The 57671-nt window shown below is 38.9% G+C and carries 50 protein-coding genes (2 of these 50 only partly in view); 23 read left to right on the top strand and 27 right to left on the bottom strand.

The window, feature by feature from the left end; all coding sequences use genetic code 11:
• Nucleotides 1-1104, top strand: partial view of a S8 family peptidase gene (locus tag ACTJKC_RS20520; protein WP_344851812.1) — the 3' portion only. 489 nt of this gene lie to the left of the window's left edge; the window shows 1104 of its 1593 coding nt (coding positions 490-1593); the start codon falls outside the window, past its left edge; the stop codon is at nt 1102-1104.
• 133 nt (nt 1105-1237) lie between these two features.
• Here the strand turns inward: ACTJKC_RS20520 and ACTJKC_RS20515 are convergent, their stop codons facing one another.
• The 8 genes from ACTJKC_RS20515 to ACTJKC_RS20480 all read right to left on the bottom strand — a co-directional run bounded on the left by ACTJKC_RS20515 (nt 1238) and on the right by ACTJKC_RS20480 (nt 13994).
• A complete protein-coding gene (locus tag ACTJKC_RS20515; protein ID WP_440794855.1) occupies nt 1238-2137 on the bottom strand; it encodes a glycerophosphodiester phosphodiesterase family protein in 900 nt (299 codons plus the stop codon).
• A gap of 147 nt (nt 2138-2284) precedes the next feature.
• Entirely contained in the window at nt 2285-3694 is a 1410-nt protein-coding gene (locus tag ACTJKC_RS20510) for a calcineurin-like phosphoesterase C-terminal domain-containing protein (RefSeq protein WP_440794853.1), read from the bottom strand.
• A gap of 81 nt (nt 3695-3775) precedes the next feature.
• Nucleotides 3776-5416: a DUF5689 domain-containing protein gene (locus ACTJKC_RS20505; RefSeq protein ID WP_440794851.1), complete on the bottom strand. Its 1641-nt coding sequence runs from the start codon at nt 5414-5416 to the stop codon at nt 3776-3778.
• Nucleotides 5417-5439: 23 nt separating this feature from the next.
• On the bottom strand, nt 5440-7005 hold the full coding sequence (locus ACTJKC_RS20500; protein WP_440794849.1) for a SusD/RagB family nutrient-binding outer membrane lipoprotein: 1566 nt from the start codon (nt 7003-7005) through the stop codon (nt 5440-5442).
• 11 nt (nt 7006-7016) lie between these two features.
• Nucleotides 7017-10493, bottom strand: coding sequence for a SusC/RagA family TonB-linked outer membrane protein (locus tag ACTJKC_RS20495; protein ID WP_440794847.1), 3477 nt, complete (start codon nt 10491-10493; stop codon nt 7017-7019).
• A 147-nt stretch (nt 10494-10640) separates the two neighbouring features.
• Nucleotides 10641-11642: a FecR family protein gene (locus ACTJKC_RS20490; protein WP_440794845.1), complete on the bottom strand. Its 1002-nt coding sequence runs from the start codon at nt 11640-11642 to the stop codon at nt 10641-10643.
• Between the two features lie 486 nt (nt 11643-12128).
• Nucleotides 12129-12695 carry a sigma-70 family RNA polymerase sigma factor gene (locus ACTJKC_RS20485; RefSeq protein WP_440794843.1) on the bottom strand — a complete coding sequence of 189 codons (567 nt, stop codon included), beginning with the start codon at nt 12693-12695 and terminating at the stop codon, nt 12129-12131.
• A 60-nt stretch (nt 12696-12755) separates the two neighbouring features.
• Nucleotides 12756-13994 carry a sterol desaturase family protein gene (locus ACTJKC_RS20480; RefSeq protein ID WP_440794841.1) on the bottom strand — a complete coding sequence of 413 codons (1239 nt, stop codon included), beginning with the start codon at nt 13992-13994 and terminating at the stop codon, nt 12756-12758.
• 161 nt (nt 13995-14155) lie between these two features.
• On the opposite strand from ACTJKC_RS20480, the gene ACTJKC_RS20475 reads away from it, so the two are divergent.
• The 5 genes from ACTJKC_RS20475 (at nt 14156) to ACTJKC_RS20455 (ending at nt 19159) form a co-directional block, all read left to right on the top strand.
• Complete coding sequence (locus ACTJKC_RS20475) at nt 14156-14914, top strand: ROK family protein (protein ID WP_344851803.1); 759 nt, start codon at nt 14156-14158, stop codon at nt 14912-14914.
• 86 nt (nt 14915-15000) lie between these two features.
• Entirely contained in the window at nt 15001-16416 is a 1416-nt protein-coding gene (gene gndA / locus ACTJKC_RS20470) for an NADP-dependent phosphogluconate dehydrogenase (RefSeq protein WP_440794839.1), read from the top strand.
• 29 nt (nt 16417-16445) lie between these two features.
• Entirely contained in the window at nt 16446-17960 is a 1515-nt protein-coding gene (zwf, locus tag ACTJKC_RS20465; protein ID WP_344851801.1) for a glucose-6-phosphate dehydrogenase, read from the top strand.
• A 107-nt stretch (nt 17961-18067) separates the two neighbouring features.
• Nucleotides 18068-18793 (top strand): 6-phosphogluconolactonase, encoded by a 726-nt coding sequence (gene pgl / locus ACTJKC_RS20460; protein WP_440794837.1) that lies wholly within the window; start codon nt 18068-18070, stop codon nt 18791-18793.
• 9 nt (nt 18794-18802) lie between these two features.
• A complete protein-coding gene (locus ACTJKC_RS20455) occupies nt 18803-19159 on the top strand; it encodes a DUF5655 domain-containing protein (RefSeq protein WP_440794835.1) in 357 nt (118 codons plus the stop codon).
• A gap of 69 nt (nt 19160-19228) precedes the next feature.
• On the opposite strand, the gene ACTJKC_RS20450 is transcribed toward ACTJKC_RS20455, so the two are convergent.
• Nucleotides 19229-20473, bottom strand: a complete 1245-nt coding sequence (locus tag ACTJKC_RS20450; protein ID WP_440794833.1) for an ABC transporter permease — start codon at nt 20471-20473, stop codon at nt 19229-19231.
• Between the two features lie 200 nt (nt 20474-20673).
• On the opposite strand from ACTJKC_RS20450, the gene queA reads away from it, so the two are divergent.
• Both queA and ACTJKC_RS20440 read left to right on the top strand, forming a co-directional pair.
• Nucleotides 20674-21723 (top strand): tRNA preQ1(34) S-adenosylmethionine ribosyltransferase-isomerase QueA, encoded by a 1050-nt coding sequence (queA, locus tag ACTJKC_RS20445; protein WP_344851797.1) that lies wholly within the window; start codon nt 20674-20676, stop codon nt 21721-21723.
• 74 nt (nt 21724-21797) lie between these two features.
• Nucleotides 21798-22463, top strand: coding sequence for a 2-C-methyl-D-erythritol 4-phosphate cytidylyltransferase (locus ACTJKC_RS20440; RefSeq protein WP_440794831.1), 666 nt, complete (start codon nt 21798-21800; stop codon nt 22461-22463).
• 85 nt (nt 22464-22548) lie between these two features.
• Here ACTJKC_RS20440 and ACTJKC_RS20435 read toward each other — a convergent pair whose 3' ends face one another.
• The 6 genes from ACTJKC_RS20435 to ACTJKC_RS20410 form a co-directional block, all read right to left on the bottom strand.
• Nucleotides 22549-22707: a lmo0937 family membrane protein gene (locus ACTJKC_RS20435; RefSeq protein ID WP_139180130.1), complete on the bottom strand. Its 159-nt coding sequence runs from the start codon at nt 22705-22707 to the stop codon at nt 22549-22551.
• 209 nt (nt 22708-22916) lie between these two features.
• Nucleotides 22917-23138 (bottom strand): DUF2795 domain-containing protein, encoded by a 222-nt coding sequence (locus ACTJKC_RS20430; protein ID WP_010603503.1) that lies wholly within the window; start codon nt 23136-23138, stop codon nt 22917-22919.
• Nucleotides 23139-23222: 84 nt separating this feature from the next.
• Entirely contained in the window at nt 23223-23771 is a 549-nt protein-coding gene (locus ACTJKC_RS20425) for a cob(I)yrinic acid a,c-diamide adenosyltransferase (protein ID WP_440794828.1), read from the bottom strand.
• Between the two features lie 67 nt (nt 23772-23838).
• Nucleotides 23839-24597, bottom strand: a complete 759-nt coding sequence (locus ACTJKC_RS20420) for an ABC transporter ATP-binding protein (protein WP_344851794.1) — start codon at nt 24595-24597, stop codon at nt 23839-23841.
• An 89-nt stretch (nt 24598-24686) separates the two neighbouring features.
• Entirely contained in the window at nt 24687-24977 is a 291-nt protein-coding gene (gatC, locus tag ACTJKC_RS20415; RefSeq protein ID WP_344851792.1) for an Asp-tRNA(Asn)/Glu-tRNA(Gln) amidotransferase subunit GatC, read from the bottom strand.
• Nucleotide 24978: 1 nt separating this feature from the next.
• Complete coding sequence (locus ACTJKC_RS20410; RefSeq protein ID WP_440794825.1) at nt 24979-25704, bottom strand: lysophospholipid acyltransferase family protein; 726 nt, start codon at nt 25702-25704, stop codon at nt 24979-24981.
• Nucleotides 25705-26748: 1044 nt separating this feature from the next.
• Between ACTJKC_RS20410 and trpS the strand changes: the two genes are divergently transcribed.
• The 4 genes from trpS (at nt 26749) to kdsB (ending at nt 29643) form a co-directional block, all read left to right on the top strand.
• Complete coding sequence (gene trpS, locus ACTJKC_RS20405; RefSeq protein WP_440794823.1) at nt 26749-27747, top strand: tryptophan--tRNA ligase; 999 nt, start codon at nt 26749-26751, stop codon at nt 27745-27747.
• Nucleotides 27748-27855: 108 nt separating this feature from the next.
• Complete coding sequence (locus tag ACTJKC_RS20400; RefSeq protein WP_025144984.1) at nt 27856-28470, top strand: deoxynucleoside kinase; 615 nt, start codon at nt 27856-27858, stop codon at nt 28468-28470.
• Nucleotides 28471-28675: 205 nt separating this feature from the next.
• Nucleotides 28676-28879: a DUF5808 domain-containing protein gene (locus ACTJKC_RS20395; protein WP_344851789.1), complete on the top strand. Its 204-nt coding sequence runs from the start codon at nt 28676-28678 to the stop codon at nt 28877-28879.
• Nucleotides 28876-29643 (top strand): 3-deoxy-manno-octulosonate cytidylyltransferase, encoded by a 768-nt coding sequence (kdsB, locus tag ACTJKC_RS20390; protein ID WP_440794820.1) that lies wholly within the window; start codon nt 28876-28878, stop codon nt 29641-29643. Before ACTJKC_RS20395 ends, kdsB begins: the two co-directional genes overlap by 4 nt.
• A 124-nt stretch (nt 29644-29767) precedes the next feature.
• On the opposite strand, the gene ACTJKC_RS20385 is transcribed toward kdsB, so the two are convergent.
• Nucleotides 29768-30718 carry a bifunctional helix-turn-helix transcriptional regulator/GNAT family N-acetyltransferase gene (locus ACTJKC_RS20385; protein ID WP_440794818.1) on the bottom strand — a complete coding sequence of 317 codons (951 nt, stop codon included), beginning with the start codon at nt 30716-30718 and terminating at the stop codon, nt 29768-29770.
• An 89-nt stretch (nt 30719-30807) separates the two neighbouring features.
• Here ACTJKC_RS20385 and ACTJKC_RS20380 point away from each other — a divergent pair, with 89 nt between their 5' ends.
• From ACTJKC_RS20380 to ACTJKC_RS20345, 8 genes are all read left to right on the top strand, one after another.
• Complete coding sequence (locus tag ACTJKC_RS20380) at nt 30808-31365, top strand: hypothetical protein (RefSeq protein ID WP_440794816.1); 558 nt, start codon at nt 30808-30810, stop codon at nt 31363-31365.
• Nucleotides 31366-31405: 40 nt separating this feature from the next.
• Nucleotides 31406-31948: a hypothetical protein gene (locus tag ACTJKC_RS20375; protein ID WP_440794814.1), complete on the top strand. Its 543-nt coding sequence runs from the start codon at nt 31406-31408 to the stop codon at nt 31946-31948.
• A 133-nt stretch (nt 31949-32081) separates the two neighbouring features.
• Nucleotides 32082-32510 (top strand): hypothetical protein, encoded by a 429-nt coding sequence (locus ACTJKC_RS20370; RefSeq protein ID WP_440794812.1) that lies wholly within the window; start codon nt 32082-32084, stop codon nt 32508-32510.
• Nucleotides 32511-32526: 16 nt separating this feature from the next.
• The gene (locus tag ACTJKC_RS20365) at nt 32527-32997 is read left to right on the top strand and encodes an HAD domain-containing protein (RefSeq protein WP_440794810.1); all 471 of its coding nucleotides are present in this window, start codon (nt 32527-32529) and stop codon (nt 32995-32997) included.
• A 300-nt stretch (nt 32998-33297) separates the two neighbouring features.
• A complete protein-coding gene (locus ACTJKC_RS20360) occupies nt 33298-34914 on the top strand; it encodes a CTP synthase (protein ID WP_440794808.1) in 1617 nt (538 codons plus the stop codon).
• A 21-nt stretch (nt 34915-34935) separates the two neighbouring features.
• Nucleotides 34936-36729, top strand: a complete 1794-nt coding sequence (gene yidC / locus ACTJKC_RS20355) for a membrane protein insertase YidC (RefSeq protein ID WP_440794806.1) — start codon at nt 34936-34938, stop codon at nt 36727-36729.
• A gap of 312 nt (nt 36730-37041) precedes the next feature.
• Nucleotides 37042-39900, top strand: a complete 2859-nt coding sequence (locus ACTJKC_RS20350) for an alpha/beta hydrolase family protein (RefSeq protein WP_440794804.1) — start codon at nt 37042-37044, stop codon at nt 39898-39900.
• Nucleotides 39901-40171: 271 nt separating this feature from the next.
• Entirely contained in the window at nt 40172-41452 is a 1281-nt protein-coding gene (locus ACTJKC_RS20345) for a nucleoside recognition domain-containing protein (protein ID WP_440794802.1), read from the top strand.
• Between the two features lie 76 nt (nt 41453-41528).
• Here ACTJKC_RS20345 and ACTJKC_RS20340 read toward each other — a convergent pair whose 3' ends face one another.
• The 5 genes from ACTJKC_RS20340 to ACTJKC_RS20320 form a co-directional block, all read right to left on the bottom strand.
• Nucleotides 41529-41702, bottom strand: a complete 174-nt coding sequence (locus ACTJKC_RS20340; protein WP_344851778.1) for a hypothetical protein — start codon at nt 41700-41702, stop codon at nt 41529-41531.
• A 163-nt stretch (nt 41703-41865) separates the two neighbouring features.
• Entirely contained in the window at nt 41866-42306 is a 441-nt protein-coding gene (locus ACTJKC_RS20335; protein ID WP_440794800.1) for a PaaI family thioesterase, read from the bottom strand.
• A 127-nt stretch (nt 42307-42433) separates the two neighbouring features.
• A complete protein-coding gene (locus tag ACTJKC_RS20330; protein WP_440794798.1) occupies nt 42434-44812 on the bottom strand; it encodes a TonB-dependent receptor in 2379 nt (792 codons plus the stop codon).
• A 500-nt stretch (nt 44813-45312) separates the two neighbouring features.
• Nucleotides 45313-47040 carry a glycoside hydrolase family 9 protein gene (locus ACTJKC_RS20325; protein ID WP_440794796.1) on the bottom strand — a complete coding sequence of 576 codons (1728 nt, stop codon included), beginning with the start codon at nt 47038-47040 and terminating at the stop codon, nt 45313-45315.
• Nucleotides 47041-47051: 11 nt separating this feature from the next.
• On the bottom strand, nt 47052-47813 hold the full coding sequence (locus ACTJKC_RS20320) for a ThuA domain-containing protein (protein WP_440794795.1): 762 nt from the start codon (nt 47811-47813) through the stop codon (nt 47052-47054).
• A 380-nt stretch (nt 47814-48193) separates the two neighbouring features.
• On the opposite strand from ACTJKC_RS20320, the gene ACTJKC_RS20315 reads away from it, so the two are divergent.
• Both ACTJKC_RS20315 and ACTJKC_RS20310 read left to right on the top strand, forming a co-directional pair.
• Nucleotides 48194-48652: a MaoC family dehydratase gene (locus ACTJKC_RS20315; protein WP_440794793.1), complete on the top strand. Its 459-nt coding sequence runs from the start codon at nt 48194-48196 to the stop codon at nt 48650-48652.
• A gap of 168 nt (nt 48653-48820) precedes the next feature.
• Nucleotides 48821-49054 (top strand): hypothetical protein, encoded by a 234-nt coding sequence (locus tag ACTJKC_RS20310; RefSeq protein WP_440794791.1) that lies wholly within the window; start codon nt 48821-48823, stop codon nt 49052-49054.
• Between the two features lie 35 nt (nt 49055-49089).
• Here ACTJKC_RS20310 and ACTJKC_RS20305 read toward each other — a convergent pair whose 3' ends face one another.
• A complete protein-coding gene (locus ACTJKC_RS20305) occupies nt 49090-49692 on the bottom strand; it encodes a hypothetical protein (RefSeq protein ID WP_440794789.1) in 603 nt (200 codons plus the stop codon).
• A gap of 262 nt (nt 49693-49954) precedes the next feature.
• Here ACTJKC_RS20305 and ACTJKC_RS20300 point away from each other — a divergent pair, with 262 nt between their 5' ends.
• The gene (locus ACTJKC_RS20300; protein WP_440794787.1) at nt 49955-50371 is read left to right on the top strand and encodes a hypothetical protein; all 417 of its coding nucleotides are present in this window, start codon (nt 49955-49957) and stop codon (nt 50369-50371) included.
• 2 nt (nt 50372-50373) lie between these two features.
• On the opposite strand, the gene ACTJKC_RS20295 is transcribed toward ACTJKC_RS20300, so the two are convergent.
• The 5 genes from ACTJKC_RS20295 to ACTJKC_RS20275 all read right to left on the bottom strand — a co-directional run.
• On the bottom strand, nt 50374-51006 hold the full coding sequence (locus ACTJKC_RS20295) for a hypothetical protein (RefSeq protein WP_440794785.1): 633 nt from the start codon (nt 51004-51006) through the stop codon (nt 50374-50376).
• A 228-nt stretch (nt 51007-51234) separates the two neighbouring features.
• Entirely contained in the window at nt 51235-52374 is a 1140-nt protein-coding gene (locus ACTJKC_RS20290; RefSeq protein WP_440794783.1) for an efflux RND transporter periplasmic adaptor subunit, read from the bottom strand.
• Nucleotides 52375-52381: 7 nt separating this feature from the next.
• Nucleotides 52382-56746: a CusA/CzcA family heavy metal efflux RND transporter gene (locus ACTJKC_RS20285; RefSeq protein ID WP_440794781.1), complete on the bottom strand. Its 4365-nt coding sequence runs from the start codon at nt 56744-56746 to the stop codon at nt 52382-52384.
• An 81-nt stretch (nt 56747-56827) separates the two neighbouring features.
• The gene (locus ACTJKC_RS20280; RefSeq protein WP_440794779.1) at nt 56828-57208 is read right to left on the bottom strand and encodes a hypothetical protein; all 381 of its coding nucleotides are present in this window, start codon (nt 57206-57208) and stop codon (nt 56828-56830) included.
• Between the two features lie 78 nt (nt 57209-57286).
• Nucleotides 57287-57671, bottom strand: partial view of a cation diffusion facilitator family transporter gene (locus tag ACTJKC_RS20275; protein ID WP_344851765.1) — the end only. 503 nt of this gene lie beyond the right edge of the window; only the last 385 of its 888 coding nucleotides appear in the window; its start codon lies beyond the right edge, outside the window; the stop codon is at nt 57287-57289.

Raw genomic sequence — 57671 nt, 5'->3', positions numbered from 1 at the left:
CAACTGGCAGAAGCTAAAGAGAATTTAGCTGGTATTACCGGTTTCAAAAATGCTTTAGATGCAGTTGTAAAAAAGATCGGCAAAGAAAATCCAACAGTTGAGGATTTCAAAAATTTCAAGCCATCTACCGAAGTTGAAGGCAGGATACAGAATGTTTTAAGTCAGCAGCTGGAAAAAGGCAGTTTTAAAGATTTTTATGAAGATCAGATTGTTGAAGGATTGGATTATTACACCCGCCAGGCCAATTATAATTTAAATCTTGATTACGATCCGCGCTCGATTGTTGGCGATGATCCGAACAATGTAACCGAAAAATTTTATGGCAATAATGATGTTGCTGGTCCGGATGCGATGCATGGAACACATGTTGCCGGTATTATTGCGGCTGACAGAACCAATAAACTAGGTATTTTAGGTGTGGCGGATAATGTTGCCATCATGGGTGTGCGTTGTACGCCAAATGGTGATGAAAGGGATAAAGACGTTGCCAATGCCATCCGCTATGCGGTTGATAATGGTGCAAAAGTAATTAATATGAGTTTTGGAAAAGCTTACAGCTGGAATAAGGCGATTGTTAACGAAGCCATGAAATATGCAGCATCTAAAGATGTATTGATTGTACAGGCAGCAGGAAACGAAAATAAAAATATTGACGTTGAGAACAATTTCCCTAACCATAAAGATTTAGATGCAAAAACCATTGCTTCATGGATTACAGTTGGTGCATCAGGGCCAAAAGATGATGAAACCCTTAAAGCAAGTTTCTCTAACTTTGGTAAAGAACAGGTTGATGTTTTTGCTCCTGGTGTGCAGATTTACTCTACTGTACCGGGTTCTAAATACAAAAATTTAGATGGTACAAGTATGGCCTCACCGGTTGTAGCGGGTTTAGCCGGCTTAATCCGTTCTTATTACCCAAAATTAACGGCTGCCCAGGTAAAAGAAATTATTGTGAAGTCGGTTACTAAAGTGAACCATAATGTAGAATATGCCAAAGGCGAAGAGCCAGGTGCTGAAAAAGTTTCTGTTCCTTTCTCTGACCTTTGTATCAGCGGTGGTGTTGTAAATGCTTATAATGCATTGAAATTGGCAGCAACTTATTAGACTATTTGCGTTGAGGTTCCCGCCTGCGCGGGAATGACAATTACTCTAGTACGATTTATCAATGAATAAAAAAAGCGAACCATGAGGTTCGCTTTTTTTATGTTCGTATAATCTTGAGAAATTGTGCTTAGTACTATTTCGCCTGCACTAAAACATCAGGATAATCAGAAATAATTCCATCAACATTTAATGCTTTTAATTTTTGAATATCAGCTAAAGCATTTGCTGTCCATGGGATGATTTTTACCCCATCTGCATGTGCCTTTTTAACGAACTCTTCATTCACCATTTGCCAAACCGGACTTAAAATGAAAGGTTTATAACCCAAGTCTGCAATATTTTCTTCGTAAGTTTTTTTATTGGCTACCAGAAAAGAAGTTTTCATTTTTGGATACTTTTCGTGGATAATCTGAATGGTACGCTTGTCGAAAGATTGAATCACTACAAAATCAGTGATCTTTTTCTTGATAATGACCTCCATCAAAAGTTTAACAAATTCTTCCGGTTTAGGATTGGTGATCCCATCACCGCTTTCGCTGCATTTAGTTTCGATGTTGTAGAAAAACGGTTTGCGTTTATTGGTTTTAATATCATGCCGTACGGCATCGATGAGATCAGCTAGTAAAGGCAAATGCGTTTTTTCTTTCTTTTGTTGCGGAAAAAGATCGTAATATTTGGTTCCCAAATCGAACTGTTTAATTTCATCGTAGTTCATGCCAAAAATCGGATACTTTTTAGCATCTGAAGCCGGAATATCTTTTCCGTCAGGTGTAAGCATAAAAGCAGGACTCAGGTAATCATCGTGAGTGACAACAACTTTACCATCTTTTGAGATATGTGTATCCATTTCCAAAGTGGTAATTCCATCGATTTTCATGGCATTTAACATTGCCTGGATGGTATTTTCGGGCATTAAACCACGTCCGCCACGGTGTGCCTCGGCACTAAATGCGGGGAATTTAACTTCCTGAGCATTCGATTTTACCACAAATGCAGATAAAAAAATAAAGATTGCTGTTTTTTTAAGTTTCATATCTAAAAAAGAGATTTTACAGTGGCGTTTAACGTTGCCATTCAACGCTATTAACTTAGCCCCAAGATAGAGATATCAAGCGTTTCCATTTAACGCGGTTAATTAAATCTATATTAAATTTCTAACCACAGTCATCTGACAAAATTGTCAGGCTTCTACTTCTGCTTCAAATTTTTCTCCAAAGCGATCGGTAGCTACAACTTTTACTTTTTTAACTTCCGGCCCGAAATGTGCCAGAAATAAATGATCGGTAGAAATTGGCTCAACAAATGGTCTCGGATTTGGCAGTTTATCACCTTTATACAATTTAACTGATAAAGGATCAAATCCATCCTGCTGCGCTAAGGTACCCATTGCTTTACCATCCAAAAAGTACTCAATTTTCCATTCAGGATCGTAATTCCAAACATTGGCAATCAATCTTTTTTGATTGGTCAGGGTATCAACATAAATGCTTAATTGTTTTTTACGGTCTTCGCCGGTCGATTTATAATACCATTTTAAATCGGTTCCGTTTACTTCATAAACACCATATCCACGGGGTGTTCCGTCGCCACAGATTGGGCCTGTCCACCAGCCACCACAAACTGTACCATGATTATGCTCGTAAATGCCATTTTTAATTACATTTTTGTTGAAATGCGTATGACCTGACATGATATGCACATTTTTAAAATCCTTTAACACGGCATAAAAATCTTCATTGTTTTTTACTGAATTGTGTACCGGAATATGCAGGCAAATAATTAACAAAGCATCTTTTGGTACCAATTGTAAATCTTTGGCCAGCCATTCTAATTGTGTGGGTGTTATGTATCCATCATAGGTTCTTTCTACGCCTAAATAGCGAACATCATCTAAAACCACATAATGTGCTTTGCCCCTGTTAAACGAATAATAAGTAGGCCCATAATGTGCCTGGAAGGTACGGTCCGACGTATCATCGCCACCTTGCCTGTAATCCTGATCGTGATTTCCTAAAGCCTGAAAAAAAGGAATTCCGATGTTGGCAATGGCTTCGTCGTAAGCCGGAAAAAGGTCGAAGTTATCCCAAACCAGATCGCCTACACCAATACCATGTACCAATGTTTTTCCCATACTTTTTACCACTTCACGGGTATCGGGCACAGAAGTTTCCATCATTTGCTGCACATCTTTTTTGGTTTTTACCTGTGGATCGGCCCAGATGATGAAATTATGCTTGTTATCGTTTTGTTTTAAAGGTTTAAGGTCGAAATTTAATTTGCCGGCAGTATCCGGTTTGTAATAATGGCGCGCGATGCTGCTCTCAGTTTTAAATTCGTAGCCGGATGGTGTACTGATCCATACGAAACGGGCAAGTTCATGCAGTTTTAGTTGATAATTTCCGGTTTTATCGGTTTGGACTACGCTGTAGCCATCAGAGATGACAGCACCTGCCACGGCTTTTCCCTTACTGGTTACGGTGCCACTTACCAGACCATCAACAGAAAAAAGTGAGGAAGGAAAGGATTTTAGGCTAACGAATAAGGTGGTGGTTAATAAAGTTGATTTTTGTATAAAGGATCTTCTGTTCATGTCGATGCAAACGGATGGGAGTGATATCTTATTAAAACCACTAAGAAAACCAGGTGACTTTCTTAGTGGTTATATGTTATTTTATTTTAATCTGGTTGGCGGAATGGTATCTGTACGGATATATTCGCCCGTAACAGCATTTAAAATCCTCACCAGAGAAGTTCCTTCGATATCTTCTATTGTTGAAGAAATACTCAGGTTAATGTCTGACTGACTTCTTGCTTTGATCCATTTACCTAAAGATGGATTGTAGATCCCTCCGAGTTTGTTCCAGAAACCCTGATCGGCTGGCAGCTGGTAATTAAAACACAATGTGTTTTCGCCGCTTCTGTAGTACGGTTGTGATGCCAGCGTAATCGGATTTATTTTATCGTAAAAATCGGTATTGGCAATCTTATAACCTACCGAAGGTGCATTGTATAAACTACCGCCGCTACCGATAAAGATTACATCGATCGGCGCTGTATTTACATCAACAGTTGTACCTTCGAAAATTGCAAAACCAGATGCGTTACCCGAATTGGCAAACAGGCCTGTTGTATATAAACCAAACCCATCACCGTTTCCTGCAGGTGCATTTGCAGGGGTTGCTACAGTATAATCTTTAGACCTGATCCATTTAGATGATGCAATTGATTTTGATTTTGATCCGTTGATCAGTTTAGACGACCCGCCTACATAAAAGAATTCGCCTTTTGAAACCTTTCCCGAAGTGAGATTGAATTTATATGTTCTTGCAACCAATCCGGCGGGAGTAATTAATGCATCAGAGCCTGTTGCCCATCCTTTTGTAGGAAAAACACCTGTAGGGGTTGATGCTCCTGCATTGTTTGTTACCACCACACAAAATGGCGTTACTTCAAAATCAATGTCTCTTGTGGCCAAAAACTGCATGTACTCGTAATTTCCATCGCCCCCCTCTGCATCGGCCATATAACCTGTAATAATTGCTGCCGCAATATCAGGTGTAGAGCTTAAAGCAACAGCATCTTTTATGGTACGCATTCTTTGGTGTGGTTTTAACGCGCCGTTTGCCGTAACGGTATTAAAAATAATTCCATAATAGTTACCGTTAAAATTAAGTCCGCCGGTGTTTGCAAAAGTTGCGGTAGGCTCAGTATGCAAGGTAAAATTATCAAAACCATCGTTAATTGTTTTATCACCTCCATAAGTATCGTTAGGACCAGCGCCTGGCTCAAATCCGGCTTTTACAATTGCCACCAGCGTACTTTCGTAGTCATTCGGTTTAGCTAAAATAAAACTGCTGCCTACACGGTTTGGAGGAATAGGTACATTGGATGCAATTTTAGTGATTGCACTGGCCGGAACACCAGTAACCTGCAAAATTCCATTAACCCTTTTTAATACGGCTCCTTCGACTCTTATACCAACAGAATCTCCAGGTACATATTTGGCTGCATCGGCTCCGATAGGAATAGAAATACCCCTGATTAAACCTAAACGGCGTTTATCCTGAATAATAAGTAAACCCTCAGGCAAATTTTTACCTGAATGGTCTGATATTACCACACCGGTTATGCTACTCGATCCAAACATATTCTCGCTGGTTAGCGTTACATCAGATCCCTTGTACAGGTTTCTTAAATCATACAGGGGTACATAATTACCGATAACACCGCCAGGATAATTTGATTTTTTACACCCCGACCATATCATTGCCAGTGAGAGAAAAGTTAAGCTATAAAATATTATCTTTTTCATTTTGATCATTTTTTAATTGTTGATTAAGGTTTCTGCCACCACACATTTGTATTAATTGCATCGGGTCCTTGTTCTGCTACCGCTAACTGATAGTTTGTGGGATTTGCCGACTGCACATAAACGGGATAGGTCATTCTTGCCGGCATTACCCCTCCATTTCTTAGCCCTGCACCTTTTGGTAAAACAGGATGCCCGGTACGGCGATACTCGAACCATTGCTGCATATCGACAAGAAACAGGGCGAAGTATTTCTGCAAGTGAATCTGTTCCATTTTACCTTCGGTAGATTGCGTATTGTCCCAATCTATATCGGCATCAGTAACGTATTTGGTAAAAGCTGCAGACGAGGTTGAGGTAGAAAATGCAGGCACCCAGTAATTAATGGCATTGGCAATACCTGCGTTATAGTAATTAACAGCAGAACCATTAATCCAGCCTTTTACTGCTGCCTCGGCCAAAATGAACTGAAGCTCCGCATAGTTCATCAATATACCTGTTTTAGCTGATTGTTGCAGGGATTTGGCACCATATGTACTGCTTCCCAAAGCCTGATCGTACGAATAAAAATAAGCCTGTTTTACTACACCAGCGCCAACAGCATAACCACTCGGCACACCAGAATATCCCTGAGGACCCTGAGCAATACCAAGCCTGTTTACACCACCATCACCATTTGGTGCATTTGCATCAATACGTGGATCGGCCCAGTCTCTTAAATGCTCAATAAAAAAGCTTCCAATGGCCGGCGATCTAAAATCCTGTACCCTCACCCCATTTACATAAGGATTTACATAGGGATCTGTTCCGGTTAAACCTGTCCAGGTTAAAGTTGCAGATTCGCTATTGTTTGCCATAATCGGATAGTTGGCCTGGTTCGTATTTACGATTTCTTTAATTTTAGCAATTGCCTGTGCAGAAACCTCAGATTTACCCGAAACCCTTAGTAATAACCTCAGGTACAACGAATTGCAGAACTTACGCCATTTGGCAATATTGCCCTTAAATACCGGATCGCTTGAAGGTGTAATCGCTACGCCCGAACTTAACAATGTATTGGCCTCCTCGAGTTTTTTAAACATATCGAGGTAGATGTCTTTCTGCTTGTCGAATTTTGGTTCTAAAACACCGGTACTACCCTGATTTGACTGGAAATATGGAATATCGCCATAAGTATCTGACAACATAGAATATACCCACGACTGGCAGACCAGAGAAATCCCCTGATATGATTTATTTTCCATGCCCGGCTTTCCGGCCAGGTTATAAATGTCTTTAAAATTGGTTAATTGTACATACCATGCATTCCACAGGTAATCAGAAAAGGTACTTCTGTACTCATACCGGAATACAGTTCCGTCGCCATCGCTGATGCTTACCGTTACCTGCATCAGTTCGTTGTTAAAATTTCGGTTACGGATCATGCCATAGGTTAATGTATTCACCAGGGCTGGTGCCAGTAACTTATCAGGTGTGGTTGAAAGGATATTAATCGGATCGGTGTTAACTTCCTGAAAGTTTTTATCGCATGAGGAAAGTGTACTTGCGGACACTACTAAAGCTGCAATAATTTTATATAGATTCTTTTTCATGTTTTAAAAGATTATATGCCAATTGATAAATTGAAACCAAAAGTTCTGGTTGAGGGGAACTGACCAATCTCAAATCCGGTAACAATATCAGAACCGCTAAGCGTACCAAATTCGGGATCGAACATTGGCCATGGTGACCAGATAAAAAGGTTACGGCCATAAACTCCGAAGGTTGCGGATGAAAGTCCGATTCTTTTAAGGAAACGCGGATTAAACTTATAGTTTAGAGAAGCTTCCCTGAATTTGATAAAATCGGTGCTGAAGGTACTGCCCTCTGCATTATCTGCACCTGCGTGCGAGCGGTAATATTCGTCAATATCGTAGGCAACTGTGGTATTTGGAACATAAGAACCATCGGCCAGCTGAACCACTCCATTACCTACAATGCCATTATACCTGCCAGGCAGCGTGCTGGTTAGTTTACCCTGCTCAACCATTTTGTAGTTTAATAAAGAGTGTGCAACCGCGCCCACCTGTGCATCAAAAAGCACACTTAAGCTGATGTTTCTGTAAGCAAAGGTACTCCCGATACTGAATTTATATTTAGGCATGGTATTACCGAGGTACACTACATCATTGGTAATTTTTGCAAAACCGGTTGTGGCATCATAAACCACATTTCCCTGCGGATCGCGTACGTATCCCCTGCCATATAAATCGCCCATGCTTCCACCAACTTTAGCCACAATCTGTCCGCCTGCTACCGGACCCGTACGTAAAATAATCGAGCTATCAGTTAAGGCTTTAATCACATTTGAGTTTGAAGCAAAAGTGGCGTTCATCGTCCACTTAAAACCTCCTTTTGTCACAACCGGTGTTCCGTTTAAGGCTACCTCAACACCAGTATTATTTACCTGTCCTGCGTTAATCAAGGCCTGGTTATAGCCAGTTGAACGGTCCACAATTCGGGTTAAAATCTGGTTTTTAGTGTTTCCTGCATAAACGGCCACATCAAAGCCTAACCTGCCTTTAAATAAGCTTACTTCAGTACCTACTTCATAAGTGGTGGTTTTTAGCGGTTTTAAATTTTCGTTTGGTAAGATGGTCGGATTTACAAGCGAACTATCCGGGTAAGTACCATTAGAAGCCAACGAATAGGTATAAGCAGTACGGTAAGGTGTGGTACCACCGCTACCCACCTGCGAAACTGAAGCCCTTAATTTAGCAAAACTGATTGCTTTTGGTAATTTAAAAAATTCTGAAAGCACAAAACTGGTACTGATTGCGGGATAGAAAAATCCAACATTATCTGTTCTGGTTGCCGTAGCCAATACACTGCTCCAATCCTTACGGCCAGTAAGTTCTACGTACCAGTAATTTTTATAGTTGGTAGATAAAACCCCGTAAAAACTATTAATACGGTATCTGCTGGTATCAGGGATAGAAATTAACGGATATAAGTTATTGGTTAAATCGTAGATATCAGGAACGGTTAAACCATCGGCACGTAAATCAGATTTATTGTATTTGTTTCTTAACTCGCTTCCACCCAAAGTGGCATTGATACTGAAATCTTTATTGATTTTTTTATCATACCTTAATAGGAAATCAATATTGGTTTCCTGCGAATTAATGTGCTGCTGACGCGTTGAACCTTTAGGTAAACGGCTACCAGAATCGTACGGACGATCTTGTGCACGGCGCTCGTTAGAATAATCGATACTCGACCTTAATAACAGACTCAATTCTTTTGTAAACTGATAACTGGCCTGAATATTTGCCGTTATGTTATTACGTCCGGTTCTATTGATAAATTCGTCAACTACTGCATAAGGGTTCTCCGGGAACGAACTAAAAGGATATTTAATTACTTTATTTTCCTGTCCGTTTGCCCAATAATTCTTGATCCAATCCAAACTTGCATTTGGTTGCCAGAAAATAAACCAGTACATTAACGATTGGTTACCATAACCCGCACCCGGCAGGTTGTCGCTAAACCTGTTGCCATAATTGATTTTAGTGGCAATCTTTAATTTAGAAGTGACGTCGGTGTTTGTTGATAAGGTAAGTGTGGTACGTTCTATTCCGGTATTGGGTACAATCCAGGTATTGTTTTGGTTGGTAACCGAAAAACGAGCTGTGGTGTTTTTATACCTTCCATCCAAGCTCAATGAGTTGGTTAAATTTTCGCCGGTGCTAAAGAAATCCCTGATCTGGTTTTTATAAGGTACCCAGGGTGTACGGGTTTTACCTCCTGTTTGAGTAACCGGATCGTACTGGAAAAACATCTGGCCGTCAAAACGCGGACCATAAGCAGAACTTGTTCCGCTGGTACTTGCACCATCGGCACTTGCTCCGTAAGAATAATATGAAGCGCCATCTAAACCCTGACCATATTCGTACTGCATATCGGGCCAGCGGTTAACCTCTTCGAAAGACCCGTTGGAAGTGAATCTGATATTTACCTTTTTATGTTTTGAATTGCCTGATTTAGTAGTAATAATAATGGCTCCGTTTGCACCACGTTGGCCGTATAAGGCAGCAGCACCAGGACCTTTTAATACCGTTACACTTTCAATGTCTTCAGGATTGATATCGTTAATCGAACTTCCGTAATCCGCAGGCATGTTATCACTTCCGGTCCCATAAACACCGTCTGAACTGTTTGCTGTACGTCTACCCCCACTATTGTTAATCACCACACCGTCAAGCACAATCAAGGCCTCGTTATCACCTGTTAGGTTGTTTTCACCCCTTAAAATGATTTTGTTTGAACCTGCCGGACCACTGTTTGACCTGATCAAATTTAAACCGGCAACTTTGCCCGAAAGTGCATCTGTCCAGTTGGTAGAAACAGCTTCTGTTAACTGGTTACTATCAATTTTAGTTACGGCATAACCCAAAGCTTTTTCCTGCCTTTTAATACCCAGTGCTGTAACCACCACCTCATTTAGTGAATTATCAGCTTGTACCAGTTTAAAATTAACATTCGTAGTTCCGCCAACATTAACCTTTACCTGCTGCCTTTTGGCAATGTCGTAAGAAATAAATCTTGCCTCAACCGTGTAAATGCCCTGGGCAACATTAAAACTATATTCGCCATTGTTATTGGTTTGCCCAACCGCGTTAAGTTCAACAATTTTAATGGTTGCAGCCGGAATAGGCTCGTTATTTTCATCAACAACCTTCCCAATGATTCTGCCGGTGCTGGTGTTTTTTGCTGTAATCAGAATGTTGCCGGCACCACCCGCTTTATAGGTAAAAGGCATTCCTTTTAGAAGCAGATCGAGTATTTCGAATACCGACCGGTTCCCGCGCGAAACATATACCCTTTTCTGATCGTCGAGCTGATTATTATTATAGGCAATATGATTACCGCTAAGCTTTTCTAAAGTTTCAAAAGCTTTTTTTAAAGTCATGCCATCAGCTTCGAATAAAATTTTCTTGTCATTTTGGGCATGGATATATTGAGAGAAAGAGAGCATATTCAACATCATTATGGCGATAATTACCATAATTTTTGAGGGATACTGACAGACGTTTTCCATCCATCGGGTATTAATTTTCATATCTTTACTAAGTTTTACTTTGTCAAATGAGTTTAAACAGTTTTTAGGGCTTGAAATGTGTCCAGCATTTCGAGCCATTTTTCGGCTTTAGTAATTTTATATCATATCTATCTTTATAGTTTATCGTTAATAAATGATTACTTTATTTTCATAGATTTTGTATTTTGAGTCCGATAGCCTGGCAATTACATCCATAATCTGCTTCGCCGAACATTTATCAAATTTTGCGGTAAGCTTTACCTTTTTTAAAGCTTCGTTTTTTATTTCAATATCAAGATCATACTCACGGGCAATTACCTCAGCGATTTCGCTCAGGGGTTTATCGTAAAAAAAGATTTTGTATTCCCTCCAGCTATCAAAATCAATTGCGTGTACTTGTTTCTTGGCAAATTTTCCGTTGTTTTTGTTAATGGTAAGTTGTTCGTCAGGCAAAAGAAACTGCACAGGAGCTGTGTTTCCCTGATTTTTAAACAGTACCCCTACTTTTCCCGATTGAACGGTGATGGTAATGTTTTTTAATGATGGATAAGCATTTACATTAAATGAAGTACCCAGAACAGTGGTACTTACTTTACCGGTGTACACTACAAAAGGCTGTTTGTTACGGTGCTGCACATCAAAAAAAGCTTCGCCATCTAAATAAACGATCCGTTGGGCGGAGGTATTAAAATTGAGTGCGTAACGGATCTTGGTATCGCCATTGAGGTAGATATTAGACCCATCAGGCATGGTAACCAATCTTTTTTGTCCGCGTGGATTATAAATTTCATTATAAGCCACAACTTCGGTTTTTTTTGGATGAAGGGTATTGAAATAGAGAACCGGCAATAACGCAATGATCACAATAGCAGCTGCGATGGTAAAATACTTCCGGTAATTGATTTTCTTTATTATAAGCGATTGATCAACGCTATTTTGGATATGCTGTTGAATGGCCAGCCAGCTTTTTTGCTGATTAGCAGGTTTGTTTAGCGAATAATCTGCGGCCTCAAAGGCCTGTAAAGTCTCCCTGAAAATCTGCTGATTCTGCTGGCTGCTTCCAACCCACATCAGTAAATCAGTTAAATCTTCACTGCCAATGGTTTTCTTGCTGTAATTTTCTATTAATCTGTAGTAACGTTCGTCCATTTAGTAATGCTGTTCTGGATGTAAGACAGATTAAACGGCGCCAATACGTAGCGAAAAAGATCAAGTTATTGTTAACAAATTGTTAAGTGTAAAGAGTAGGCTAAATGGATTAATAATTTGAAGGATTGTTTCATTCAAGGAAAAACATAAATGCTTTTTTTGGAAATGAATGGTCGTATTTCATGGGTCTTTTAGCCCCGCTATCCGCTCCAGAGATCCGCTCTTGTCAGGTGTAGGTGCAACAGCCTGATACAAAATCAAATTAATCTGGTATTTCCGGTGCAAGTGGTTTTAGGTTTCAGAGCACCAGCCTTACTTAAATAAACCCGATTGCAGGGAAGAGCTTCCGATCCTTCATCGGAACTCGTACCAAAAAGCGGGACTGAAAGGGCCAAAAGCCAGAAACCGCAAATTTCCTATAAACTGACTGTAAATCATGTTTAGAAAAATGACTTTCCATTAAAAATTGGAAAACAAAGAAACAGATTAAATCTTCGATCGGTCGGCAGTCAGTGATCTAAAGTTTTTCACAGCCTGATATAGTAAAGTTTCTACCGTTCTTACCGAAATACCCAATAAATCGGCAATGATATTTTTTTCCAGCAAATCGATGCGACTCATTAAAAGCACTTCTCGCTGCCGGTCGGGCAATAAGTTAATCAAACCTATAATTTCAGAATAGGATTCTCTACTGGTAAGCTGTTCGTGTGGATTTAAATAAGTATCCGGATAATCGAGTGTATCCTCGCGATCGTTTATACTTAAAATATAAAGTTTTACGCGCTGAATTTCATTAAAGGCTAAATTTTTGGCGGCAGTAAACAGGTACTTTTTAATCGATTTAACCTGAAGCTCGTTTCTTCTGTCCCACAACTTCATAAACAGATCAGCAATAAGCTCTTCGGCTTTATTATAATCCTTAATGTAAATGGAGGTAAATTTACATAAGGCAGGGTAATACCTGTTAAAAAGCGTTTCTAATGCAAGGTTGTCCTGATTTGCCAATAAAGACATTAAATCTTCATCACTTTTGCTTAAATATACATCCTTCATCTTGCCAGCAAAAGTAGCCTGCCAACGTTACGGTAACGTTAAGCAAACTTTGCCTTTAAGTTACGGATGTATTAATTGTGTTGGATTTATGTTGAGTACATGTTTTTTATATAAAGCATTAAGCGAGAATGTCCTTTCAAGTACAATCAGCCCAACAACTGGAAATATCAGTAACTCGGTAATATTAAAAGTGTAGAAAAAGTAACCGAATATCAGGATTAACCTGAAACATTCCAGGTAATAAATCCATTTGCGTTGCTCTAACAGTGCTCCGATATTGATCAGTGTAACCAGAATAAAAATTGCTATAGCCACTTTATGTACCAGAGTTAGGTATCCGTAAAACATAGTAGTACCGGTTAGCATTGCCACCACCATCATCAGCTGGACATTTAAATAAATTTTAAATTTGGGTTTAGGTTTAGCCTCGTGCTGTATCTTATTTTGGTAATAACGTTCTTCTAAAACCGGCCTGATATTCTGGTCCATTAAAGCCGGACTGCCAAAAACAGCATCCCATTTTGCTTTAAATCCATTTGCACGCCGGTAAGCTTCTGCAATTTCGAGGTAATAATGAAAATGCTGCCATAAAAAGCTATAGCTTTTAATAGGATGCGTTAAGCCATATTTCGGGGCTTCCTCTTCTTTTTGGAAAGTACCAAACAATTTATCCCAGAAAACGAAAACATCTCCATAATTTTTGTCGAGGTATTTTTCATCCGATGCATGGTGAACCCCATGTAATGAAGGAGTTATAAATACATTTTCGAGCCAGCCCAGCTTGCCAATCAACTGTGTATGTGTAAAAAACGAATAGGCGCCATGCGCCAAAAGTATGGTAATAATCATATTAGGGTGAAAACCGATTAATGGTAAGGCACACCAGAAAACATTACGAAAAATAGCCTGAATGGTGGTAATACGGGCAGCTGCAGATAAATTAAATTCCTCGCTCTGGTGGTGTACGATGTGTGCCGCCCATAAAAAATTAATCTCGTGCCCTAACCTGTGGTACCAGTACCAAACCAGATCAGTAGCAAGGAGCAACAATATCCATACATACCATTTGGTAGAAATATCAAAAATGGCATAGTTTACATACACCCATTTATATACCTGGTAAAAGCTGGCAGCTATAAATAAATTGAGCAACCTTTCGGCAATACCTACACTAAAATTTGCAACGGTACTTTCGTATTTAAATATCTTCGCTTTTTTCTGATGCTGTGCAATCTTAAACTCAATAAATACAAAAATAAAAAATGCTGGTATCGCAAATGCAAGGTAATTTACGCTCATAAACTGTGGTCTTTTTTATGTTAACGTCACAAACATAATTATATTCTATTAAATACATAGATTTTATAGATAATATTATTACACATAAATTACTTCCTTATTCATTTAATGTTTGTTGTTTTAATTTATTTGTAGAACTTCGAAATTATAAATACATCACTATGGCGATTAAGAAAAAAGCTGAAAACAACAATATATTATCGATCGATATTGGCGGTACCAGTATAAAAACAGTACTTTTAGATGAAGGCGGAAACATGCTTACTGAATATTTAAAAAGCAAAACTCCACCAGAAGCTACTCCAAAAGATATCGTTTCGGGCATTGTAGACTTAATTAAGCCTTTTCCTGATACTTATAATCGGGTGTCGATCGGATTTCCTGGTTATGTTAAAAACGGTATTGTTAAAACCGCCCCCAACCTGGCTAAAAATAAATGGGCCGGTGTAGATCTTGCCCAACGCGTAGCAAACGAATTAGGCAAACCCGTACGTTTGGTAAACGATGCAGATCAGCAAGGTTTAGGTGTGGTAGATGGCAAGGGTTTCGAAATTGTTTTTACAGTGGGTACAGGTTTCGGTACAGCATTGTTATTTGATGGAGAATTACTTCCGCATTTAGAACTGGCACATTTCCCGATCAATAAAGAAGAAGATTACGACGATTACATCGGCAATAAGGCCTTTGAAAAAATTGGTGGCGAACGCTGGAACAAAAGGTTGAAAAAAGTAATCGAAATCTATAAAACGGTTTTCAATTATGATACCTTATATATAGGTGGTGGAAATTCGAAACAGATCGATTTTAAGCTTGAAGACAACATTAAAATCGTAACCAACAGAGATGGTATTAAAGGCGGTGCAAAGCTGTGGAAGCTGGCCGATAAGTATAATATCTTTACGGTTGAACCAGAAAAATAATTGACCTTTATTACAATCTTTTAACAACAAAATCTACATTATTAATTTGTAAACCCTAATTTTGGGTGCATTCTAAAAAATAAAAAATGGCAAATAACGATTCGAAAAAATATAAATTGGGAATGATCGGTTTGGGTACAATGGGCCGAAACTTATTATTGAATATGGCTGATAAGGGCTTTTCTGTAACGGGTTATGATAAAGACCAAAAAATGATCTCGAAGCTTGAAGAAGAAGGCAAAGAACATCATTTAGAGGGCTTTAGCGAGATTGAAAGCTTTATTTCAAGTTTGCAGACACCCCGTACGTTAATTTTATTAGTACCAGCCGGACCAATTGTAGATAGTGTTATTGCAGAATTAAAACCACTTTTGAGCAAAGGTGATATCATTATCGATAGCGGTAACTCACACTTTACCGATACCAACCGCCGTGTGGATGAACTGGAAAAAGATGGCCTTCATTTCTTCGGAATGGGCATTTCTGGTGGTGAAGAAGGAGCACGTTTTGGTCCTAGCATGATGCCGGGCGGCGATAAACAAGCTTATAACGTAGTTGAAGATGTTTTTGATGCTGTGGCTGCAAAAGTTGGTACCGATCCATGCGTAACTTACATTGGTCCCGGTGCTTCTGGTCACTTTGTCAAAATGGTACATAATGGTATCGAATATGCCATTATGGAGCTGATTGCCGAAGTTTATGGCATTCTTAAAAATGGTTTAGGTTACTCAAACGACGAAATTTATAAAGTATTTAAAAAATGGAACGAAGGCAGGTTGCAATCTTTCTTACTTGAAATTACTGCTGAAATTTTCTTATTTAAAGATACCGAAACACAAAATGATCTTTTAGATCAGATTAAAGACGAAGCCCGTTCAAAAGGTACCGGAAAATGGACATCAGAGGTTTCTATGGAACTTCAGCTGCCAATCCCAACCATTAACGAAGCTGTTTCAAACCGCGATTTATCTAAATTTAAAGCATTAAGGGTTTCTTTGGAAGAAGCTTTCGGTAAAAAAGATACCAAAATCGAAGTAACGGTTGAAGAACTGGAAGATGCATTTTACTTCTCCATGATCAGCGCTTATGCGCAGGGCATGCACTTGTTGGTTCAGGCTTCTAAAGAATATAAATACGATTTACAATTACAGGAAATTGCTAAAATCTGGCGTGGTGGCTGTATCATCAGGGCTAAATTCTTAGAAGATATTTATCAGGCTTACGAAAAAAACAACGCTTTAGAGCACTTGTTTGGCGATGCCGGCATTCAAAATATCATTAAAGGTACTTTAGCAGGCACACGTAAAGCCATTGGCGCCTGTATCAGTTCTGGTCTGGGTATTCCTGCATTTGCTTCTACCCTAACCTATTTTGATACCATTACTACCGGCAGAATGCCTTCTAATTTAATCCAGGCACAAAGAGATTTCTTTGGTGCGCATACTTTTGAACGTATTGATAAAGAAGGCGTTTTCCATGCCGATTGGAATAAATTATCATAACCCATTTGATTCACGAACAAAAACATAAAATGAAAACCAAAACCGCATTAAACCCTACCATTTTTGTAATATTTGGTGGAACAGGTGATTTAAACAAAAGAAAATTAGCACCTGCCCTATATAACTTATTTATAGAGGGTTACATGCCAGAAAAGTTTGCCATTATTGGTACGGGCAGAACTGAATTTACCGACGACAGCTATAAAGCTGCCCTGGAAGATGCTGTAAACCAGTTTAGCCGCAGTGGTAAAGTGAAAAAGGAAAAGTGGGAAAATTTTGGAAACACCATCCACTACTGTCCTACCGATTTTGCACAGCCAAAAACCTTCGAAAACCTTAAAGAGGCGGTAGAGAAATATCAGAAAGAATATGGTGCCGGTACACAGGTAATTTTCTACCTGGCCGTTGCGCCTAACTTCTTCCCTATCATTGCCGAATGTTTACAGAAATATAAATTAACGCAGGATGAAGATAACAGCCGTATTGTTATCGAGAAACCTTTTGGCCATGATTTAGAATCGGCAAAAGAACTGAATGCTTTACTGGCAACTATTTTTACCGAGAAACAGATTTACCGTATCGACCACTATTTAGGTAAAGAAACGGTTCAGAATATGATGGCTTTCCGTTTTGCAAATGCCTTATTCGAGCCGTTATGGAACAGGTCATACATCGATCATGTGCAGATTTCTGTAACCGAACAATTGGGCGTTGCAGATCGTGGTGGTTATTACGAAGGTTCTGGTGCGTTAAGGGATATGATACAGAATCACCTGTTGCAATTGCTTTGTTTAATTGGCATGGAAGCGCCGATCAATTTCGATGCCGATGAAATCAGAAACCGCAAAGTGGAGGTTTTAAAAGCCATGCGTCCATTTTCAGCCGAAGATATCCGTTTCCACACCGTTCGTGGTCAATACAGTAAGGGTTGGGTTGAAGGTAAAGAAGTTCCGGGCTACCGCCAGGAAAAAGGTGTAGATCCGCATTCAAATACGGAGACTTTTGCCGCGGTTAAATTCCATATCGACAACTGGAGATGGCAGGGCATTCCTTTCTATTTAAGAACAGGAAAACGCTTAAACCAGACTTCATCGTTAATTACCATCCAGTTCAGGGATGTGCCGCACCAAATTTTCTCTTCAGGTGTAACCGAAAACTGGCAACAGAACAGGCTGGTAATCAGCATTCAACCAGAAATGAGTATCCGTATGCAGGTTCAGGCTAAAAGGCCAGGTTTAGATATGGTGTTAAACCCTGTTGATATGGTTTTCGATTATAAGGGAACTTATGAGGGCGATACCCCTGAAGCTTACGAAACCTTGTTACTGGATGCCATGATGGGCGACCAGACTTTGTTTATGCGTGGCGATCAGGTAGAAGCCGCGTGGGAACTGGTAATGCCGATTTTAAATACATGGGAGAGCAAAAAATCGATCAATTTCCCTAACTACCCTGCCGATAGCTGGGGACCGGAAGAAGCTGAAGCCCTTATCGCTAGAGATGGTTTCCATTGGTTTAACCTGCCATTAAAGAATAAGGAATAAAACTCATCCGTCATTGCGAGGTACGAAGCAATCTTAAATCTATAGGTTTCGAATAGCGACCGTTGTAGGATTGCTTCGTTCCTCGCAATGACGATTAATATATTAGCATGAATCTACTTATATACAAAACATTAGAAGAACTTAACCAGGACCTGGCAGATTATATAATTAAAATTGCAGAAATGTCTATCGAAGAAAACGACCGTTTTAACTTTGTATTAACGGGTGGGAGTTCTCCTAAAGCACTTTATCACTTCCTCGCAACAGAAGGTCAGCACCGCATTGATTGGGAAAAAGTATATTTTTTCTTTGGCGATGAGCGTAATGTTCCGGCCGATGATGATAATTACAACGGATTAATGGCTAAAAAAACCATTTTAGATCCACTCGGCATTAAAGAAGATCACATTTTTTATGTAGATACTACTTTAGCGCCCGAAAAAGCAGCGATTGAATACAAAAAAGCCATTGATAAACATTTTAATGGTGAAGATATCGCGTTCGACCTTATATTATTAGGCATGGGTGATGATGCGCATACCGCTTCTATCTTCCCCCACACTACTTTGGTTAAAGATGAAGAAGTTAATGTAGCTTCGGTTTATGTAGAAAAACTGGATACTTACCGCATCAGTTTTACCGCTCCGTTAATTAATAAGGCTGATAATGTTGCATTTTTGGTTTTTGGAGAAAATAAGGCAGAAGCCTTAAAACATGTAATCGGTGATACGGAAAAAAATGTTGATCTATATCCTTCTCAGTTAATCGATCCGATTGATGGGAAATTAACCTGGTTTGTGGATGAGGCTGCAACAAAATTATTAGAAGATTAAAAAGAGTATATGTCTGAAGAAAAACAAATATCAGACTTTTTAAACGGAAAAACGGAATATACCTTAGGGTTATTCCGTTTTTTTATTGAGCAATTGGCTGAAATGAGTGAAGTTAATCTTCGCGCCACGAAATCAATGATAGTCATCGAATCCAAAACTCCCTTTGCGTACCTCACACAATTGGGCAAAAATTTCATCCATGTGGTTATTCCATTTGATCAGCCTTATGAAAATAATCTGTGCTTCACCAAAATTGCACAGGTTCCCGGTACAGAACAGTTTAACCACCATTTAAGAATATATTTTAAAGAAGATATCAACGAGGAAGTAAAAACCTTTTTAAAAATGGCAATAGATCAGTGCTAAACCAATTTAAAATTATAGTTTATAATTAATTGTTAACTGATAATTGTCAACTGAAAACTGTTAACTGAATTAGCTTCTAATCGCTTCTACCGGATCTAATCTTGATGCAGAATAAGCTGGCCAAAAACCTGAAATCGTGCCGATAATGATTGATATTCCAATCCCTAAGGCAATATTGTTTAGCCCAAGGATGATATGGAAATCTGTTGCTGCTCCAATAGCCAAAGCGAGCAGAAAGACGAGCAGCAAGCCCAGCAATCCACCTAAAATACAAAGTGAAATCGATTCAAATATAAATTGTAATAGTATAAAGTAGTTTTTTGCGCCTAAAGATTTTTGAATACCGATAATATTGGTCCGTTCCTTAACCGATACAAACATGATGTTCGCAATACTAAAACCACCAACCAGAATTGAAAAGCCCCCAATTACCCAGCCCGCAATGTTTACCATTTTGAACATCGAATCCAGTTGATTAGAAATAATAGTCGTTTTATTCAGTGCAAAATCTTCTTCCTGTCCGGGCCTGATTCTATGGATCGAGCGCATTAAACCTTTCAGTTCGCTCTCTACTTCCTCCAAACTCACATTATCTTTGCCACGAACGGTAATCTGCGGACCATAGCGCTCGTTCTGGATATCTAAAACACCTTTAGCAAAGCTGATCGGAATGTTAACGTTTTTATCAAGTGAAGTACCTAACATGTCTTCACCCTCTTTTTTGAAAACGCCGACAACAGTTAATCTACGACCTAAAATCTGCACCTGCTTGCCTACAGGTTCATCTCCGTCAAAAAGTCCTGCAGCTATATCAGATCCCAAAATACATACCGGCGTGCCGTTTTTACTTTCATTTTCTGTAAAATACCGGCCATCCTGAAGCTCAAAGTTCCAGGTTTTATTAAAATCATGAGAGGCGGCCCAAACCGAAATCCCTTCTACAGAACTGCTTCTGTATTTGATGGTTCTGTCGTTAGTTGATATTTCGAAAGTAACCCCCTGAGCGTTTTCAATACGTTCTCTTAGGGCTTCAAAATCACGGAGTGAAGGCTGAGGGCGGTTCATATATTTCCACCAGGGATAATTATCGCCAAAGCTCCATGGCCATTTCTGAACGTAAATGGTGTTAGAACCCAGTTTATCTACACTCGACTGTAGTTTACCACGAAAAGTATCTACCGCAGAAAACACGGCGATAATGGTAAAAATACCGATTGTTATGGCTAAAAGCGATAACATGGTGCGTAATTTGTTCTGGCGCAACGCATCAAATGCAAAACGGAAACTCTCGCCTATTAGCCTAAAGATTATCATAATTAAAGGTTAGATGCAAAGCCATTGAAAAGGTTACAGCTGATCATCAAAACTAATTAATTTTATACGTACATCGCATTTAATCGCCGTATTATTTGTTTCAAAATGAAGTAAAACATAATATACCTTAAAAGCGTTTGATAAAATACGGAAAAGAAAAATTAAATTCGTATTTTTGCACCTCAAAAAATTCATCAAGAATGAAATTATCACAATTCAAATTCAACTTACCAGAATCATTAGTAGCCAATAATCCGGCCGAACAACGCGATGAAGCCCGCCTAATGGTATTGCATAAAGACAGCGGTAAAATTGAACATAAAATTTTCAAAGACGTTTTAGGTTATTTCGATGACAAGGACGTAATGATATTAAATAACACTAAAGTTTTTCCTGCACGTTTATATGGCAATAAAGAGAAAACCGGTGCAACTATCGAAGTTTTCTTATTGCGTGAATTAAACAAGGAACTACGTTTATGGGATGTTTTGGTAGATCCGGCCCGTAAAATCCGTGTAGGTAACAAATTATATTTTGGCGACGATGATTTATTGGTTGCTGAGGTTGTAGATAATACCACATCACGCGGACGTACCATCCGTTTCTTATTTGAAGGTACTGACGAAGAGTTTAGAAAAAACGTTGAAATTTTAGGCGAAACCCCGCTTCCTAAATACATTAAACGTAAAGCAACTGCCGAAGATAAAGAACGTTATCAAACAATTTTTGCCAAGCATGAAGGTGCTGTGGCTGCGCCAACTGCAGGTTTGCACTTTAGCCGCGAGTTAATGAAACGTTTAGAGCTTAAAGGTATTGAGTTTGCAGAAGTAACTTTACACGTTGGTTTGGGAACTTTCAGAACTGTTGAGGTGGAAGATTTAACCAAACACAAAATGGATTCTGAGCAGTTTATCATCGAGCAGAAAGACGCGAACATCGTAAATAAAGCCATAGAAGATAAAAGAAAAATCTGTGCGGTTGGAACAACTTCAATGCGTGCTATAGAATCTGCTGTTTCTGCCAACAGAACATTAAAAGCAGCAAACGACTGGACCAGTAAGTTCATCTTCCCTCCATACGATTTCAGTATTGCAAACTCAATGATTACCAATTTCCACACACCAGAATCTACTTTATTGATGATGGTAAGTGCATTTGGTGGTTACGAAAACGTAATGAATGCTTACGAAGTTGCAGTAAAAGAAAAATATAAATTTTACAGCTATGGTGATGCCATGCTAATCATATAGATTTGAGTAATGAGATATGAGATTTGAGTTAATCAGGTCTCATATCTCAAATCTATAATCTCATCTCTTAAAATATGAAATACTACGCTATAATTGTAGCAGGCGGTTCTGGCAATCGGATGCAAACAGAAACCCCAAAACAATTTCTACTGCTTAAAAACCTGCCGGTTTTGATGCATACTATAAAAGCTTTTGCACAAAGCGATACACAACCCAAAATTTTATTGGTACTTAATAAAGACCAGCAAGGTTACTGGAACCGTTTATGCGAAGAATTTAATTTTCGCATTCCACATGAGGTTATTGATGGTGGAAAAGAACGTTTCCATTCGGTTAAAAACGCGATTTGTAACATAGAAGAAGAAAGTCTGGTTGCCATACATGATGCGGTAAGGCCATTGGTATCCAAGTCACTTATCGACAACTGTTTTAAAGCAGCTGAAGCTCAGGGAAACGTAATTGCAGCAGTACAATCAAGCGACAGCGTAAGGATGCTAAGAGACCATAAAACATCCGCACTAAAGCGCGATGAAATCTATCTTGTACAAACACCGCAAACTTTTAGCCTTAATATCCTTAAAGAAGCTTATAACCAGGATTTCGCTGATCATTTTACTGATGATGCCAGCGTGGTGGAATCGATCGGCTACCCAATCAATATTATTGAAGGTGAAAGGGGAAATATTAAAATCACGTACCCTATCGATCTCGAACTTGCAGAGTTGCTGTTAAAAAATTAAGATATAAAAAAAGGAGTCCCGAAATTTCAGGACTCCTTTTTGTTTCAATAGCATTTGAGGCTACTGAATGTCCGCTAAATATATTTTATGCGGCCCTGCCAATTACTTTAAGCAGGATTGCAATAACTGCGATTACCAATAAAACGTGGATTATTCCGCCAACGTCGCCGAAGCCGTGAAATATAAATCCGATCACCCATAGTATTACCAATACTACTGCGACTAAATACAATAAATTTCCCATAGTGTTAATTTTTTAAGCAATGTTATATTTCAGTAATGTTATATTATTGCTCTATTAACACCTGTCTTTTAAGTTTTGTTTAAAAAATGTAAGTTTTTTATTAGCAGGGCCCCGGGAGCGTTGAGTGTATGGCAGTTGGCGTAATTCCGAAAAAACAAAAAAGCAACTTCTTTTCGGGAAATTGCTTTTCTTTCTATTCGGTCAGATTATTAATATTCATCTTCGTTAAAGAAGAAATCTTCTTTAGTGGGATAATCTGGCCAGATTTCCTCAATCGTTTCATAAGGCTCGCCATCATCTTCTAATGCCTGTAAGTTTTCGATTACTTCTACAGGGGCACCAGAACGGATACCATAATCAATTAATTCGTCTTTAGTTGCAGGCCATGGTGCGTCTTCCAGGTGCGATGCTAATTCTAATGTCCAATACATATCTTCAATTCTATTAAATTCTTATTCTTATTAAGCGCAAAGTATATTAAAATTTTTGAGCAAAACAAACTTATTTTTCCACTATTAAACACGTGGTATCCAAATGTTTTCTTCTGCTTTAAAATAGGCGCTCAGTTTTCGTGCCAAAACAAACAAATAATCACTCAACCGGTTCAGGTAAATCGTTACGTGCTCATCTACAAAGCTATTTTCTGCAAGTTCTACTGTCAGCCTTTCTGCCCTTCTGCAAACGCAGCGCGCAATATGACAGTAAGAAACAACAGTGTTTCCGCCAGGCAACACAAAATGCTTTAAAGCTGGCAGTGTTTCGTTCATTAAATCCATCTCATTTTCTAACAAAGTGATGTCAGTTTCATGCAGGTCGGGGATTTTCATTTTAGACTTTTCCGGATCGGCAGCAAGCGATGCGCCAATGGTAAATAACCTGTCCTGGATTTCTTTTAGCAGCTGTTGATTATGCGAATCAATGTCCTGACACATAATTAAACCAATGTACGAATTTAACTCGTCAACAGTACCATAAGTTTCGATGCGTAAATGATATTTTGGAACGCGGGTGCCACCAATTAATGATGTTTGTCCCTTATCGCCGGTTTTAGTGTAGATTTTCATGCCCCTAGTCCCCATAAGGGAGAATAATATGGTTAGTCCTAAATTCCCCTTCAGGGGATTTAGGGATTTAATTGATTTTTTCCCAATCGCTGCCGTTATCTTTTAAGGCCTGCAAACGCGGAGAAACATTTTTGATATCGGTATTCAGGTAATCGTTTTCGATCAGTCCATCACGCATCCTTACAATGCGGTGTGCATGTTGTGCAATATCTTCCTCATGCGTTACCAGAATAATGGTATTTCCTTTACTGTGAATTTCTTCCAGCAAGCCCATAATTTCTACCGAAGTTTTGGTATCGAGGTTACCTGTTGGCTCATCGGCCAGAATAATGGATGGATTGTTGATCAATGCCCTGGCTACAGCCACACGCTGGCGCTGACCACCAGAAAGTTCATTTGGCTTGTGGTCCATACGGTTGCCCAACCCTACGTTTTCTAACGCTTTGGCTGCCCTTGCGGTTCTATCTTTTTTACTGGTACCAGCATATATTAAAGGCAGGGCCACATTATCTAAAGAAGTGGAACGTGGTAAAAGGTTAAAAGTCTGGAAAACAAAACCGATTTCCTGGTTACGTACTTCTGCAAGTGCATCATCAGTCATGTGACTCACATTTGTACCATTTAAAATATAAGTTCCGCTGGATGGTGTGTCCAAACAGCCTAAAATATTCATCAGGGTTGATTTACCGGAACCGGATGGGCCCATCAATGCTACAAATTCGCCTTTGTTGATATCTAACGAAACTGATTTTAGCGCATGAATAACTTCAGAACCAATAACATATTTACGGCCAATTTCTTTTATAGTAATGAGTGGTTTCTCCATGTTTTTTCTTTTTTAGACAAGCGTAGCGGGCAAGATGTTACAAGCGGATTAAAAATTAAGCGCAAATGTATTTCTACTATTGCTGACCGTTACTTTTCGATGATTTTTGGAACCATAAAAAACTGATCTGTATGCTTTGCCGCATTTTTTAATCCATCGGCTGTAGAAATTTCCTGTTTTACTACATCTTCGCGCCAAACATTTACCGATTCGTTCATGTAAACCAATGGTTTTACATTGGAAGTATCCAATTCGTTGAGCTTTTCCATAAACGACAAAATTTTGTTCATTTCAGGGATCAGCGTATCAACTTCTTTTTCGTCAATATGAATTCGGGCCAGGTCGGCTATTTTATGGATGGTTTTTGCGTCTAAATTCATATTATACTAACTTACTGTCAATCAATTTAAAAACCTTTTCTTTTAAACCATCAGCATCAACATCGGCCAAAACTGAGGTATTTATAGGTTTGTGGACGTAAATATCGCAAATTCCGGGCTTACTTCCATACTTTGCTCCATCATCCCAGTTAATTTTCCAAACATTGGTGATACTAACAGGCACTAACGGGATATTTTTATCTATTGCCAGCCGGAACGGACCATTTTTAAACTCGCCCAGTTTTGGCGGATAATGATCATCGATTTTTCCTTCGGGGAAAATAACCAGGCTCATTCCCTTTTCTAAATTCTCACCGGCTTTTTTAAAGGCTTTAAAGGCTGAAATTTTACTGTCGCGGTTAACAGAAATATCAATGGTTTTAAAAAATATGCCCAATATAGGGTTTTGCAGTAATTCATCTTTACCCATAAAATGGAATTTACCATGCCCCATGATACAGAAAATCATGATATCGAGATTGGAAGTATGGTTGGCGCAATAAATATAGGTTTGTTTTGGGTTGAGCTTTTCTTCGTAATGGTAACGAAAAAATACCCCCGAAAAGAGACTGCATAAAAAACTATTGGCTTTGCGGCAAAAATTTAAAATACCGTAATATTTTTCATTACGTGAGGTAATGTAGTAAAATGGATAAAAGAGGGCGAAAAAAAACAGGATCCAGAATAAAAACCAAACCCGGTGTACTTGCCTTAGAAAGTTGATCATAGATATATCAAAAATATAAAATAGTTTGAAATTTCAAACTAAGGATAAAGATTGTGGTGAGGATGGATGGAGAAGGTAAATGCACAGATCCCTCCACTTCGCTGCGCTACAGTCAGGATGACGACTTAGCTATGAAACCCTGCCGGGATGACGGACGCCACTTAGCAGAAACCATTGTTTATAAACCTTATTGAAGTGAAAAGCCCGCAATCCCGATTTTCCATCGGGAGAGGACTTGTAACGGAAAGAAGGACTACAGCTTCCGATGAAATGCTGGCTTTCATTTCCAAATTATGGATATTTTTTATAGTTAGTGGGACACCAACCATTAGGAAAATAATAACTCATAGATCCCTCTACTTCGCTGTGCTACGGTCGGGATGACGACTTAGCTATGAAACCCTGCCGGGATGAAGGACGCCTATTAGCAGAAACCATCATTTATAAACTTTTTTATGGTCGGTGGAACACCAACCATTAGGAAAATAATAACTCATAGATCCCCCTACTTCGCTGCGCTACGGTCGGGATGACGACTTAGCTATGAAACCCTGCCGGGATGAAGGACGCCTATTAGCAGAAACCATCATTTATAAACTTTTTTATGGTCGGTGGGACACCAACCATTAGGAAAATAATAACTCATAGATCCCTCCACTGCGCTGCGCTACGGTCGGGATGACGACTTAGCGATGAACCCTGCCGGGATGACGGACGCCTCTTTGCAGAAAACATTGTTTATAAACCTTATTGGAGTGAAAAGCCCGCTATCCCGATTTTACATCGGGAGAGGACTTGTAACGGAAAGAAGGACTACAGCTTCCGATGAAATGCTGGCTTTCATTTCCAAATTATGGATATTTTTATAGTTAGTGAGACAACAACCAACTGGAAATTTACAGATCACAGGTATCTCCGCTTCGGTCGGGATGACCGCCGCACGATCTACTCCAGCTGGGATGACGGTCCTTTGGAAAATTTCTTACCATGAAAATTAAGGTGATTTGCGGATTGCTTGTATTTTATTTTTAATTTCGTGCCATTATGAAAGAAACAGTGGTGAGCGGCATCCGCTCAACAGGAAAATTACATTTAGGCAATTACTATGGCGCAGTTAAAAACTTCGTACAGATGCAGAATGACTACAATTGCTATTTTTTTATTGCCGACTTACATTCTTTAACAACCCACCCCACCCCGGCCGATTTACATGGCAATATTAAACATGTATTGGTTGAATATCTGGCGAGTGGAATTGACCCTGAGAACAGTACTATTTATATACAAAGCGATGTTCCGGAAATTGCGGAACTTTATTTATACCTGAACATGAATGCTTACATGGGTGAGCTTGAGCGCAGTACTTCATTTAAGGATAAGGTGCGTGCAAACCCTGACAATGTTAATGCAGGTTTATTAACCTATCCGGTATTGATGGCGGCCGATATTTTGATCCATAAAGCAACTAAAGTACCTGTAGGAAAAGACCAGGAGCAGCATCTGGAAATGGCACGTACGTTCGGAAACCGCTTTAACAGGTTATACAATACCGAATATTTCCCTGAGCCTTATGCGTTTAGCTATTCTGACAAACTGGTTAAAGTACCAGGTTTGGATGGCAAAGGAAAAATGGGAAAATCGGAAGGGGAAGCAAATGCGGTTTATTTATCAGATGACCCTGAAACCATCCGTAAAAAAGTAATGAGAGCAGTAAGCGATGGTGGTCCGACGGAAGAAAACCAGGCAAAACCAGAACCGATACAGAATCTTTTTGATTTAATGAAGGTGGTTTCGAACGCTGATACACTAGCACATTTTGAAGATTTGTATAGTAAAATGCAGATCCGTTACGGCGATTTCAAGAAACAACTGGCAGAAGATATGATTATTGCTACGGCACCAATGCGCGAGCGTATTCAGGATATTGCCAAGGATGATTCTTATTTAAGACAGGTTGCAAAGCATGGCGCATTAAAGGCCCGCGAAAGTGCACAAAAAACCATCAGGGAAGTACGCAGTTTAATCGGGTTTAAAAGTTTTTAATTATTTTAATAGATTTGAGATATGAGACACTAGATTTGAGATAAGTTAATGCTTTACTCCAAATCTTATATCTCACATCACATATCTCAAATCTCATATCTAAAAAAAATGCACATAGCAATTGTAGGAAATATTGGTGCCGGTAAAACCACTTTAACAGGTTTACTGGCTAAAAATTATGGATGGGAAGCTTTATATGAAGCGGTTGACAATAACCCCTATCTGGAAGATTTTTACAGCGACATGAAACGCTGGAGCTTTAATCTTCAGATTTATTTCCTGAACAGCCGTTTTCAGCAGATTACGGATATTGAGGTAAATAAACGTAATGTGATTCAGGACAGGACCATTTATGAAGATGCACATATTTTTGCAGAAAACCTGCATGATATGGCTTTAATGACCACCCGCGATCATGATAATTACCGTGCAATTTTCGATAACATTACGTCATTTATAAAACCGCCTGATTTACTGGTTTATCTCCGTGCATCGGTACCTACGTTGGTAAACAATATTCAACGCCGTGGTCGTGAGTACGAAGCAGGTATCCGCATCGATTACCTTTCTAAACTAAACGAAAAATACGAAGCCTGGATAAAAGGTTATAACCTTGGTAAATTACTGATTTTAGATAAAGACAAATTAGATTTTACCAATAATCCGGAAGATTTGGGAACGGTAATCCAATCGATTGAAGCTGAGATTAACGGTTTGTTTTAATTTTTTCCCTTATTTGGGAATTGAGAGAATTCGTCAATTATAGATTTTAACAGTGTATATTAAGTTTCGCAAATAATCTTGAAGATTTTAGCAACTGTAATCCAATCTACAAAAGCTGAAATAAAAGCCTTATTTTAACTATATTTTCCCATATTTGGGAATTCAGGGAATTCATAAAATTATTTAAGCTTTTAGTACGATAATTATGGAAAAAGATTTCGAACATGAAAATCCAGAGAACTGGAAATGGGGCACTTTTTATTTCAATAAAAAAGACTCCAGATTAATTGTTCCAAAACGTGTAAAACTCTTGGGCTGGACATTTAATTTTGCCCATCCTGTTTCTTATCTCCTTATTGCACTAATCTTTATATTTGTTTTTTATCAATTCTATCGGAACAATATATGAGCGATAGAAATTTAAAGGCCATTGGCATTATTCCTGCACGCTACGCCTCCACCCGGTTTCCGGGAAAACCTTTAGTTGATATTGCCGGAAAAAGCATGATCCAGAGGGTTTACGAGCAGGCATCGAAAGCTAAAAGCTTATCTAAAGTAGTTGTTGCCACTGATGATACACGCATTGCAGATGAAGTAAAAAGATTTGGTGGCGAATTTGTTTTTACTTCATCTGATCACCAGAGCGGAACAGACAGGTGTGCTGAGGTAATAGAACAATTGCCTGGCTATGATATCGTAATTAATATTCAGGGAGACGAACCTTTTATAGAGCCGGCACAGATAGAATTATTGGCAAGCTGTTTTTCAGAAGAGAAAGTACAACTGGCTACCCTGATCAAATCTATTCATAGCCAGGAAAGTGTGTACAATCCAAATAGTCCGAAGGTGGTGATCGATGTAAACGGGCGCGCCATGTATTTTAGCCGCAGTCCGATTCCCTTTATTAGAAATGGCGAACCGGGTGTTTGGGCAGAAAAACATCAGTTTTACAAACACATCGGCATATATGGCTATCGCACCGAATCGCTAAAAGCAATCACCAAACTTCCGCCATCCTCCTTAGAGATCGCCGAAAGTCTGGAACAGCTCCGCTGGATTGAAAATGGTTTTTACATTCAAACCAAAGTTACCGACCTTGAAACAGTAGCCATTGATACGCCAGAGGATTTGCAGAAATTGAATAACCTGCTGGAAGCATTAAAACTCGAGTAAGGATAAAGTTATCTTTAGAATGAAAGAATGATTGAATTTTGAATGAATGATTGAGTTTTGAATGAGGGAATGGGCACTTTGCATGAAACATTCAAAACTCAATCATTCAAAACTCAATCATTTCCTAAAGCACAAGTTCCATCTGAATGTTACAGCGCGTATAAGGCGTTGGTTTACCAGCCACCTTCTGGAAGCCCAGTTTATGGTAAAGGTTTATCGCTGGTTTCAAAATGGTATTGCTTTCTAAATAAATTTTAGCAGCGCCCAGCGATTTTGCTTTCTCCACAACCGCACCAGCCAGTAAAAACCCAACATTTTTGCCCTGTGCCTTTGGCGATACAGCCATTTTGGCGAGTTCGAAATCATATTCACCGTCATCCATCTTAATCAACGCACAAACACCTAGTGGCTCTCCTTCATATAAAGCAACAAATATGTAACCTCCTCTATCTAAAATGTAGCCTTGCGGATTATCCAGTGCCTTATAATCAGATTCTTCCATGGTAAAATAATGCGAGATCCATTCTACATTTAAAGCCCTGAAAGCTTCCTGGTATTCGGGTTTGTAATCAACAATCTGCACCTTTAAACTGTCTCTTTCCTTCTTCTTTTCCATTACCCTTCTTAATAAAGATTTCTGCTCCAATAAAAACTCCCACTCGCCTATGGCTTCCCAAAGCTTATTCTGCGATTGGGCCGATATTTCTTCAACTGCCGCATTAACGTCGATGAGCTGATCTTCTATCTCTTTCGAAATCTCAACACCTTTTTTAGAAAGGCTTACCAGGTTCCGGCGGCCGTCCGTTTTATCTTTACTTTCTTTCACATAACCTTTTTTGAGCATTTCGCTGATGATTTTACTTACTGAAGGATGCGAATGCCCGATATTTCTGGCCAGCTCGGTAATAGTTTTCTCCTCTCCTTGCGCAAGCGAATAAAAAACCGGGAACCACTTAGGTTGCATATCAATGTTATACAATTTATAAATCTGGGCACCATCTTCTGTTACCTTATCGGTTAACATTCTTAACCTGCTGCCGATAGCTACCTTACCCGTTTGTTCGAAAAAATTCATAATAATAATTAATTACGTAATCAGTTACGCAAATATATAAAAAAAATAATTGTGACTACATATCGGGTAAAATATTTAATTTGTCATAAATGAAAAAAATCATCTATACGCTCTCATTTATCCTGTTGGTAACGGCAGCCCTTGCACAAGAGCCGATAGGAATTGAGGTAAAAAGCAATCTGCTTAACTTAGTTGCAAAACGTCCCTCCTTTTCCATCGAAAAAACCTTCTCTAATCAATACGGTTTAGAACTTTCATACACATCAGGAGTGCTTAACATTGGAAGAAATTATAAATATGATGGCTTTTTACTGAGGGCCAAAAAATATTCAGACGACATTAAACCGGGCGACCTTATCCCCTTTTATGGCTTATATCTTGGTAACTTAAATAAAACGATAAATAAGGAAGGATATGCGGATCGTACAGGTTTTATCAGTGTTGCCGGACGAAATTTTACGGCTAATTCTATCCGCGCAGGAGGAAACATTGGCTTTTTATTTATTCCTAAAAAGCGGTTTTTGCTGGAAACAACGGGTGGTTTAGGTTACGGGCGGTATTTTAATGTAAGTAATTATGCTTCTAATCCTAATCCGAAAGGCTACCTCGATTTTCAATTTTGGCTTTCAGCAGGCTATATTTTTTAAATTTGGAGAGTTGTTTAAATTAGAATTTGTAGTTTTGATTATGAAGAAATTATTACTTTTCGTTGCCTTTGGCGTGATATTACTGGCCGCCTGCAAATCGGGTGGAGAAAAAAAAGCTGATGCCATTGAGTTTAAAAATGTAAACCAAACGATAGCCAAATCTTTTTCGGATTTAAAAAAACCGGATACTTTTAAAATCGAACTTACAGGAAGAAAACCTGAAGAAATGGTATTGAATTTCACCATTAAAAACGCCAATGGAAAAGAAATATACAATGCCAAAATAAAAGGCGCAGATTTGGTGAGCAATACGGATCCTAATGTAGACTTATCGAAAGAAAAAGACCAGGTTATTTTCTTAAAAACCATTACCGACGACTTTTTCAGCGACGATAATTTTCTTGAACCCGCAGTAATGCCCGAAGACGAGGCTGATAAGTACACCCCGGACAAGGCCCTTTATGAAGAATTAAAAAAGTCGGGACTAAATGGCTTTAAATACCGTTTAGGCAAGGAAAACAATATTTACATTGCCTGGAGCGAGAAAGAACAGAAGGTGAAAATTTATTATAAATGTTGTTAAGTTTTATCATGGTTCTAAAGGAAGTCCTAAATCTTAAAATTAAATCATATATTTATTAAGGTAAGCATTCATCGCTATCCTAAAATCCATTCCTATCATCAGTTTAGTTGAAATATTTATAGACTAAACAGTCGTGAAGTACAATAAAACATCCCATAAAAATTATGAAAAGAATAATATGGGATATATTAATAGCGAAATTATTTCTGAATATTTAAAATCGGAAAGGGTTAAATTACTTTCAACACATAACAAACTTTCGATACCGATAATTAACCGCATGTACAGGAAGATGGTTAATGGTATTAATTTTGATAATATTAAGGTATGTGATAATTTAATAATAGATGGTCACCACCGCTATATTAGTTCAATTTTGGCTGATATTGATCTAGGATGGATACCATCATGTAAAACCAGCGCAACAAATGTATATGATTGGACTAATGTAGAATTTGTTGACGAAGAGTGGGATACTGAATTAAAGATTCAGAGAATGAATGAGTTAGATGCAGAATTCAACAACATATCTATCGAAAAAATAACTGAAATGACAAAATAAACCGTAATTTAGTGCTATGCTTTTATTATTAGACATCGACGGCGTAATGGTGCCTGCTAACTCATGGAGAAGACCTGAGATTTTAGCAGATGGCTTTGTTGAGTTTGACTCAAAAGCAGTTAAAGCATTAAATAAAATCCTCCATCACAAGGATTTTGAAATTGTTCTTACCACTTCGCATAAGTTTAAATACAGTTTGAATCAATGGCTGGATATTTTTAAAACCAGAAATATTAATTTAAATAAAATAAGCCGTCTTCCTGAGAACATTGATCTTACAGATAGAAAAAATGAGATCTTAAACTGGTATAAATCACAGGGCAACATTTATAGCCTCATTATTCTTGATGATGATAAATCGCTTAATGATTTACCCCAGTCTTTAAAAGAACGATTGGTTCAAACCAGTGCATCTGTTGGTTTAACTGATTATCTGGCAGATGAGGTACTCGAACTGGCTGAGAAAAATCATAGCGAATTCGCTTAAAAAATTTCTTTTATGAAAAAATCTGACTTAATGGCAAATCGCTTAAGAGAGGTTTTTCAAATGGATATTAGATCAATAAACACGATTGATAACAGACCATTAAAAACCACATTATAATCGTCATATAATTTTTCCGGAAATTAGAATCAAACCTGCCTTAACGCTATTTTACTGAATCACATCCCTTTATCATATTTAAAATATCTTCTTTTTTCCTGCTCGGAAACAAGGAATTTTCTTACCTTTGTATCCCGTACAAAAAGCGGCAATAATTACATTTTGCCGTAAAAAATCACAAACATGACTAAGTATATTTTTGTTACGGGCGGTGTTACTTCCTCTTTGGGTAAGGGCATCATTTCCGCATCTTTAGCTAAACTTTTACAGGCACGTGGCTACCGTGTAACCATCCAAAAATTCGATCCGTACATCAATATCGATCCGGGAACTTTAAATCCATACGAACATGGCGAATGCTTTGTAACCGAAGATGGTGCCGAAACCGACCTGGATCTTGGTCATTATGAGCGTTTCCTTAACGTTCCAACTTCACAGGCAAACAACATTACTACCGGCCGTATTTATCAGAACGTAATCAGCAAAGAACGTAAAGGCGAATATTTAGGCAAAACGGTTCAGGTTGTACCGCACATTACCGACGAAATAAAACGCAACATGCGCATCCTGGGCGATAGCGGTGACTATGATATCGTAATTACCGAACTTGGCGGAACTGTTGGCGATATTGAATCTTTACCTTTTATCGAAGCTGTTCGTCAGTTTAAATGGGAAGAAGGCAGTACCAACGCCATCGTGATCCACTTAACTTTGGTACCTTATTTAGCTGCTGCAGGTGAGTTAAAAACCAAACCAACACAACACTCCGTTAAAGCTTTATTAGAGTATGGTATCCAACCGGATATTCTGGTTTGCCGTACCGAACACCACCTTGGTCCTGATTTAAGAAAAAAAATCGCTTTATTTTGTAACGTTAACATCAATGCGGTAGTCGAATCCATGGATGCATCAACTATTTATGATGTGCCATTGTTGATGTTAAAAGAACAACTGGACAAAACTGTATTAGCGAAATTAAAGCTACCGACCAAAAACGATCCGGATATGGAAAGCTGGAAAGATTTCCTCGGTCGTTTGAAAAACCCAACTGCTGAAGTTAAAATCGGTCTGATTGGTAAATATGTAGAATTACCTGATGCCTATAAATCAATTATCGAATCTTTTGTACACGCAGGTTCGAAAAATGAATGTAAGGTAAAGGTAGAATATATCCACTCTGAAGGCATTTTCCCTGATAACGTAAAAGAAAAACTGGGTCATCTGCAAGGCGTTTTAGTGGCGCCTGGTTTTGGTAGCCGCGGTATTGAAGGTAAAATTGATGCCATTAAATACGTAAGGGAAAATAATGTTCCTTTCTTTGGAATCTGCCTCGGTATGCAATGTGCAGTTATAGAATTTGGCCGTAATGTTTTAGGCTTAAAAGATGCGCACACTACAGAAATTGAAGAAAATGCTGCTGATCCGGTAATTAACATGATGGAAGAGCAGAAAAAAATAACCAATAAAGGTGGAACAATGCGCCTGGGTTCTTATCCATGTGACATTAAAAAAGGAACAAAAGCTTTTTCTATTTACGGAAAATCGCACATTAACGAACGTCACCGTCACCGCTACGAATTTAATAATGCTTATTTAAAGCAATATGAAGATGCCGGAATGACTGCATCTGGTATTAATCCCGAGAGCAATCTGGTTGAAATTGTAGAGCTTAAAAACCATCCTTTTTTCGTTGGCGGACAGTTTCACCCAGAATTAAAATCAACAGTTGCTAATCCTCACCCACTTTTTATTAAATTTGTCGCCGCTGCGATGGAGTTTGCGAAAAAGAAAACGAATTAAAAGCAGTATTAAACATATATAATGGATAGAAATACCTTCACAGGACTATTCCTGATCATGATCATTTTGGCAGGATCGTTCTACTTTTTTAGGCCAAGTGAGGCCGAAATGAAAAAAGCCAGAGAAACAGAGCGTCTGGATTCTTTAAAAAAAGCTGGTGTTACGCCAGTACAAAAAGACACCACTAAAATTGCTGCAATTGCCAACCCGGCTGTAGATTCATTAGCTTTAAAAGGCCCTTTTGGTACTGCAATAACCGGTACAGAAAGCAATACCATTTTAGAAAACGAAAATTTATTAATTACCTTAAGTAATAAAGGTGGTAAAATCAGTTCCGTAGAAATTAAAGGACAGAAAACTTTTTCCGGAAAACCTCTTGTTTTATTTGCAGGGAGCGAAAATAAATTTGGTTTAAATCTTAATGCAGCTGGTAAGGTAATCAACACCAACGATTTATATTTTACGCCTGCCAAAACTGGTAACACGGTTACCATGCGTGCCAATTATGGCGCTAATGCTTATGTAGAATATGTATATGATTTGAAAGCATTAAGCAATAAAGTGGCATTTACTGTTAATTTAGTTGGTTTACAACAGGTAATTGCAGGTAATAACATTGGCTTAAACTGGCAAACTACCTTGTTACAACAAGAAAAATCAATCGAAAGTGAGCACCGTTACTCAGCACCTTACTATAAATATTTAGATGGTGATGTAAACCATTTAAGTGTTTCGAAAGATGAAAAAGAAGAGTTATCGAAAAGTAAAATACAGTGGTTCTCTTTTAAGCAACACTTTTTCTCGGCTTCTTTAATCTCGAAACAGGCTTTCGAAAAAGGAAGTTTAGAAGTTAAAATCCCAACTGCTCCTGGTCAGGTGAAATTTTATGATGCCAATATGCAATTGCCATATGCACATACAGCCAATCAGACTTATGAAATGGAATTCTATTTCGGAACAAACAAATTCTCAGCTTTAAAAGCACAGGGTTACGATTTAGAGCAACAGGTTGATATGGGTTACTGGCCATTAAAATACATTAACCGCTTTATCGTGTTACCTGTATTTAACTTTTTAAACAGTTTTGGCTGGAACTATGGTTTGATCATTTTGGTATTAACCATTTTATTAAAAGTTGCATTATCGCCGCTTACCTACAAGTCATACCTATCAATGGCTAAAATGCGTGTTTTGAAACCAGAAATGGACGAAATTAAAGCAAAAGTAGGCGAGGATAACCCAACCCTGGTTCAACAGGAATATTTAAAATTATATAAGAAAGCCGGCGTAAATCCACTCGGAGGATGTTTGCCTATGGTGCTGCAATTGCCCCTGGTAATGGCCTTCTTCTTCTTCTTTCCGAACTTGTTTGAGTTGCGTGGAGAGAGTTTCCTTTGGATGAAAGATTTATCAACTTACGATGAGTTTATCAAATTCGGGGTAAAAATTCCATTTATTGGCGATCACTTAAGTTTAATGTGTGTATTGATGACGGTTTCTACCTTAATCATGACCTATTTTAACAACCAGGTTTCTGGTGCAACTGGTCAGATGAAATACATCGGTTACATTATGCCGATCATTTTCTTAGGCGTATTGAACAGCTACCCTGCGGGATTAAACTATTATTATTTCTTAGCCAACTTAATGACTTTCGGACAGCAGTTCTTAATTCGTAAAATGGTTGATGATGAGAAAATCCATGCTTTAATTCAGCAAAATAAAGCGCGACCAGCTGATGAGAAAAAGAAAAAATCTAAATTTCAACAGCGTTTAGACGATTATATGCGTCAGCAGCAACAAGCTAAAAAGTAATTTTGCCTTCAACTGATATGAAATCCCCGGTTACCTAAAAGTGACCGGGGATTTTTTCTTGGAGCTTAGGGCATGGAGCTAAGAGCACTAAGTGCATGCTGTTAAGCGTTAATTCCAGGCAGCATGAACATCGGTCCTCCGACACCTGACTTCTTACTAATTCCATCATCCATCTTACATTCCTCATTTTACATCTTCCCTTCCCAATTCCCATTTTAATTGTAATATTTGACATACAAGTTTCCGAATAAGCTAAAAAATTCCAATTTTAGGAGATTAAATCTGAACCAACAAATTACTTAACATTTCAAAATGCAAAAGAGACTAACAATTATTCTGTTTTTCGTTGTCAGCTTTGCCTACGCACAAAAGAAACCATTAGATCATAACGTTTATGATACCTGGGAATCAGTAGGTACAAAGCAATTATCCAATAATGGCATCTGGGCCATGTACAGCATCTTACAGCAAGAAGGCGATGCGCAACTTTACCTTACCAATATCAAAACCAATACAAAACTGAACGTTCCAAGGGGAATGAATTCGCAGTTCAGTAATGACTCTAAATTTGCGGCATTTAATATCCGTCCTTTAAATAAAGATTTACGTCAGGCTAAAATAAAGAAGAAAAAGGCTGATGAATTGCCAAAAGATTCGTTGGGTATAGCCAACCTGACTACCAACACCATTACTAAGGTAGCGAGAGTAAAATCGTTCAAATTTCCTGAAGAAGGCTCAGGAGTTTTAGCTTATTTAACCGAGAAACCTGATACAGCAAAAAAAACTGTGAAACCTGCTGAGAAAAAAGATGGGGAGACGGATTTTGCTGATGATGAACCGGCCGCAAAGGGTAAAACTGAAGAAGGAACTGATTTAGTAGTCAAAAACCTTTTAACCGGTACCGATAAAACCTATAAGTTTGTAACCGATTATTATTTCAGTAAAGATGGTAAACAACTGGTTTTCGCCTGCAGCGGATCTAAAAAAGATAAAACGGCTCCACAGGGTGTATTTTTATTAAATACAGAAAAAGGAACACTTAAAACACTAATTAAAGGTAAAGGAAGTTTCAAAAATTTTACTTTTGATGAAGAAAGTGAACATGTGGCTTTTGTTGGAGAACAAAGTCCTGAAAAACAGGAAATAAAAGACTACAATGTTTATTACAATTCATTAAGCCTGGATACTGCACAGATATTGGTTGATTTCGACATGCCGGGCTTGCCTGCAAAATGGTCGGTTAATGGCGACGGAAAGATCACTTTCAGCAAAGACGGCAAGAAATTATTTTTTGGAATCTCTCCAATTAAAAAGCCGAAAGATACTACCATTGTAGATTTCGAAGTTGCAAAAGTTGATGTTTGGAACTACAAAGATGATTATCTCCAACCCATGCAACTTAAAAATGCAGACAGGGATAGCAAAAAAAGCTATTTATCCGTAATTGATGTTTACAGCAGCGATCCTAAAGTAATCCCACTTACAGATTTAAAATTGCCAGATGCCAATATGATTGCTGAAGGTGATGCCAATACCGTTTTAGCCTCAACAGATTATGGTCGCAGGATTGAATCTCAATGGAGTGGTTCTACCTCAAAAGATTATTATCTGGTTGATACAAAAAATGGTCAGAAAAAGAAAATCATTGATAATTTAAGCGGTTATGCAATGGCTTCTCCAGGAGGAAATTATGTGCTATTCTTCGATAGAAAAGCAGGTAGCTGGAGCACTTATCATATTGCAACAGGAAAAGTAACCGTTTTAACAGCTGGTTTAAGCGAAAAATTTGTTGATGAAGAAAATGATGTGCCAGATTTACCTTCTGCTTATGGTTTAGCCACCTGGACAGAAGGCGATAAGGCGGTGTTAATTTACGATAAATATGATATCTGGTCGTTCTCACCAGATGGAAAAACTGCGCCAAAAAACATTACTGCCGGGTTTGGGAGGGCTAATAACCTTACTTTCCGTTACGAAAGGCTACAGCCTGAAAACAGGTTTGAACGCAATGCAGATAGTAAATTTGTTAAAGCGAATGAGTTGGTTTGGTTAAATGCTTTTAATAACGCAACCAAAGAAAATGGTTTTTACCGTACAAACGTAGGTTCGGTTAAAGCACCGGAATTGGTGGTGATGGCCAAATTTAAATATTCTAATTTGGTAAAAGCCAAAGATGCGGACGTTTACATTTACGATAAAGCCAATTATGTAGAATCGCCTAATGTTTATGTTTCTGCAGATCTTAAAACCGAAACTAAATTAAGCAATACCAATCCTCAGCAACAAAATTACAACTGGGGAACGGCAGAACTGGTAAAATGGACCACGCCAAAAGGTTATAAAGCGGAAGGGATTTTATACAAACCTGAAAATTTCGATCCGAATAAGAAATACCCTATGATTGCGTATTTCTATGAGAAACTTACTGATGGTTTATACACTTACCAGGCTCCAGCTCCTACTCCGTCACGTTTAAATATCTCATATTTTGTAAGTAACGGTTATTTGGTTTTTGCACCGGATATCAGCTATGAAACTGGTCACCCGGGTCAATCTGCTGTTGAATTTATCAATTCAGGCGTAGAAAGTTTGAAGAAAAACAGTTGGGTTGATGGCACTAAAATCGGCATCCAGGGTCAAAGCTGGGGAGGCTACCAGGTGGCTTATTTAATTACCCAAAATAATATGTATGCGGCAGCCTGGTCGGGTGCACCTGTTGCCAACATGACTTCTGCTTATGGCGGAATCCGTTGGGAAACCGGCATGAACCGTCAGTTCCAGTATGAAAAAACACAAAGCCGTATCGGTGCAACCCTTTGGGAAAAACCTGAATTATACATCGAAAACTCTCCGTTATTTATGTTCCCGAAAGTAAATACGCCGGTTGTGGTAATGGCAAATGATGCTGATGGTGCGGTGCCATGGTATCAGGGTATCGAGATGTTTACAGGTCTTCGCCGTTTGGGTAAACCGGTTTGGATGTTAAACTATAATGGTGAGGCACACAACCTGGTTCAACGCCAAAACCGTAAAGATATCCAAATCCGAGAACAACAGTTTTTCGATTATTATTTAAAAGGAGCAAAAGCGCCGGCATGGATGACAACCGGAATCCCTGCAACTGAAAAAGGAAAAACCTGGGGTTTTGAATTAACTGATGAGAAACCTTAGTTGAGTTTGGAGTTTTAAGCTGGGAGTCTGGAGGCCATGGTGCAGAAGAAATAGTTTATAGCAGAAAAAAAAATTAAAATCCATAGTGAATAGTAATTGCTATTTATTATGGATTTTTTCGTTGACCATAATATTAAGCGCCTTGTTCCGTACCGATGAATATGGCTATCGCTAGTGACTCAAATCCCAAAGCTCCCAACTCCAAACTGTATGCTATGAAATTCGGCTTAAAAAAGCTATTTTCACGCATCAAAAAAACAAAACAAACTAAATGGCATTAAGCAGGATTTGGTCGGGATTTATTATTGTAGCTATTCTTGTAGCTTGTATTAAGTGCTTCTTCTTTGGACAAAGCGATATTTTTAACTGGATGGTGATTGGAAAGTCTGATGATCCGGCCAACCCGCTTAAATTAGATGGTATTATTCAAACCTGCTCCATTGCAGTAAAACTCTGCATCGAATTGGTGGGTACTTTAGCCTTATTTATGGGCTTTATGTCAATTGCCGAGAAAGCGGGTGGTATCCGTTTATTATCGAGAATTATCAGTCCGTTTTTTTCAAAGCTTTTTCCTGAAGTACCAAAAGGTCACCCTTCTATGGGACACATGATTATGAACTTTTCTGCCAATTTATTGGGATTGGATAATGCTGCAACTCCTTTTGGCATCAAGGCTATGGAAAGTTTGCAGGAGTTAAATCCGAATAAAGATGTAGCCAGCAATTCGCAGATTATGTTTTTATGCCTGCATGCGGCAGGATTATGTTTAATCCCGGTGAGTGTAATTGCAATCCGTTCTACCCAAAATGCTCAGGATCCTACCGATATATTTATTCCCTGCATGATTGTCACCTTCGTAGGGACCATGGCAGCCATGCTGATTGTGTCTTTTAAACAGAAAATCAACATTTTACAACCTGTTATCTTAACATGGGTTTTAGGTATCTCAGCGGTAATAGCAGCAATTGTTTGGTACGTTAGCCGTTTAAACGCAACAAGCGTTACCTCTTTTTCGGGCTTGTTAAGTGGCGGACTTATTTTATTAATCTTTTTGTTGATCGTTCTTGGTGCACTTTATAAAAAGATCGACATTTTTGATTCTTTTGTTGAAGGTGCTAAGGGGGGATTTGAAACCGCAATTAAAATTATTCCATATTTAGTTGGGATTTTAGTCGCGGTTTGTATGCTGAGGACAAGTGGAACATTTGATGTGATCATGAACGGAATTAAACATGCCTTTATCTTTTTAGGTGCAGATACCCGTTTTGTTGATGCACTGCCTACTGCTTTAATCAGGCCGTTAAGTGGAGGCGCTGCAAGGGGCATGATGGTAAGCACGATGATTGCCAACGGACCAGATTCTTTTGCCAGCAGGTTATCAGGGGTTTTTCAAGGGGCATCAGATACCACTTTTTATGTAGTAGCTGTATATTTCGGTGCGGTAGGCATCAGGAATACCCGTTATGCAATTGGCTCGATGTTACTGGCTGATTTAACAGGTGTAATTACGGCAATCACCATGGCTTACCTGTTTTGGCCGGGATTAAAATAACGACACAAAAAATCTCCATTTGACAAAAGCCAAATGGAGATTTTTTTATTGAGCATTAGGTTAAATGTGTACTAAACTACGAAACCGGAAAGGAAATCCTACTGATGATTTCATCAATAGCATCCGGATCGATTGCTGCATTTTTCGATGCACACCATTTTTCGCTTTTGTTATCCAGCCAGATACAAAAAGAATGGTAACCGTCTAAAACAACAGCATAAGTTTCATGAAAATCATCTTGGATACGCATGCAAAATCCCTTAAAAATTTTGCCTCTCACAATGAATTGCAGGGTGGAATAATTTTCTAACATGGCTCATTATATTTTTGGTTAAATTACAACAAATTATAACTGAGAATGTTTCGTTAATTTAAAGGAATTAATAATTAATTCTTAAACCATCTAACAAGGCTTAACCTATGTTTAACATATTAGAGTAACCCTTTGCTATTAAACGCTTTTTGGAGGGCAAATATATTTCACATTGAAGATTTAATATAGTCCTTCCCTTTTTAACAATAGAAGTTTCGGCCACTACTTCATCCCCTTCGCTGGCTGGTGCAAAATAATCAATGTAATTGTTTACTGTTGTATAACGTTCGTTTAATCCCATGGTAAAAACGGTCGCTCCGATCAGGTCATCAATGATGCCTGCAGTTACGCCACCGTGTAAAATCTGATAAGGATTGGTCATTTCTTTACGGATGGTGTATTGACAAACCAAAATACCATATTCTGCCCTGATCAGCACAGGCGCCAGCCAGTTCATAAAGTTAGACGGTGAATCGGTAATTACCTTTCCGATTGATTGCCTTAAAAAATTGAGACGTTTTTCACTTAAAGATAAATCCATGTTTGATGTAAAAGTAGGGAAAATATGTAAGATGTAATAATGTAAGATGGATGATGGACATGGCAGTGAACAGTCTCCAGTTGGCAATTGCAGTTCCATCATCCCCTTTTCCATCTTACATATTCCACTAAATTGGTACAATAATTTTAAAACTGAAATTCCTGCCCATATTGTAAATTCCCGACCGGCCATTTGGCGATTGGTTATAATATTCGAAATACTTCAGTCTATTTAGATTTGATTGATAAGCGACATTGAAAATATTATCTGCCTGAATAAAAATATCACAAACCGTTTTTCCTTTCTTAGATTTTAATGTTGAGCCTATCCCACCGTTAATCAGCGTATAACCTGCGGTAAAGGTTTCTGTATTATCCAATGCATAAAATTTATTCTGATCTCCAAAAACAGCTGCATCGATTTTGATGTAAGGCTGAGAAAAAATGCCAATTTGTTTTTGTGCAGTAGCCTTAATCTCTGTTCTAAATTGTAAAGGAGGAATAAAAGGTAAATATTTAGATGCCTGGCCATGTTGGCTTAATAAATCCTGATTTTGATTCAACCCCACAATATATGCCAGACTGTTGTTAAAACTTAGCCATTTCATTGCCGTTGGATGCAGGTTAACCGATACTTCTGCACCATATAACCTCGCTTTTGACTGTTGATACTGATAAGTTAAATTACCGGGTACAATAACCACCGGATTGCCATCGGCATCGGTTAAACGCGATTGATAAATATAGTTCTGGATATTATTATTAAACAGTTCCATACTGATATCAGCATCTTTTAAATAAGCAATAATGCCAATATCTTCCTGTAAATTAAATTCGGGCTTAAAAGTACGGTTGCCAAGGTACACAATGTGTGCGCCCGGATCTAAGCCATTTGAACCAATTTCAGTAATGTTCGGTGCGCGGTATCCCCTTGCTATATTTGCTTTAATCAATAGTTTTTCGGAAATGTTATAGGTAAAACCCAAACTTCCAGACAAACCGTAATAATTTTTATTAAAAGAAGGGAATTGCAAGGTTCCGCTGGCATCTGTAGCACTTACCTGCTTACCAAAACCTGTTTGGCTATCGGTACCTACATAAAAATTGCCCCAATTGATGTTTCTTCTGTCCAACCTGATTCCTCCTGAGATATCGATTTTTCCCATTGATTTCTTAGCAAAATAGAAGGCACCAATATCAAAAAGATCATAATCCGGAATGGGAAAATCTGTAGCGGCCTTGCTCCTGTTCCCCTGATACATGCCGTTTACGCCAATGGTACTTTCGATTCCGGCAAAATCGGGAAGATTGTATTTGAGATCGTAATTAAAGGTATTGAGTACTACATAAAGTCCGGCCTGACTGGGTACAGTTGGATGATTATATTCCCGCCTTACGCTCTGCTGAGCACCAATTAATACATTTAAATCACTCGTTCCAAATTTAAACTGGCTGGCATTGTAAAAACGGTAGTGTTGAATGTGCTGGTGTAAAGGATTAATTGAATAGCTGTTCAAGTCATTTTCAGGCACAATTGGTCTGTTTTTAATATCATCGCCGTTGTCTAAAACCTGCCGGGTAAACTTTCGGGATAACGAATCGCGGCTGCCATCGGGTATTTCCATTAAGTTATCGTAATAAGTGATGGCTGTTTTAGAAAATCCCCAGGTTTTATCTACCCTTGCACTGGCCGAAAGGTTATATTCCCTGAAAGCGGTTCCATAAACCAATCCATCTATTTTATTTTTGTAATTATGGGCGGTTTTTCCGGTTGCCCTGAATGTATATTTCCAATCGTTTTTAATATAGGCTAAACCGATTGACGAGCCTATCATGCCATTATTGCTTTGATAATTTGAAGTAAAATCGCCTTTTAGCTTTCCATTTTCAAAATTCGGAGCGTAAGGGATCATATTGATTACTCCGGCAAGGGCATCAGAACCATAGGTTAAACTGGCAGGACCTTTAACTACCTCTACTCTTATAACCCCGTATTCGTCAACTTCGATTCCGTGCTCGTCGCCCCATTGCTGTCCTTCTTGCCTTAAACCATCATACAGGGTTAAAACACGGTTATAGCCCAAGCCACGGATAAAGGGTTTAGAGACGTTTGGTCCTGTGGTAACCGCAGTAACACCCGGAACGCCTTTAACAATGGCTTCGATTAAGTTGGTATTAACATTCTGATCCATCGATTTTCGGGAGATAACGGCTATAGGCACAGGACTTTTTCGCAACTGCGTAGCCCGGTTTACGCCTGTAATCACCACATCATTCAGATTTGACGACAGACTTAACAGATCTGCATTAACGATTACTGTATCTCCTTTTAGTAACACTTTAATCCTTTTCGATTGGTAACCGATCCCGGTAAAAATAAGATCGTAATTTCCTGTTAAGAGATTATTAAACTGATAGTTGCCAGAAATACTTGATTTCGCAGATCTGTTGGTGCCCAAAATCTTTACCGTAATATTTTCTACAGGTTCATTTTGAGACGTAACCAAACCTTTGAGGGTTACATTTTGCGCGGATAGATTTAGCGATATACAAAAACAGAAGCAGTATAGTAAGAATGATTTCATGAGATGACTATTTATCTAAATATAATTTTAGACAAATCTAAATTTTAATTTAAATATATCAAACTAAATATTTAGAGAGGCGGAGAGCGTTGAGCGGAGAGCGGAATGCGTTGGGCGGAAAGCGGTTGGTGCAATGGATAACTAAGTGTAGTTAGGAGGAGGAACGACAGCCATCCCGACTTTTCGGGGAGGCAATATTTCCTGCTAGCAATCCTTGTGAGAAAGATTGCTTCGTCGGCTGAAAAAGCCTTCTCGCAATGACGAATTTGGCGGCTTATCATTGCGCCAAGATTCTTATGTCACTCATATTGATTTTTAAAAAATAAAATATCCCTCAGGATGACAGACCGCACCTTCATAAAACGAGTTGATGAGGACGAAATATAGCCGAGTACAGACTAAGGAAACTGAACTAGACTAAATCACTCTTTTTCTAATTCGGTTATCGCTTGCAGAAACCAGGCCGCATGCGGCAACCACTGCTCCGTCCAGCGCCATTCGTTACCGCTGGCCTCTTTTTTAAAATCTATTCCAGAACCATCAGCTGCGCCATCTTTGCCCGTAATGCCGTTTGAAATGCCTCCTTTTTGAGAGCCATGCCCGTAATTTGATGCCATATAAGGAACATTTTCTTCACCAAAGCCATACATAAAGCACATATTATATGGATTTAAACCTAAAATCCAGTTCAGCTGATTGGTTGCGAAGTTTTTATTAGCCGGTTGATTGCCTTGGCTAAAAGCTGCTGCTGCAAGTGAAGCCAGTCTTGCGTTTTCGCCCTGCCACCACCAGCCGGTTTCGTTTTCGTGGGGAATGAAAAAAGTGTCCTTCACGCCTCCCGGAGATTTAAAGGTTTGCCTGGCATAACCAAAAGGATTCTCAACTGCTGAAGTAACTTTTATCTGATAAGCTAAATTAGCATTCAATGCCCGCAGGGCATCTTTAACTAAATTTTTATCGGTTTCTACTGCCAGGTAACGGTTTAAAGCCATTAAAGGTAAACCAGCATCTGATGCATGAAAATATGGCCGGTCAGTATCATTGGAAATGAAATAACCTTTAGGATTTAAGCGTTTTTGCAGATGCTGTACCCTAGTTCTGGCTTCCTGCAAGAAATAGTCTTTTTTTGTAGCCTGATAAAGTTCGGTGGTGGCCATTAACACACAATAATCGTCGATAATGTTTTCTTTTCCATCATCACAATATTTTAAATTGTTGATTTTTAAATGTTCGTAAGCACGTTGTGCAGCATCAATATATCCGTTTCTTTTGTTGCGATCTAAGTTCTCCCAGGTAGAAATTTTGGCCAATGCCGCAATGGCCATTCCACCGCCTTCTCTAAATGCGCACTGATATTCGCTGGTGGTTACACTATTGGCATGTAAACCTACCACACGCCTGGCTTTTGGATCTTTATTGAAATAACTAAAAACAATCATGTAAAAATAACCTTCATCACTTAACGATTTCACCAGATAATCAGCACCGTAAACGGCTTCATCTTTTATAGAATCAGTCAGTTTTAAACTTTTAAGCAATTTTGGCAGTTTATTCGCAGCATCTATCAAGGTATAGGTTACGAGCGGGATCTGTTGTGGCGACATAAAATTGGCATAAGCCAGGTGTGAGAAATATTTGCTTACATCGCCTGATGCATCACACCAGCCACCGGCTAAATCGACCGTCTTTGAAGAACTAAACAATTGTACATGTTTATCATTTTCGAGTTCTATATTGGTATTAGCCCGCTGGTTCCTGAAATAATGGAGTAAAGCAGGTAAAGTTGACTTGGCCAGTAAATTTTCGCCAATTTTAAACTTCGGCGAATGAACCTTTGTAAGGCCTTTTAGTTGAATGATGTATTCACCTGTGGTTTTAAAGCCGGAAAAATCAAGATTATAATAATATTTTGCTCCCCATTCTTTAAATGATCCGTCGGGCTTTAATAAGCCTTTAAATAATATTTTTTGATTGGCTGTACTCACAATTTCGAATGCTTTTACATCATTTTGCGGCATATCTGAAACAAAGATTGCTCTTTTAGGAGAATTGATATCGTACCCGATCTGGTTAACTAAAATCTGCTGTGCCTTTACAAAAGTGGTTTGGGCAAGCAATAACAGGCAAATTATACTTAGAACGTTTTTCATAATAGTTTAGCTTATTTCAGATAGGGTGCACTTGCCCAAAAAATGGCATTTTTAAACAATTTTTGATAGGTTTTATCCTGAAACAGTTCGGGGCTATGGCCCATAAAAATATAGATGTTTCTGGCTTTCATTTTTTCGTTCGTCCAGATTACAGGGTGATCGCCCATTTTTGGAACATCGCCTGGCTGATAGCTGTTTTCATCAACGCTAGCCAGTACGTTTACCTGTTGCCTGGGACTTTTATTATAGGTGTACCACTCTTCTTTTTTGATCAGAAATTTCTTTGGAAGGCCTTTAAATACCGGATGATTCGTTTTTTCAACCGTCACTTCGCCCTGAGCAAAATCAGGAATATAACTTTTAAACGTAATATCGCCCATGAAACCACTAAACCAGGGCCACATTTTATAACCGTCGAAATCGCCCAGCAATGTTGCATGGTGAAAACCGATCCAGCCACCTTTTCCGTTCTCAATGTAATCTTTAAAAGCTTGCTTTTCGCTGTCTTTCCAGGTGTAGGGAGGATAATCCAACTGAATGATTAATTGATAGGAGGCTAAAAATTCCACAGTAAATTTTCGGGTATCATTCACATAATCGACCTCAAAATCTTCTTTTTTTGCCAAACTATCCAGCCAAACACGCGCCACTTTAGAATAAGCCAAATGATGACCGCCATTCTCGTAAATGGCAAGCGCTTTAAAAAGTGGTTTTGCCTGAACAAAACCGCTAAGGCCAAATAAAAATATTATTGCTGCTGGTATTTTTTTCATTTATTTCAGTAGAAAGGTGCGGATAAGCGTACGCAAAAATTAAAAATAATGAAAAAGAGCCATTTTAAGCCAGATGAAGATATGTTTAAACCAGAATACCGGTGCATTTTGGTTTACAACGTTTGAAATAATTAGTAAAGCAGATCTTTAACATTAACCTGTAATACCTTAAAAAAAACTAAAACAACTGAATATTAGCACATTAACTGCATTCTCCTCGAATGCAGTAAAATCTTTTAAACATTTTTTGACGTTGGCTGTTAAAGGCACAGTTATTATGATTATAATTGGGAACAGAACAGTAAACCAACTATATCCCTGAGGGAAGTGCTGTAACCTAAAGGACTTGTTAAACAGTGCTAAACCGATAAAAGAATTATATGTTGGTGATCAACAATTTTGAAGAATATCAATCACACCTTGGCAAAGAACTAGGTGTTTCACAATGGCATACCATAGACCAGGAGCAGATCAATAAATTTGCTGATGCAACTTTAGATCATCAATGGATACATACCGATCCGGAAAGAGCCAAAAATGAAGGCCCATTTAAAGCCACTATTGCGCATGGTTACCTTACTTTATCTTTGATTCCGTATTTGTGGAAACAGATTGCAGATGTGCGGAACATTAAAATGGAAATCAATTACGGTATAGAAAGTTTCAGGTTTGGACAGGCTGTTTTGGTAAACAACGATGTGCAGCTAAAGGCAAAACTAAAATGCATTACCAATTTGAGGGGAATTACGAAGGTTACCATCCAGGCTACATTGGTAATAAAAGATCAACCAAAACCAGCTTACGTTGGTGATGTGGTGTTTTTATATCATTTTATTTAAACTCTGCGGTGATCAGTTTAATCTGCGGGAGGATAATTGGCAACACTTATTTTCCCGCTGATTTAAGAGGATTTACACAGGGAATATTTTCATCTTTGCGATCGCCCGGAAAACAATTCTGCTTAAGATACGTTAAAACTATATCTAAACGAACATTAAATTTGAGATATGGAAAACATCATCACTCCTGGCCAGCTAATCATCAACCACGCTAATAATGGTAACAAGGCAACTTTAAAAGTTGGCAGTAAATTTCAATGGGACCAACGATATGCTTCAAAAGAGGCTCCATCGTTAGATTCTTTCATAAGTGAAATCGATAATTTCTACGACTATAAATTAGTTTCAGGGTACGAAGGAGCTGTTGGACAAAATATTTATATGGTAACCGGGGTAAAATAGTACACCCAAATCAATCCTGTTAACAGTTATCTGATTCATTCAGCATCTGCTACATAGTTTCTTTTAAATTCGAATTTACCATCAGGTAGCTTCATTTTTGCTATCACGATTTCTATTGAAACGGATGGATTGGGTTTTCTTGCCAGTGTTGCAATACTTGAAGTAATTTTTCTCATACTTCTTAGTGCCGCAAAATATTGCCGGTCTAATGCTTTAATGGTTTCGAGATTACGCTTTTTTACCTGATAGGCTAAATTTGCCTGTTCAGAACAATATTGTTGAATCTGATCTAACTTCATCATTTTTCCGTTTAGTGTGGTTAATGCAAATAACGATAACTTAATGCCTTTAACCCCCACAATTTTGTTTTGCCTGATTATGTAATCGAAGCCATTAAATGAAATGGTGCCGGCAGTTGCAATATCGAGTATTGAAATTACCCGTGGATATTGTTTTTGAGGATCGAAACCGTTTTTGATCAGCATTTTATTGAACATGAACCTTTGAGTCAGCATTGCTTCAATCAGCTGATCACCATCAAGCTTTCCGGCAGGTTTAAACTTTTCAGGCAAACTGAGGTCAATACCATTCTGTGCAATTAAATTTTTATTTGAGTTACAACTGGTGTGTAACAGCATAAACAGAGTAATTAAAAGTGAGAGAGGGACGGCGTTTTTCATTAGATTTTTTAATATAATGCAAATTATAAAATAAAATTCACTTTTTTGTATTATTTATCACACAAAAAATAACATATTCTGTTTAAGAATAATCTGATCTATCCTGCCTCTGCAACATTTGGCTTCATTCTTCCCTGAGTAAAATATTTTAAGCGATCAAAAAAAATTACTATTTTGATTTAAATCATTCTTATTGATCACTACCTAAAACATCCGCAACATGAAAACTTTGTTTATTTTATTATTGATGTCAGCCGGCATCCACACTTATGCCCAAAATAAATCCGCTTTAGATCAGCGTTTAGTTGGCAAATGGAAAGCTACATCTAAAATTGAAACCGATAAAACCGACGGAAAAATTACGGAGAGCGATAAAGAGCTGTATAAAGCAAACGAAAAAACATATGAGTTTACGAAAAAGAGTACTGTAATCATTACACAGGGCTTTGGCAGACACAAGGAAGAATTACCGGCTGTAAGCGATGGCAGCAAACTATTTATTGGCAAACCAAACAAAAACAAAACACCTTATCTTGTCAATTTACAGCAAAATAAACTGACGTTGCTAAAAACTGAAACGAAGACTAAAAAGGGCAAAACTATTGTTGAAACTGAAGAAGTACTTCTACAGCGCTAGCTTTATTTAGTGTGGTGGTTAGCTGTTACATCCACCTGAGGAAGATATCCTGCCCTGAACATTTTTACTATTGATTTCGGGGTTAAAACACTCACAGTATCCAAATCGGGTAATGGGATGGATTTTTCGTAACCTCCAGGTGTCCAGGCATACAGCTGGCTATTTTTTAGCAAATAATGACGATCCTGAAGAAGGATAAAAGTGCCATCAGGAAGATCTGCTAATTTTTCTTTGTAAGTAATTTTGGCTTGATCAGCATCAACTCTTTCCCGGTGAAGGATATCATCTATTTCAGCAACAGGAGTTTTCATGTTAAAGCCAAATTCCGGATTGCCCATTAACCAGGATGTTTTAAAACGCTGATGATCTTTGTAGCGGCATTGAAAACAAGGTCGGTGTCCGGCTGAAAATGCGGTGGCTTCATCTAAAAAGAAAAGTTCCGTCCAGCGGTTGGGTTGCATCACCTCACGGTGCCTCCCCCTGAATGATAATGCACAGGTAATCCAGGCTCTTATTTTATACGGACGAATAATTTGTTGCTGCTCGTTATGTAAAACACCACGGTTACCCAGCCATGCACCACGGTGAGGCGTTTTAATGATTTCTCCGGATGGATTTACCCTGTTTTGCAGCATGGTGTTAAATTATAGGTGATTACGCTGGCCAAATTGTTATCTAGAATGCAACTAAGAACCTAAAATGCTTCGAAGCAAAATCTTTGGATTAAATATAATCCAAAGATTTTACTATTCAGACTGAATTTTATCAATTTTCAGCGAAAGAATTTAAGGAAACAGACTTTCCGACTTCGCTGTGCTCTGCCCGAAGTGGCGATTCTGGGACTAAACCATCTAAAACATTAACTATTCCTCTCCGCTATTTTTCATTTTCATTAAAATGGCATAAGCGTTTTTGGTTACAATGCTGGTTAATTTACTTTTAGACCTGATTTCTGTAAATCCATCAAGGCTGGCTCCGGTTTCAACGGGAATCATTTTATAATGGTAATTCCCCAGATCGGTAAAAACATAATATTTGTTTTCCCATTTTACAATAGCATCTTCGGGCGCGGTTTCTACAAGCGCATTGGATACGGCAATTGATGCATTTAAAAAAGTACCGGGCAATAATTTGTTATCTGTATTTTCAAGATCGCAATGAACACTTGTGGTGCGGTCGTCTTCTATATTAGGCGTAATCAGGTGTATTTTTGCCTTGTACTTTTTATCCGGATTAGCTGAAGTGGTGCAAATAATCTCCTGCCCCACTTTAAGGTTTGCGGCATCTTTTTCAAAAATGGTGAGGTTGGCGTGCAATGCTCCGGGACTAATCAGTTCGAAAAGAATATCGGATGAATTAACATATTTCCCGGCATTGGTATTTACCTTAGTTACATAACCGCTGATGGGGGCATAAACTTTAATGCTCCTGCTGATATTGTCCTCATTTAAAATACCGGGATTAATATCAATCAGCCTTAATTTTTCAGCCAGTGATTTAACCAGGACTTTTTGATTATTAAAATCGCTTTCCGTTTGTTGAAAAATCTTATCGCTGGTGGCTTTGGTCTGGTTTAAACCTTTTTGCCTCGCATAATCTGCCGAAGCGAACTTAAGTTTATTTTTTGCTGTAAGATAGTCTTGCTGTAACTGAATATATTGCTGATCTTCTACAATGGCGAGTACGGCTCCTTTTTTTACCATCATACCAGGGATAAGCATCATCTTTTTGATGTAGCCACCCATAGGAACGCTTACCGAATAGGTATTTTCGGGCGGAACATCTACCACACCGTTTACATTAATGGTATTGTGCATGCTTTTGATTTCGGGTTGCCCTACTTCAATGCCTGCATTTTTAACCTGTGCGGCACTTAGTTGTACTTCATCGGTTTTTACCTGCACTGTTTTTTCTGCAGGAGCGCTTTTTTCATTTTTATCGGGACTGGTACAAGCCGACAAAATAGCGATGCCCAATAATCCACTTATTATTTTATACTTCATTTGTATGTTATTTATCTATTGCGGTGAGTTTTTCAATTTCAAAAGCGGCTTCGTTAAACTGCTGTACTTTATCGTAATATTCGGCTTTAAGCTGTATAGATTGATTGATCAATATCACCCAATCCAAATAGGCAATTTCCCCGGCATTTAATTTATCGGAAGCCGTTCTGATGATATCTCCTGCGTTTGCCAGTGAAATTTTCTGATAAGATTTTAGAAGTTTATCAAGCTGTATATAACGGTTAACCGCATTTTCCAGTTCTGCATCAAGGGTCTTTTTCATCAGTTCCAGTTCCTGTGTTTTTTGCTGCACGGCAATGCCTGAGGCTTTGATGCGTGATTGTTGCGCGCCAAAGAAAACCGGGATGCCCAAACCTACACTGAAAGAAGAAAATCTTTTATTTTTATCGAAATATTGTTCAGTACCCATGCTGTTGGTTTGCCAACCAATAATGCTCGAATTGTTGTACCCGAAAATCAGCGAAGGCATCAGTTTGCTTTTCTCTACCGATTTTTGTTGTTGGGCAAGCGTTAACTGCGCTTCGTTAAGTTTAAGCAAAGGATTGTTATTGATTTCCGCTTTAACCACCACATTAAATCCATATACCGGACTTTCTGCCTGAGGAATCAACAAGCGATCGCTGTTTAACAGGAACTTAAACCTGTTTAATTGTTGAGTATAATCTGTTTGCAGCATTTCGAGCTGATTTGCGATTTGCTGTTTCTGGTTTTCGGCAGTACGAAGCTCGAGTACATCTACATCGCCCGATTTAAAACGTTGAGACGACTTTTCCAGGAAAGCACTGTAAACACTATCGGCCCAGATCAGGATTTTGCGTTTTTCGCCCAATAAAATCAAATTGTAATAAACCGATTTAACCTGCGTTTTTAAGTCAAGCTGTTTATTATCAAATTGTGCTTCACTAATGCGCACGTTGGTATTATTTACTTTGTACTGTCTGGAATAAACCGATGGAAAATCAAAACTTTGTGCAATGGAAAACTTATTATCGTTGGCCAGACTGTTAAACTTACCATAATCAAAAGTTACAGCTGTTTTAGGCACATCAAAAGCATTTTTGCCCAGTTGTTTATAGTATTGAATTTCTGTTTGCGCCACTTTTAAGGATACATTATTTTTTACAGCAGTATCAATTGCGGCTTTTAAACTAATCTGCTCCTGCGCATTGGCACTAAATGCAGCAGATAATGCCAGTAGAGTAACAATAGCAAGCTTTCTTTTCGGTTTGAAATAACCGAATCCTTTTTCGAACAAAATGTATAACATGGGTAAAACGAATAGAGTTAACAGGGTGGAAACCAGTAATCCGCCGATTACCACAGTTGCCAATGGTTTTTGAACGGCACCACCGGCACCGGTACTGATGGCCATCGGGATAAAGCCCAGCGATGGTACCAGAGCAGTCATTAACACAGCGCGGAGTTTAGATTTGGTAGCATGGATTACGATGCGTTTTACATCACCCCAGCCCTCCTTTTTGAGGCGGTTAAATTCAGTAACGAGTAAAATCCCGTTCAGTACAGCAACACCGAATAATGCAATAAAACCAACCCCTGCCGATATACTGAAAGGCAAATCCCTTATCCAAAGGGCAAATATGCCTCCTGTGGCCGATAATGGAATGGCAGTGTAAATCAATAGCCCTTGTTTTACCGAACTAAAGGCAAAATAGAGCAAGAGGAAAATCAATAACAGCGCAATGGGTACCACAATGGCCAAACGCGATTTTGCAGCCGTCATGTTTTCAAAAGAACCGCCATAAGATATGGTATAGCCTTTAGAAAGGTTAAGCTGCTGTCCGGCTTTTTGCTGTAATTCTTCTACTATCGATTGTACATCGCGGTCTTTAACGTTAAAACCCACAATAATGCGGCGTTTGGTATCTTCGCGCTGGATCTGGTTTACACCCTCCACCTCTTCGATGCTGGCCACGGTACTTAAAGGAATCTGGTTGCCTGATTTGGTGAGCACCATCAGGTTTTCTACATCTTTAATGTTTTTCCGGGCGGCTTCATCCAGTCGCACCACCATATCAAAACGTTTTTCGCCTTCGTAAACCTGTCCTGCAATTTGCCCGGCAAAGGCGGTGTTTACCACACGGTTTACATCGCCAACGTTAATACCGTATTTGGCCATGCCATCTCTGTTATATTTAATTACTACCTGCGGCATTCCGGTTACCTGCTCCTCGTACACGTTAATGGCACCTTTTACCGTACCGATAATATTGCCGAGGCGTTTAGCATAGCCGGCAAGCGAATCGAGGTCTTCGCCGAATATTTTACAGACTACATCCTGTCTGGCTCCCGTCATCAGTTCGTTAAAACGCATCTGTACCGGGAACTGGAAACCGACGGTAATGCCCGGGATAACTTCTACAGCTTTGGTCATTTTGGCGCTCAACTCGGGGAAAGATTTAGCCGAGGTCCACTCCTTTTTCGGTTTTAAGATCACCATCATATCCCCTGCTTCAAAAGGCATCGGGTCGGTAGGTACTTCGGCGCTACCAATTTTAGTAACGATCTTTTGTACCTCCGGAAATTTCTCCAAAAGGATTTTTGAAGCTTTCTGTGTGGTTTCGATGGTATTATTCAGGTTGCTACCGGTTAATAACCTCGTTTCTACAGCAAAATCGCCTTCTTCCAACTGGGGAATAAATTCGCCACCCAAAGTCCCCATAATGAAAACGGAGAGGGCAAAGAGAGAAACGGTAACAATCAATATCGTTTTGGGGAAATGAAGTACCCTGCTTAATATAGGCTGATACCTTCTTTCCAGCCAGGCCATTAATTTATCGGTGAGGTTCTTTTTATGGCTGATGGTTTTATTAAGGCATAACGCCGACATCATGGGCACATAAGTAATGGAAAGGATAAATGCACCCAAAATGGCGAAGGCAATTGTCCAGGCCATGGGTTTGAACATTTTACCTTCAATCCCTTCCAGCGAAAGGATAGGCAGGTACACAATCAGGATGATAATCTGACTGAATACTGCAGACTTGATCATCGATCCTGTTGATTTTTCAACCTCGGTATCCATCTGATCCTGATTAATACGATTAAGCGACCTGAAGTGTTTACTGTGCGAAAAACGGTGCAGAATGGCTTCTACCACAATTACCGATCCGTCAACGATTAATCCGAAATCTATTGCTCCCAGCGACATCAGGTTACCGCCAACACCAAATTTATTCATCAGAATAATGGCAAATAACATCGATAAAGGAATTACCGACGATACAATTAAGCCGGCACGTAAATTACCGAGGAAGAAAACCAACACAAAAAATACGATTAGTGCACCTTCCATTAAATTGGTTTCTACGGTACTAATGGCATTATCAACCATTTTAGTCCGGTCGAGAAAAGGCTCAACCACAACACCATCGGGCAGCATTTTTTGTATGGCGGCAATTTTATCCTTTACGCGCTTTACTACAACAGATGAATTTTCTCCTTTCAGCATCATCACTACCGCTCCGGCAACTTCGCCCTGTGCATTGTAAGTCATGGCACCGTAACGGATGGCCGAACCATATTGTACTTTCGCCACTTGCCCCATTAATACGGGCATACCGTTATCCAATGTTTTAACTACTATTTTTTCGATATCACTCAGGCTGGTGGTTAAACCCTCACTCCGGATATACAAAACAGTTGGTCCTTTTTCGATATAAGCCCCCCCGGTATTTTCGTTGTTTTTTTCCAAAGCATCAAAAATTTCGGCAATGGTAAGTCCGTAGGCTTTAAGCTGGTCTTGTTTAACAGCCACTTCGTATTGTTTAAGCCTGCCACCAAAGCTCGATACTTCGGCCACACCTGGCGTGCCCAAAAGCTGCCGCCTTACAATCCAATCTTGTATGGTGCGGAGCGCCTGCTCATCGTATTTGCCTTCGTAGCCTTTTTTAGGGCGCACCACATATTGATAAATCTCGCCTAAACCAGTAGAAACGGGTGCCATTGCGGGCGAGCCTATGCCCTGCGGAATTTCCTGCTGTACCTGTTGCAGGCGTTCGGCAATTTGCTGCCGTGCCCAGTACACATCAGTTTCTTCGTTAAAAACAATGGTGACGAGTGAAAGCCCGAAACGGGAAAAGCTTCTGATCTGTTTCAGCCCCGAAATACTGCTACAGGCCTGCTCAATGGGAAAAGTAATTAAGCGTTCGATATCCGGTGCGCCCAGTGAAGGCGAAACGGTGATTACCTGCACCTGGTTATCGGTAATATCAGGCAGGGCATCAATAGGGAGTTTAGTTACCTCGTACGCACCCCAGCCAATAAGGGAAAGTACAAACAAGGCAATAATCAGCTTATTCCGAACGGAAAAGCCGATAATCTTATTCAGCATAATAAATTATTTTAAATGGATCGACATGATATTCAGGCGGAGCATAAAGACTTCACCTGAAAAAAAAGAAATAAGTAGAAATTATGCTGATGCCATTGGTGGCCTGAAAAGGCTTCCGAAAGTAGGGTTACTGTATTTTGGTTCGTAACTAAATGTACAGGCTGGTAAAAGATTTAAACAGGCTGCCTTTAACAGGATAAATTTTTCGGCGGGAACGGCAATGGAGATTACGTGATGACCATCTATTTTTTTAAACGGCAGTTTCATGTCCTCCTCGTCATCATTATCGTTCAGATCGTGGCCAAAATAGTGCATTTCCAGAAAATCAATAAAACTGATCTGCGCATCGAGCTGATGGTGCTGGATAAAATGAGAAATTAACTGAGGCGCCTTTATCACTTCACGTACAGAAGCGTTAAAAACAATGACCGGGAACAGCAGGAAGATGACAACTTTGTTCACGGGGCAAATATAAGGCAAGCGTGCTTCGAAATCAAGCAATCAATTTATCATATCTGTTACTTTTAAGCTGAAAAGGCATTAATGGCGATGACCGGCCGGTTCAATGTGGATTAAAATATTGCCGAGTTCGGGGATATCCTGATGGAGGGTATCCTGAAGTTTGTGCGCCAGCTCATGTCCGTCTGTTACCGAAAGACTGCCGTCAACCAAGGCGTGAAGGTCTACATGATATTTCATCCCGGATTTACGGATAAAACATTTTTCGGTACCCAAAATGCCCTGTACGGTGATGGCAACTTTTCTGATTTCCTCTATGATATCTTCGTACATGTTTTCGTCCATAATTTCGCCCAAAGCCGGCCTGAAAATATGGTAACAGTTGTAGAGGATAAAACCCGCAGCAAATAATGCCGACCAATCATCGGCAGCTTCGTAACCTTTGCCCATAATCAGGGCTACCGAA

The organism is Pedobacter sp. 22226, assembly GCF_052045455.1.
GTDB lineage: Bacteria > Bacteroidota > Bacteroidia > Sphingobacteriales > Sphingobacteriaceae > Pedobacter > Pedobacter jeongneungensis.
Note: the sequence above shows the minus strand (reverse complement) of the source record. Positions and strands in the feature narration are given on the sequence as shown.

Coding starts and splice junctions, on each gene's coding strand:
- ACTJKC_RS20515 (WP_440794855.1), bottom strand. CDS start 2,137: ATGAAACTTAAAAAAACAGCAATCTTTATTTTTTTATCTGCATTTGTG.
- ACTJKC_RS20510 (WP_440794853.1), bottom strand. CDS start 3,694: ATGAACAGAAGATCCTTTATACAAAAATCAACTTTATTAACCACCACC.
- ACTJKC_RS20505 (WP_440794851.1), bottom strand. CDS start 5,416: ATGAAAAAGATAATATTTTATAGCTTAACTTTTCTCTCACTGGCAATG.
- ACTJKC_RS20500 (WP_440794849.1), bottom strand. CDS start 7,005: ATGAAAAAGAATCTATATAAAATTATTGCAGCTTTAGTAGTGTCCGCA.
- ACTJKC_RS20495 (WP_440794847.1), bottom strand. CDS start 10,493: ATGGAAAACGTCTGTCAGTATCCCTCAAAAATTATGGTAATTATCGCC.
- ACTJKC_RS20490 (WP_440794845.1), bottom strand. CDS start 11,642: ATGGACGAACGTTACTACAGATTAATAGAAAATTACAGCAAGAAAACC.
- ACTJKC_RS20485 (WP_440794843.1), bottom strand. CDS start 12,695: ATGAAGGATGTATATTTAAGCAAAAGTGATGAAGATTTAATGTCTTTA.
- ACTJKC_RS20480 (WP_440794841.1), bottom strand. CDS start 13,994: ATGAGCGTAAATTACCTTGCATTTGCGATACCAGCATTTTTTATTTTT.
- ACTJKC_RS20475 (WP_344851803.1), top strand. CDS start 14,156: ATGGCGATTAAGAAAAAAGCTGAAAACAACAATATATTATCGATCGAT.
- gndA (WP_440794839.1), top strand. CDS start 15,001: ATGGCAAATAACGATTCGAAAAAATATAAATTGGGAATGATCGGTTTG.
- zwf (WP_344851801.1), top strand. CDS start 16,446: ATGAAAACCAAAACCGCATTAAACCCTACCATTTTTGTAATATTTGGT.
- pgl (WP_440794837.1), top strand. CDS start 18,068: ATGAATCTACTTATATACAAAACATTAGAAGAACTTAACCAGGACCTG.
- ACTJKC_RS20455 (WP_440794835.1), top strand. CDS start 18,803: ATGTCTGAAGAAAAACAAATATCAGACTTTTTAAACGGAAAAACGGAA.
- ACTJKC_RS20450 (WP_440794833.1), bottom strand. CDS start 20,473: ATGATAATCTTTAGGCTAATAGGCGAGAGTTTCCGTTTTGCATTTGAT.
- queA (WP_344851797.1), top strand. CDS start 20,674: ATGAAATTATCACAATTCAAATTCAACTTACCAGAATCATTAGTAGCC.
- ACTJKC_RS20440 (WP_440794831.1), top strand. CDS start 21,798: ATGAAATACTACGCTATAATTGTAGCAGGCGGTTCTGGCAATCGGATG.
- ACTJKC_RS20435 (WP_139180130.1), bottom strand. CDS start 22,707: ATGGGAAATTTATTGTATTTAGTCGCAGTAGTATTGGTAATACTATGG.
- ACTJKC_RS20430 (WP_010603503.1), bottom strand. CDS start 23,138: ATGTATTGGACATTAGAATTAGCATCGCACCTGGAAGACGCACCATGG.
- ACTJKC_RS20425 (WP_440794828.1), bottom strand. CDS start 23,771: ATGAAAATCTACACTAAAACCGGCGATAAGGGACAAACATCATTAATT.
- ACTJKC_RS20420 (WP_344851794.1), bottom strand. CDS start 24,597: ATGGAGAAACCACTCATTACTATAAAAGAAATTGGCCGTAAATATGTT.
- gatC (WP_344851792.1), bottom strand. CDS start 24,977: ATGAATTTAGACGCAAAAACCATCCATAAAATAGCCGACCTGGCCCGA.
- ACTJKC_RS20410 (WP_440794825.1), bottom strand. CDS start 25,704: ATGATCAACTTTCTAAGGCAAGTACACCGGGTTTGGTTTTTATTCTGG.
- trpS (WP_440794823.1), top strand. CDS start 26,749: ATGAAAGAAACAGTGGTGAGCGGCATCCGCTCAACAGGAAAATTACAT.
- ACTJKC_RS20400 (WP_025144984.1), top strand. CDS start 27,856: ATGCACATAGCAATTGTAGGAAATATTGGTGCCGGTAAAACCACTTTA.
- ACTJKC_RS20395 (WP_344851789.1), top strand. CDS start 28,676: ATGGAAAAAGATTTCGAACATGAAAATCCAGAGAACTGGAAATGGGGC.
- kdsB (WP_440794820.1), top strand. CDS start 28,876: ATGAGCGATAGAAATTTAAAGGCCATTGGCATTATTCCTGCACGCTAC.
- ACTJKC_RS20385 (WP_440794818.1), bottom strand. CDS start 30,718: ATGAATTTTTTCGAACAAACGGGTAAGGTAGCTATCGGCAGCAGGTTA.
- ACTJKC_RS20380 (WP_440794816.1), top strand. CDS start 30,808: ATGAAAAAAATCATCTATACGCTCTCATTTATCCTGTTGGTAACGGCA.
- ACTJKC_RS20375 (WP_440794814.1), top strand. CDS start 31,406: ATGAAGAAATTATTACTTTTCGTTGCCTTTGGCGTGATATTACTGGCC.
- ACTJKC_RS20365 (WP_440794810.1), top strand. CDS start 32,527: ATGCTTTTATTATTAGACATCGACGGCGTAATGGTGCCTGCTAACTCA.
- ACTJKC_RS20360 (WP_440794808.1), top strand. CDS start 33,298: ATGACTAAGTATATTTTTGTTACGGGCGGTGTTACTTCCTCTTTGGGT.
- yidC (WP_440794806.1), top strand. CDS start 34,936: ATGGATAGAAATACCTTCACAGGACTATTCCTGATCATGATCATTTTG.
- ACTJKC_RS20350 (WP_440794804.1), top strand. CDS start 37,042: ATGCAAAAGAGACTAACAATTATTCTGTTTTTCGTTGTCAGCTTTGCC.
- ACTJKC_RS20345 (WP_440794802.1), top strand. CDS start 40,172: ATGGCATTAAGCAGGATTTGGTCGGGATTTATTATTGTAGCTATTCTT.
- ACTJKC_RS20340 (WP_344851778.1), bottom strand. CDS start 41,702: ATGCGTATCCAAGATGATTTTCATGAAACTTATGCTGTTGTTTTAGAC.
- ACTJKC_RS20335 (WP_440794800.1), bottom strand. CDS start 42,306: ATGGATTTATCTTTAAGTGAAAAACGTCTCAATTTTTTAAGGCAATCA.
- ACTJKC_RS20325 (WP_440794796.1), bottom strand. CDS start 47,040: ATGAAAAACGTTCTAAGTATAATTTGCCTGTTATTGCTTGCCCAAACC.
- ACTJKC_RS20320 (WP_440794795.1), bottom strand. CDS start 47,813: ATGAAAAAAATACCAGCAGCAATAATATTTTTATTTGGCCTTAGCGGT.
- ACTJKC_RS20315 (WP_440794793.1), top strand. CDS start 48,194: ATGTTGGTGATCAACAATTTTGAAGAATATCAATCACACCTTGGCAAA.
- ACTJKC_RS20310 (WP_440794791.1), top strand. CDS start 48,821: ATGGAAAACATCATCACTCCTGGCCAGCTAATCATCAACCACGCTAAT.
- ACTJKC_RS20305 (WP_440794789.1), bottom strand. CDS start 49,692: ATGCTGTTACACACCAGTTGTAACTCAAATAAAAATTTAATTGCACAG.
- ACTJKC_RS20300 (WP_440794787.1), top strand. CDS start 49,955: ATGAAAACTTTGTTTATTTTATTATTGATGTCAGCCGGCATCCACACT.
- ACTJKC_RS20295 (WP_440794785.1), bottom strand. CDS start 51,006: ATGCTGCAAAACAGGGTAAATCCATCCGGAGAAATCATTAAAACGCCT.
- ACTJKC_RS20290 (WP_440794783.1), bottom strand. CDS start 52,374: ATGAAGTATAAAATAATAAGTGGATTATTGGGCATCGCTATTTTGTCG.
- ACTJKC_RS20285 (WP_440794781.1), bottom strand. CDS start 56,746: ATGCTGAATAAGATTATCGGCTTTTCCGTTCGGAATAAGCTGATTATT.